43 protein-coding genes are annotated in these 54477 nt (G+C 56.3%); 11 read left to right on the forward strand and 32 right to left on the reverse strand.

Annotation, left to right across the window (positions count from 1 at the left end; all coding sequences use genetic code 11):
- Window positions 1-132: 132 nt before the first annotated feature.
- From G5182_RS18055 to G5182_RS18070, 4 genes are all read right to left on the reverse strand, one after another.
- The gene (locus tag G5182_RS18055) at window positions 133-2028 is read right to left on the reverse strand and encodes a DEAD/DEAH box helicase (RefSeq protein ID WP_199258754.1); all 1896 of its coding nucleotides are present in this window, start codon (window positions 2026-2028) and stop codon (window positions 133-135) included.
- A 180-nt stretch (window positions 2029-2208) separates the two neighbouring features.
- Window positions 2209-2670 (reverse strand): hotdog fold thioesterase, encoded by a 462-nt coding sequence (locus G5182_RS18060; protein ID WP_064336666.1) that lies wholly within the window; start codon window positions 2668-2670, stop codon window positions 2209-2211.
- Window positions 2671-2838: 168 nt separating this feature from the next.
- Window positions 2839-3327 (reverse strand): hypothetical protein, encoded by a 489-nt coding sequence (locus G5182_RS18065; protein WP_421254601.1) that lies wholly within the window; start codon window positions 3325-3327, stop codon window positions 2839-2841.
- Window positions 3327-6398 (reverse strand): FAD-binding and (Fe-S)-binding domain-containing protein, encoded by a 3072-nt coding sequence (locus G5182_RS18070; protein ID WP_421254602.1) that lies wholly within the window; start codon window positions 6396-6398, stop codon window positions 3327-3329. The genes G5182_RS18065 and G5182_RS18070 overlap by 1 nt, the downstream gene beginning before the upstream one ends.
- 167 nt (window positions 6399-6565) lie before the next feature.
- Between G5182_RS18070 and G5182_RS18075 the strand changes: the two genes are divergently transcribed.
- The 4 genes from G5182_RS18075 to G5182_RS18090 all read left to right on the forward strand — a co-directional run bounded on the left by G5182_RS18075 (window position 6566) and on the right by G5182_RS18090 (window position 11764).
- Window positions 6566-7492 carry a cation diffusion facilitator family transporter gene (locus G5182_RS18075; RefSeq protein WP_421254603.1) on the forward strand — a complete coding sequence of 309 codons (927 nt, stop codon included), beginning with the start codon at window positions 6566-6568 and terminating at the stop codon, window positions 7490-7492.
- 299 nt (window positions 7493-7791) lie between these two features.
- Window positions 7792-9327, forward strand: a complete 1536-nt coding sequence (locus G5182_RS18080; RefSeq protein WP_101531322.1) for a TerC family protein — start codon at window positions 7792-7794, stop codon at window positions 9325-9327.
- Window positions 9328-9509: 182 nt separating this feature from the next.
- Window positions 9510-10631: an alkene reductase gene (locus G5182_RS18085; RefSeq protein WP_139405486.1), complete on the forward strand. Its 1122-nt coding sequence runs from the start codon at window positions 9510-9512 to the stop codon at window positions 10629-10631.
- Between the two features lie 146 nt (window positions 10632-10777).
- Window positions 10778-11764 carry a zinc-binding dehydrogenase gene (locus tag G5182_RS18090; RefSeq protein ID WP_139405487.1) on the forward strand — a complete coding sequence of 329 codons (987 nt, stop codon included), beginning with the start codon at window positions 10778-10780 and terminating at the stop codon, window positions 11762-11764.
- A gap of 113 nt (window positions 11765-11877) precedes the next feature.
- Here G5182_RS18090 and G5182_RS18095 read toward each other — a convergent pair whose 3' ends face one another.
- The gene (locus G5182_RS18095) at window positions 11878-12912 is read right to left on the reverse strand and encodes an adenosine deaminase (protein ID WP_227342507.1); all 1035 of its coding nucleotides are present in this window, start codon (window positions 12910-12912) and stop codon (window positions 11878-11880) included.
- Window positions 12913-13110: 198 nt separating this feature from the next.
- On the opposite strand from G5182_RS18095, the gene G5182_RS18100 reads away from it, so the two are divergent.
- From G5182_RS18100 to asnB, 4 genes are all read left to right on the forward strand, one after another.
- Window positions 13111-13857, forward strand: a complete 747-nt coding sequence (locus G5182_RS18100; RefSeq protein ID WP_219263712.1) for an HAD-IIA family hydrolase — start codon at window positions 13111-13113, stop codon at window positions 13855-13857.
- A 51-nt stretch (window positions 13858-13908) separates the two neighbouring features.
- Window positions 13909-15483 (forward strand): cation:proton antiporter family protein, encoded by a 1575-nt coding sequence (locus G5182_RS18105; RefSeq protein ID WP_227342505.1) that lies wholly within the window; start codon window positions 13909-13911, stop codon window positions 15481-15483.
- A 143-nt stretch (window positions 15484-15626) separates the two neighbouring features.
- Entirely contained in the window at window positions 15627-15995 is a 369-nt protein-coding gene (locus G5182_RS18110; RefSeq protein WP_421254604.1) for a cupin domain-containing protein, read from the forward strand.
- 192 nt (window positions 15996-16187) lie between these two features.
- Window positions 16188-17852 (forward strand): asparagine synthase B, encoded by a 1665-nt coding sequence (gene asnB, locus G5182_RS18115; protein ID WP_421254605.1) that lies wholly within the window; start codon window positions 16188-16190, stop codon window positions 17850-17852.
- Window positions 17853-18169: 317 nt separating this feature from the next.
- On the opposite strand, the gene G5182_RS18120 is transcribed toward asnB, so the two are convergent.
- The 14 genes from G5182_RS18120 to G5182_RS18185 all read right to left on the reverse strand — a co-directional run bounded on the left by G5182_RS18120 (window position 18170) and on the right by G5182_RS18185 (window position 36952).
- Complete coding sequence (locus G5182_RS18120) at window positions 18170-18676, reverse strand: hypothetical protein (protein WP_227342501.1); 507 nt, start codon at window positions 18674-18676, stop codon at window positions 18170-18172.
- A 60-nt stretch (window positions 18677-18736) separates the two neighbouring features.
- Entirely contained in the window at window positions 18737-20071 is a 1335-nt protein-coding gene (locus G5182_RS18125) for a capsule biosynthesis protein (protein WP_421254606.1), read from the reverse strand.
- 7 nt (window positions 20072-20078) lie between these two features.
- Window positions 20079-22169 carry a capsular polysaccharide biosynthesis protein gene (locus tag G5182_RS18130; RefSeq protein ID WP_421254607.1) on the reverse strand — a complete coding sequence of 697 codons (2091 nt, stop codon included), beginning with the start codon at window positions 22167-22169 and terminating at the stop codon, window positions 20079-20081.
- Between the two features lie 22 nt (window positions 22170-22191).
- Window positions 22192-23232 carry a galactosyltransferase-related protein gene (locus G5182_RS18135; protein WP_421254608.1) on the reverse strand — a complete coding sequence of 347 codons (1041 nt, stop codon included), beginning with the start codon at window positions 23230-23232 and terminating at the stop codon, window positions 22192-22194.
- On the reverse strand, window positions 23233-24240 hold the full coding sequence (locus tag G5182_RS18140; protein WP_421254609.1) for a DUF6270 domain-containing protein: 1008 nt from the start codon (window positions 24238-24240) through the stop codon (window positions 23233-23235).
- Between the two features lie 15 nt (window positions 24241-24255).
- The gene (locus G5182_RS18145) at window positions 24256-28221 is read right to left on the reverse strand and encodes a glycosyltransferase family protein (protein ID WP_421254610.1); all 3966 of its coding nucleotides are present in this window, start codon (window positions 28219-28221) and stop codon (window positions 24256-24258) included.
- Window positions 28222-28243: 22 nt separating this feature from the next.
- Window positions 28244-29500 carry a UDP-N-acetyl-D-mannosamine dehydrogenase gene (wecC, locus tag G5182_RS18150; protein WP_421254611.1) on the reverse strand — a complete coding sequence of 419 codons (1257 nt, stop codon included), beginning with the start codon at window positions 29498-29500 and terminating at the stop codon, window positions 28244-28246.
- A 68-nt stretch (window positions 29501-29568) separates the two neighbouring features.
- The gene (wecB, locus tag G5182_RS18155) at window positions 29569-30744 is read right to left on the reverse strand and encodes a non-hydrolyzing UDP-N-acetylglucosamine 2-epimerase (protein WP_227342487.1); all 1176 of its coding nucleotides are present in this window, start codon (window positions 30742-30744) and stop codon (window positions 29569-29571) included.
- Window positions 30745-30792: 48 nt separating this feature from the next.
- The gene (locus G5182_RS18160) at window positions 30793-31785 is read right to left on the reverse strand and encodes a CgeB family protein (protein WP_421254612.1); all 993 of its coding nucleotides are present in this window, start codon (window positions 31783-31785) and stop codon (window positions 30793-30795) included.
- Window positions 31786-32013: 228 nt separating this feature from the next.
- Window positions 32014-33240 carry a sugar transporter gene (locus tag G5182_RS18165; RefSeq protein ID WP_421254613.1) on the reverse strand — a complete coding sequence of 409 codons (1227 nt, stop codon included), beginning with the start codon at window positions 33238-33240 and terminating at the stop codon, window positions 32014-32016.
- A 15-nt stretch (window positions 33241-33255) separates the two neighbouring features.
- A complete protein-coding gene (locus G5182_RS18170) occupies window positions 33256-33906 on the reverse strand; it encodes an ABC transporter ATP-binding protein (RefSeq protein WP_201989227.1) in 651 nt (216 codons plus the stop codon).
- A gap of 10 nt (window positions 33907-33916) precedes the next feature.
- Complete coding sequence (locus G5182_RS18175) at window positions 33917-34717, reverse strand: ABC transporter permease (protein WP_421254614.1); 801 nt, start codon at window positions 34715-34717, stop codon at window positions 33917-33919.
- 65 nt (window positions 34718-34782) lie between these two features.
- Window positions 34783-36552, reverse strand: a complete 1770-nt coding sequence (locus G5182_RS18180) for a polysaccharide biosynthesis/export family protein (RefSeq protein ID WP_421254620.1) — start codon at window positions 36550-36552, stop codon at window positions 34783-34785.
- 25 nt (window positions 36553-36577) lie between these two features.
- The gene (locus G5182_RS18185; protein WP_201996467.1) at window positions 36578-36952 is read right to left on the reverse strand and encodes a hypothetical protein; all 375 of its coding nucleotides are present in this window, start codon (window positions 36950-36952) and stop codon (window positions 36578-36580) included.
- 1170 nt (window positions 36953-38122) lie between these two features.
- Here G5182_RS18185 and G5182_RS18190 point away from each other — a divergent pair.
- Window positions 38123-38647 carry an acyloxyacyl hydrolase gene (locus tag G5182_RS18190; protein ID WP_421254615.1) on the forward strand — a complete coding sequence of 175 codons (525 nt, stop codon included), beginning with the start codon at window positions 38123-38125 and terminating at the stop codon, window positions 38645-38647.
- 173 nt (window positions 38648-38820) lie between these two features.
- On the opposite strand, the gene G5182_RS18195 is transcribed toward G5182_RS18190, so the two are convergent.
- From G5182_RS18195 to G5182_RS18245, 11 genes are all read right to left on the reverse strand, one after another.
- Window positions 38821-40317, reverse strand: coding sequence for a C69 family dipeptidase (locus tag G5182_RS18195; protein ID WP_421173011.1), 1497 nt, complete (start codon window positions 40315-40317; stop codon window positions 38821-38823).
- Between the two features lie 462 nt (window positions 40318-40779).
- Window positions 40780-41415, reverse strand: coding sequence for a maleylacetoacetate isomerase (gene maiA, locus G5182_RS18200; RefSeq protein ID WP_421254616.1), 636 nt, complete (start codon window positions 41413-41415; stop codon window positions 40780-40782).
- Window positions 41416-41554: 139 nt separating this feature from the next.
- Window positions 41555-42550, reverse strand: coding sequence for a fumarylacetoacetate hydrolase family protein (locus G5182_RS18205; RefSeq protein ID WP_216979018.1), 996 nt, complete (start codon window positions 42548-42550; stop codon window positions 41555-41557).
- 10 nt (window positions 42551-42560) lie between these two features.
- Window positions 42561-43712, reverse strand: a complete 1152-nt coding sequence (locus tag G5182_RS18210) for a homogentisate 1,2-dioxygenase (RefSeq protein WP_216953354.1) — start codon at window positions 43710-43712, stop codon at window positions 42561-42563.
- Window positions 43705-44841, reverse strand: coding sequence for a 4-hydroxyphenylpyruvate dioxygenase (hppD, locus tag G5182_RS18215; protein ID WP_323935940.1), 1137 nt, complete (start codon window positions 44839-44841; stop codon window positions 43705-43707). Before hppD ends, G5182_RS18210 begins: the two co-directional genes overlap by 8 nt.
- Window positions 44842-45065: 224 nt before the next feature.
- On the reverse strand, window positions 45066-45779 hold the full coding sequence (locus tag G5182_RS18220; RefSeq protein ID WP_421254617.1) for an HAD family hydrolase: 714 nt from the start codon (window positions 45777-45779) through the stop codon (window positions 45066-45068).
- A 7-nt stretch (window positions 45780-45786) separates the two neighbouring features.
- Window positions 45787-46446, reverse strand: a complete 660-nt coding sequence (locus G5182_RS18225) for a TIGR01621 family pseudouridine synthase (RefSeq protein ID WP_421254618.1) — start codon at window positions 46444-46446, stop codon at window positions 45787-45789.
- A 176-nt stretch (window positions 46447-46622) separates the two neighbouring features.
- Window positions 46623-47315, reverse strand: coding sequence for an ABC transporter permease (locus G5182_RS18230; protein WP_005337302.1), 693 nt, complete (start codon window positions 47313-47315; stop codon window positions 46623-46625).
- Between the two features lie 3 nt (window positions 47316-47318).
- Complete coding sequence (locus G5182_RS18235) at window positions 47319-48059, reverse strand: ABC transporter permease (protein WP_005352911.1); 741 nt, start codon at window positions 48057-48059, stop codon at window positions 47319-47321.
- 211 nt (window positions 48060-48270) lie between these two features.
- Window positions 48271-49044, reverse strand: coding sequence for an ABC transporter substrate-binding protein (locus tag G5182_RS18240; protein ID WP_005337307.1), 774 nt, complete (start codon window positions 49042-49044; stop codon window positions 48271-48273).
- Window positions 49045-49093: 49 nt separating this feature from the next.
- Window positions 49094-49864, reverse strand: coding sequence for an ABC transporter ATP-binding protein (locus tag G5182_RS18245; RefSeq protein WP_005337310.1), 771 nt, complete (start codon window positions 49862-49864; stop codon window positions 49094-49096).
- 533 nt (window positions 49865-50397) lie between these two features.
- On the opposite strand from G5182_RS18245, the gene G5182_RS18250 reads away from it, so the two are divergent.
- Complete coding sequence (locus tag G5182_RS18250) at window positions 50398-51300, forward strand: lysine exporter LysO family protein (protein ID WP_216954347.1); 903 nt, start codon at window positions 50398-50400, stop codon at window positions 51298-51300.
- 97 nt (window positions 51301-51397) lie between these two features.
- Here G5182_RS18250 and iadA read toward each other — a convergent pair whose 3' ends face one another.
- Window positions 51398-52528, reverse strand: a complete 1131-nt coding sequence (gene iadA, locus G5182_RS18255) for a beta-aspartyl-peptidase (protein ID WP_421254619.1) — start codon at window positions 52526-52528, stop codon at window positions 51398-51400.
- A 66-nt stretch (window positions 52529-52594) separates the two neighbouring features.
- Window positions 52595-53377, reverse strand: a complete 783-nt coding sequence (locus G5182_RS18260) for an ABC transporter substrate-binding protein (RefSeq protein ID WP_408082988.1) — start codon at window positions 53375-53377, stop codon at window positions 52595-52597.
- 387 nt (window positions 53378-53764) lie between these two features.
- Between G5182_RS18260 and G5182_RS18265 the strand changes: the two genes are divergently transcribed.
- On the forward strand, window positions 53765-54373 hold the full coding sequence (locus tag G5182_RS18265) for an ACP phosphodiesterase (RefSeq protein WP_227342466.1): 609 nt from the start codon (window positions 53765-53767) through the stop codon (window positions 54371-54373).
- The last annotated feature ends 104 nt before the right edge of the window (window positions 54374-54477 follow it).

Consider the following 54477-nt stretch of genomic DNA (forward strand, 5'->3'; position numbering starts at 1 on the left):
CCCCGATGCGGTACATAGAGGGTTTTGAGTAGAAAAATGCTAGTTGAAAATGTGTAAACCTATTTCAGGACTAGACACTGGCACAAAAAAAGGCCGCTCAATGAGCGGCCTTCTTCATAACGGGATCAGCAATCAGCTTTCGCGGCGCTTGCCACCGAATTTGCGATCTTTGTTGAAACCACCTTCGCGGCGATCCTTGTTGAACGGACGGTCACCCTGCGGACGGCGATCCTTGTTGAAAGGACGGTCGCCACGGAACGGACGATCACCGCGCGGCGGACGGCTGCTGGTGTTGCCACCGGCCGGCACCTCGGTGTAGCGAGTGATCTGCAGCGGACGCTGGCAAACACGGGCTTTCTTGATCACTTCCAGCACATCGGCGCTAATGCCCTTGGGCAGGTCAACGGTGGAGAAGTCGTCAGCGATGTCGATGTTGCCGATGAAGCGGCTCTCGATGTTCGCTTCGTTGGCGATGGCGCCCACGATCTGGCCCGGCTTGACACCGTGATGGGCACCCACGTCTACGCGGTAACGCTCCATCTCCACATCTGGGTTGTCTTTCAGCGGACGCGGCTCCAGGGACGGCATGCGACGGGCCGGACGATCGCCACGGTCACCGAAGTCACGACCGCCGCGATCGTTGAAGTCACGACGCTCGAAGCCACCACGATCGTTGCTGTTGTTGAACAGCGGATCCGGGATGGAGTCATCCAGCAGCAGCGGTTGGTCGCCCTGTACCAGCTTGGCCAGTGCAGCAGCCAGCTCCAGCGGATCGGCAGAATCTTCTTCGATCAGCTCGTTTACCAGGTTGTGGTAGATCTCGAGCTCTTCGCCCATCATGGTTTCGCGGATGCGCTCTTTGAACTTGGCCAGACGGTGCTGGTTGATGTCCTCGGTGCTCGGCATCTTCATCGGCTCGATGGCCTGACGGGTTGCGTGCTCGATGGCGCGCAGCATGCGGCGCTCGCGCGGAGCCACGAACAGGATGGCCTCGCCCTTGCGACCGGCACGACCGGTACGACCGATACGGTGAACGTAAGATTCGGTGTCGTACGGAATGTCGTAGTTCACTACGTGAGTGATGCGCTCAACGTCCAGACCACGGGCAACCACGTCGGTGGCGATCAGGATGTCCAGCTGGCCCTGACGCAGTTTGTCGACGGTACGCTCACGCAGTTTCTGCGGGATGTCGCCGTGCAGCGCTTCACAGGCGTGACCACGGGCGGCCAGCTTGCCAGCCAGCTCTTCAGCAGCGTTCTTGGTACGTACGAATACCAGCAGGGCTTCGTAGGATTCCACTTCCAGCAGGCGGGTCATGGCGTCCAGCTTGTGCAGACCGGTTACCTGCCAGTAACGCTGGCGAATAGTGGTAGCGGTAGCAGTCTTGGAGGCGATCTTGATCTCTTTGGGCTGCTTCAGGTGCTTCTGGGCCACGCGACGGATCTGCTCCGGCATGGTGGCAGAGAACAGAGCAACCTGACGAGAGCTCGGGCACTGCTCCATGATCCAGTCCACGTCGTCGATGAAGCCCATACGCAGCATTTCATCAGCTTCGTCCAGTACCAGAGCTTTCAGGCCGGAGAGATCCAGGTTCTTGCGACGGATCAGATCCATCACGCGGCCCGGAGTACCGACGACAACCTGGGCACCGCGACGCAGGGCGCGGGTCTGGGTTTCGTAGGAGGCACCACCGTAGATCGGCAGCACGTGGAAATCAGGCATGTGGTGGGCATAGCGTTGGCACGCTTCAGCCACCTGCAGCGCCAGTTCGCGGGTAGGCGCCAGCACCAAGATCTGGGTGTTGCGGTTACCAGCTTCCAGACGAGACAACAGAGGCAAGGCAAAAGCAGCGGTCTTCCCTGTACCGGTTTGCGCCTGCCCCAGCAGATCGTGTCCCGCCATCAGGTGGGGAATTGCTGCGGCCTGGATCGGTGACGGGCGCTCATAGCCCACGTCCTGCAGCGCTTTCAATACAGGCGCGGCCAGTCCAAGCTCACTAAAAAGGGGCAGTTGTTCGGTATCAGACATAGATTCTTCCAGATTAAGGCAGGCGGCTAACACCGCGGAATAGCAAAAAGGCGGCGATTATAGCGCCACTTTGTTCTGCTGTCTTGAAAAATGTGATAAGCCTCTCAAGACGTTGGCAATTATAGAGGGATCTGGCGAGTATGGCTTGCTTATTTTGCACTCATAGTGCGTTATTGCAGATCACTCCTCGCTGGAGTCCTTGCCCCGCTTGTGTTTGAGCACCGCCATGGTCAGTCGGCTGGTGCACAATAAACGCTCACGTTCGTCCCGAATTTCAATCTGCCACACCTGGGTTGTTGCTCCCAGATGGAGCGGCGTGCAACGCCCGGTCACCACCCCTTCCCGCTTGGCTCGCAGATGGTTGGCATTCACCTCCAGCCCCACACAGTAGCTATCTGGCCCGACAGCCATATTGGCGGCAATCGATCCCAAGGTTTCCGCCAGCACCACGGATGCGCCGCCATGCAGCATGCCCAGGGGCTGGTGAGTGCGATGATCCACCGGCATGGTCGCTTCAAGCCAATCGGTGCCAAAAGCCGTGTAGACGATATCGAGATGGGCCATCAGGGTGTTGCGAGAGGTGGCGTTGAGCCCCTCCAGACTCATGGGTTTACGCCAGATGGGCGCAATATCGTGACTCATTGCGAGCAGACTCCTTATGTAAGCGATGAATGCGTACCGATATGAGTGAAACGCCCTCCATCGGCAACATGGTTCTGTTATATGAGTTGTTGGTTATCAGGTGACGTGGTAACAACGCAGCCCCGACCCGGAGCTGCATGTTACACAATCATGCCCTTAAGCGGGATGTCACCAAGGGTAGGTAACGCCGGGCCACTCAGCCCAGGGCACATCTCGTCCCGGCAGGCGGGGTTCTGGCCACTGCCACACCCTGGCGAGCCACTCGCGCAACTGCGTCTCCAGCTCCTCATCCGCGATGGGCGCCTCGGCCACCTTCCAGAAGAAGAGTTCGACCTCCACCTCCGGCAGCACCGATGGATAGAGGTAGACGCCTCCCCAAAACTCGGGCTCCCGATCCGGACTCCAGAGGCCATAGGCAAAGGAGCGCTTGGCCAGAAATTCCGACTGCTGCCACTCCAGATCCCCTTCGTGCTGGCTCAGGCTGAAATTGGCAGAGGGCCAGACATCATTCGGACGAAACAGTTGATGCAGTTGCTCGCGCTCGCGCAACATGGCGACAAACTCCACCACCGCCTGAGCGGGAGTGGCGGGTAACAGCAAAAAACGTGGATGCCGATAGGCCTTCGGCACCCGAAACCGCTTGGGGAACGTCAGCATCAGAGCAGCTCCAGCAGGGCTTGCAATGGATGTTTGAGCTTTTCCCCCTCCATCCGCTTGACCTGACTGCGGCACGAATAGCCAGTTGCCAGACAGCGCGCTTTGGGTAGACGGGCGAGCGGGTCGGCCCAGCTCAACCCATAGATGCCCTTGGAGTTCTCCACCTGTTTGACGTCGTGACCATAGGTGCCCGCCATACCGCAGCAACCCACAGAGACCGGCTGCAAACTGGCCCCGAAGCGGCCAAACAGGGTGCTCCAGTCACCGTGAGTGGAGGGCTTGGCGGTCTTCTCGGTGCAGTGGGCAAACAGATACCAGGGCTCACTCTCCTCCTCGCTCTTTGCCTTGTTGGCGCTAGCAGGCAGTTGATCTGCCGGCAGCGAGAGCAGCCACTCCTGCGGCAACAACACCTGAAAATCACCGCGGGCCGACCCCAGCGCCTTGGCGTACTCGTCGCGATAACAGAGCACCATGGCCGGATCCACCCCCACCATGGGAATGCCAAGCGCCGCCACCTTGTTGAGGAACTGGGCGCTGTTGGCAGCAGTGCGGGCAAAGGCCCGCAGGAACCCCTTGATATGCTGGGGTTTACCGTTGGGTTTAAAGGGCAGCAAATAGGGCTGGAAGCCGAGCTTGCTGGCGAGTTTCACCAGGTCGCGCACCACGGGGGCGTCGTAATAGCTGGTGAAGGGGTCCTGCACAATGAGCACAACCTGCTTGCGCTGCTCGGCACTCATCCGCTCCAGTCCCGGCAGATCAAAATAGCGAGCGCGGTTATCGTGCAGGCTCTCGGCAAGGGTCGGCACCGAGAGCAGCGGCACATCCACCATGCCGATACTCTTCTCGGTCGCCTTCTGGGCCCACTCTTTTTCGAGGAAGAAGTTGACCAGCTTCGGCGCCTTGGCAAGCAACGGCGCATAGCTCTCCACCGTGCCGACGAAGTAATCCTTGGGGGCGCGCAGGTAGCGGCCATGATAAAGCTGCATAAAGCGGGCGCGAAAATCGGGCACATCCACCTTGATCGGGCACTGGCTGGTGCACGCCTTGCAAGCCAGACAGCCTGCCATCGCCTCCATCACCTCGTGGGAGAAATCATACTCGCCGCGCTGTTTGGCCCAGCTGTTGCGCACCTTGTCCACCAGCTGTTTGAAGCGCACGCCACCGGATTGCAGCGCCACCTCTTCCGCCAGCGGATCGAAGCCCTGCTCCGCCAGCTGACGCAACCATTCACGCATCAGGCCCGCCCGCCCCTTGGGGGAGTGGCGGCGATCGCGGCTGATCTTGACCGAGGGGCACATGGGGGAGTCGGTCTCGAAGGTGAAGCAGAGGCCGTTGCCGTTGCAATCCATGGCGCGGGTGTAGCTGGTGCGCACGGCGAGCGGGATCTGGCGGTCATACTTGCCGCGCTTGGGGCCATCCACCGACACCAGCTCGGCGCCGCTACCGTAGGGGATACAGATCTTGCCCGGGTTGATGCGGTTGGCCGGGTCGAACGCCCCCTTGACCCGCTGCAGCTCTTCCCACAGCTCGCCAAAGAAGGCGGGACTGTATTCGGAGCGAAAGCCCTTGCCATGTTCCCCCCACATCAAGCCGCCATATTTGGCGGTGAGCGCTACCACCTGATCGGAGATGCGCCGCAGCAGCACCTCCTGCTCGGGATCGCACAAGTCGAGCGCCGGGCGCACGTGCAGCACACCGGCATCGACGTGGCCGAACATGCCGTAGTCGAGGCCGTGGGCATCCAGCAGTGCGCGAAACTCCATGATGAAATCGGCCAGTGACTCGGGCGGCACGGCGGTATCTTCGGTGAAGGCCACCGGCTTCTTGCGCCCTTCGGCGTTGCCCAGCAGCCCCACCGACTTCTTGCGCATGGTGTAGATGGTCTCGATGCTCGGCAAGTGGTCACACACCTGATAGCCGATGATCCCCGCCTCGCCCTTGGCCAGCAGCGCGTCGATACGGCGGCAGAGCTCTGCCACCTTGGCCTTGTGTTCCGCCTCGTCGGTATCGGCAAACTCGACGATGTTGAGTCCCTGCAGATCCTTGCCGGGCACATCCTGAATAAGTTCTTTCACCGAATGCCAGATGATGTCGGCGCGGGCCAGCCCGAGCACCCGGGAGTCCACCGTCTCCACCGAGAGAGCCTGCGCCTGCACCATAAAGGGGGCGTTGCGCAGGGCGGAGGGGAAACTGTCGTACTTGACGTTGACCAGGGTGCGGTAGCGCGGGATGGGCGTGATATTGAGTTTGGCTTCGGTGATAAAGCCGAGAGACCCTTCAGATCCGCACAGCACCCGGCTGACATCCAGCGTGTCGGTATCGGGTTGATAGAGGTGCTTGAGATCGTAGCCGGTCAGAAAGCGGTTGAGCTTGGGGAAGGTCGCCTCGATGTCGGCGCGGCGCTCCTTGCCGATGCGATAGAGGGTGCGATAGACCTCCCCTTCGCGACTCTCCAGCGCCAGCTTGTCGGCCAGTCGCTCACCGGTCAGCGGCTCGGTAGCCATGATATCGCCATTCTCCAGCACGGCTTTGAGGCCAAGCACGTGATCCGAGGTTTTGCCGTAGACCAGAGACCCCTGCCCCGAGGCGTCGGTGTTGATCATGCCCCCTAAGGTGGCGCGGTTGGAGGTGGAAAGATCCGGCGAGAAAAAGTAACCGTGGGGTTTCAAGTAGGCGTTGAGCTGGTCTTTCACCACCCCGGCCTGGGCGCGCACCCACCCCTCCTCCAGATTAATTTCCATGATCTGGTTCATATAACGGGAGAGATCGACGATAATGCCGCCGCCCAATGACTGACCATTGGTGCCGGTACCGCCACCACGAGGGAAAAAACTCAGGGAGGCGAACGCCGGCTCTGCGGCCAGCTTGAGCATTGCTGCTATGTCGTCCGCACTGCGCGGATAGAGAACCGCCTGAGGTACTACCTGATAGACGCTGTTATCCGTCGCCATCGCCAACCGGCTTGCATAAGACTTTTCGATATCACCACGAAATGCGCTGCGCTCTAGCAACTCAAGAAACTGCAGGGTTGCGGGTGACAAACTGTCCTGGTAATCGAGTCTCGGGATCATGAATCCTTGTTCCCATCCTTTGCTTGATGCCGGCACGCCGGCGACAACGACTGGCCAGCCACCTGTCAATGGCAGTCAGGCCAGTCCGCTCACATGTGAGCGGGCAGTATATCAGCTAGAAAACCGCTTGCGCTTGGCAATATTCACCATTTGAAAGGAGGACTTTTATGGCTCACCACAGCCATGTTATCAGTACGCTGGTCACCACCGAAAAACAGGCGCTTACCCTGTCGCTGTTCGGTTGTATCACCTTTGCCATCTTCGGCATCGGCTACGGCCTCTTCGTCGGTTCCAACGCCATCATGCTCGATGGTATCTTCACCCTGTTCAGCATGGGCATGACAGGCCTCGGTCTTGTTACCGCCTATCTCGTTACCCGTCCTTCCGATGCGCGCTTCCAGTATGGCTACGCCCACTTCGAGCCCATCACCAACGTTATCAACGGCTCCATTATTCTGCTGCTCTGTCTGGCGGCACTCTATAGCGGCATCACCACCCTGCTGGATGGCGGACGGGAGATCGATCTCGGCCACGCCCTCATCTATGCCGCCGTCTCCACCTTCTTCTGCGCCATCATCTATCGCATCGAAGCCCAGGTCGCCGAGCAGGTAGACTCCGAGCTGGTGCGGGTCGACTCCAAGGAGTGGCTGGTGGATACCCTGCTCAGCGCCACCCTGCTTATCGGTTTCGTAGTCGCCATTGGCCTCGATGCCATCGGCTACGGCCAATACAACCGCTATATCGACCCGGTGCTGGTCTCGCTGCTGGCCCTCTGCGCCACCCTCATTCCCATCAAGGTGCTAGGTCGCAACCTGCGGGAAGTGTTGAAGATCGCCCCCAAGGGGGATGTGCCACGGCAAGTCGAGCAGGAGATCGAGGCGCTGCGCCAGCGCCACGGCATCGAGTGTTACAGCCATCTGGCCAAGAGCGGTCGCCGCTTCGATCTGGAATTGAACATTCTGGTGGCACCGGGCCAGGAGTGGCCTGTCGAGCGCCAGGATGCCCTGCGTCAGGAGCTCTGGTCTCGCCTTGGCGACACCCTGGGGGATGCCTGGCTCTCGGTCTGTTTCACCCGCGAAAAGCGCTGGTTGTAACGACCGCACGGGGGAGAGCGGCACGGCCGCCTCCCCCTGTCGCATCACAACCCCATCACATCCACTGACACTGCTCTTGCCAAATTGGCGCCAGCCGCTATCATCAGGGCTCATTTTTCACCCGAGGTTTTATTGCCCATCATGGACAATCCCCGAAGTTGCTCTTCGTCTCTCTCTGTCAAAGCCTATCTTTTTCTGCTTAATCAGCGCCTCTGAATAACACCTTTGCCTTGCTGTTACTGCGGCCATCGCGCGCCGTGATCACTCTCTGCTCTGTCTGTTTTTATTGAGGTCATACAATGGAATTGCTGCTGGATCCCCATATCTGGATCGGTCTGTTTACCCTGATCATTCTGGAAATCGTGCTGGGGATCGACAACCTGGTCTTTATCGCCATCCTGGTGAAAAAACTGCCCCCCGCCCAACGGGACAAGGCACGCGTCATCGGCCTGTCGCTGGCCCTGCTGATGCGACTGGGGCTCTTGAGCGTCATGTCATGGCTGGTCACCCTGACCACCCCGATTTTGCACCTGTGGGATCACCCCTTCTCCGGTCGGGACCTGATCCTGATGGGGGGCGGCCTGTTCCTGCTGTTCAAGGCTACCTCAGAGCTACATGAACGGCTGGAAGCCAAACCCCAGGATGATGGCCCGGTCGGCGCCTACGCCAGCTTCGGTGTGGTGATCGCCCAAATTCTGGTGCTCGATGCGGTCTTCTCGCTCGACTCCATCATCACTGCCGTCGGCATGGTGGAACACCTGGGCGTCATGATGGCCGCCGTGACCATCGCCATGGTGGTGATGGTGCTCGCCTCCAAACCGCTGACCCGTTTCGTCAACGCCCACCCCACTGTGGTGGTGCTCTGTCTGAGCTTCCTGCTGATGATCGGCTTCAGCCTGGTGGCGGAAGGATTCGGCTTCCATATTCCGAAGGGTTACCTCTACGCGGCCATCGGCTTCTCGGTGCTGATCGAGTTTTTCAACCAGCTAGCCCAGCGCAGCGCCATGCGTCACGAATCCAAACAGCCGCTGCGCGAGCGCACCACAGCCGCCATCTTCAAATTGATGGGCAGCAAGGCCTATCAGGATCAGCCGGATGACGATCTGGATGCCCCGGCCGTAGCGCCGGTGAGCTTTGGCGAGGAGGAGCGCTATATGGTGACCGGCGTGCTGTCGCTGGCCGAGCGCTCCATTCGCACCATCATGACCCCGCGCTCGGAGATGGCCTGGATCGATATCAACGACTCCAGCGACGAGATCCGCGCCCTGCTGCAGCGCGAGCCCCACAGCCTGTTCCCTATCTGTGACGGGGATCTGGACGAGGTGATCGGAGTGGTCAAGGCGCGGGACCTGCTGTTTGCCTTGAACGAAGGGCAATCCTTGAGCGAACTGGCCAAGCAGAACGACCCCATTATCGTGCCGCAGACCATCAACGTGATCCGCCTGCTGGCGGAGCTGCGCAAAGCCAAGGGGAGCCTTATTCTGGTCTCCGATGAGTTTGGCGTGATCCAGGGGCTGGTCACCACACACGATCTGCTGGAGGCCATCGTCGGCGAGCTGCCGGACGAAGACGAAACCCCGGATATCGTGCGCGATGGCGAAGGGTGGCTGATCAACGGCAGCACCAACATCCATCATGTGGAGCAGGTGCTGGAGCATGAGGGGCTGGTGAGCGAGAGCGATGAATACGTGACCCTGGCGGGCATGCTGCTCTCCCACTTCGGCACTCTGCCCACCCCGGGCCAGCAGTTGCAACTGCAGCAACTCAACTTCGAGGTGATCGAGGTGAGCGAGCGGCGCATCGAGCGGGTGAAAGTGATGCCCGCCACGGCTTGAGCCTGCCACCAGCAGAACACTGAAGAGGGCCATACGGCCCTCTTTTTTATGCCTAAACGCCTCTTTCCTAACGGTTTGCGCTGATTGCTGCATCAAGCACAATTCTCTTGTGCAATTACCCCTCTTTTTCACAACAAGATGGCGGCATAAAGTGGCCTCACTTCCACCATGAGGAACTCAAGATGAGCCACGATCACCTGTTCTGCCCGCTGCGCCTCGGCCAGCTGCACCTTGCCAACCGCATCGTCATGCCCCCCATGACCCGCTCCCGTGCCAGTCAGCCGGGTGATGTGGCCAACGCCATGATGGCGAGCTACTACGCCCAGCGCGCCGAGGCGGGCCTGATCATCAGCGAAGGCACCCAAATCGACCCCATGGGCAAGGGCTACGCCTGGACGCCGGGGATCTACAGTGCCGAGCAGATCGCTGGCTGGAAAGGGGTGACCGATGCCGTGCACGCCAAGGGGGGCACCATCTTCGCCCAGCTCTGGCACGTGGGCCGGGTCACCCATCCGGACAACATCGGCGGCGCCCAGCCCATCTCCGCTTCAGCCCTGCCCGCAGTGGGCGTCAAGGTGTTCGTCGATAACGGCAGCGATGCGCCGGGCTTTGTCGAGACCGTCACTCCGCGCGCCATGACCCAGGCCGATATCCATGCGGTGGTGGGCCAGTTCCGTCAGGCGGCACGCAACGCCATCAGCGCCGGTTTTGACGGCATCGAGCTGCACGCCGCCAACGGATATCTGATCAACCAGTTCCTAGACTCCGAATCCAACGCCCGCACCGACAATTACGGCGGATCGCTGGAAAACCGGCTGCGCTTTCTCAAAGAGGTGACCGAGGCGGTCAGTAGCGAAATCGGGGCCGAACGTGTCGGGGTGCGTCTTGCGCCGCTCACCACCCTCAACGGCACCGTGGATGCCAATCCGCAGGAGACCTATCTGGCAGCTGCCCGCCTGCTGGGCCAGCTCAATGTCACCTACCTGCACATTGCCGAGGCGGACTGGGACGATGCCCCCCTGATGCCGGAGAACTTCAAGCAGGGTCTGCGCGATGCTTTCCCCAACACCCTGATCTATGCCGGCAAATATGATGGCGAGCGGGCTCGCGCCGCCCTAGAAGCGGGCTGGGCCGACATGATTGGCTTTGGCCGCCCCTTCGTTGCCAACCCAGATCTGCCGAACCGGCTGCGCCACGGCTATCCGCTGGCCCCCCACGATCCGGCCACCCTGTTTGGCGGTGGCGAGAAGGGGTTGACCGATTACCCCGCCTATCAGGCCGATGACGCAGCAGCCAGCCGCTGATTGTCGATGGCCAACCGGCCACGTAACGCAGGCCCCACAGGTTGGGGCCTGCCGTATTGTTGCCCATTCGCAGCAGTGGCAGTTTCTCTGTATTGCTGTTGCAATGACCTCGTTGTTCTCTCCCCTCGCTTTCACAAGGAGTCATCATGAATCACACCCAAGCCTGGTGCTGGCATGCCCCCGGTGAACCGACCCAGCTTACCCTCGCCGATCTGCCCCTGGCACCGCTCGCCCCTGACGAGGTACTGGTAGCCAATCGGGTTATCGCCTTCAATCCGGTGGACTGGAAGCTGATCGAATATGGCCACTCCAACTGGCAGAACGGTCAGGTGCCCGGCGTCGATGGCATGGGCACTATCGTGGCCCTCGGCGCCAACGTCAGCCATCTGCGCCTCGGTGCCCGGGTCGCCTATCACACCGACCTGCGCCACCACGGCAGCTTTGCCCGCCACACCCGGGTACCAGCCCGCGCCCTGCTGCCAGTGCCCGATGCCCTGAGCGATGAGGCGGCCGCCACCCTGCCCTGTCCTGGCCTCACCGCCTGGCAGGCGCTGGCCAAGCTGCCGCGCCTGCACGGGGAAGCGCTGCTCATCACAGGTGCTGGCAGCAGTGTCGGCCGTTTTGCGGTACAGCTCGCCCTCAAGCAAGGAGCACGAGTCTTTGCCAGCGCCAGTCCACGTCATCATCCGTGGCTCAAACAGATCGGCGTGCAGGGGGTGGCCGATTATCGGGAACCAGACTGGCTGGCCACCTTGCAGGCCGCCAACGGCAACGAGCCGTTCGAGGGGATCATCGATCTGGTCTCGAGCCAACAGGCAGAGAGCCTGCTGCCCGCCCTTGGCTACTACGGCCATATGGTGACTGTGCTGGGGCGCATCCCGCACAATCCGCTGCCCGCCTTTAGCCATTGCCACTCATTGCACGAGATTGCGCTGGGCGCCCAGCACGCCTTTGGCACCGACAAGCAGTGGAGCCGACTGGTGGCCGCAGGTGTCGCCATGATGGCGCAGATGGCGAGCGGCGAGCTGACCCTGCCGCCGCTGGTGGTGGGCAACTTTGAGGCGCTGCCGACCCTGCTCGAGCGCTTCAAGCGCGAAGGTCAGGGCGAGAAGTTTCTGGTGCGTGTGGCATAACGCTGACCTTCCCTAATAACCACACCGACCATTGAAACGAAAGAGGCCCGCCAGTGATGGCGGGCCTCTCTTTATATCTAGTGCATCTCATCTCGACTTCATTGACTCCTGACTCAATGCAGGATCACCCCGTGGGTCTCGGCATAACTGCGGATCTCCCGGGTCAGCCGCGCCTTGTCGGCCAAGCTCAGCCAGCTCGCCTCCACCGCATTGAGCGAGAGGCGGCAGAGCTGATCCGCAGTGGCGCCGAGATCGTTCGCCAGCGCCGCAAAGTTGGCCCCCATGTAACCACCGAAGTAGGCGGGATCATCGGAGTTGATGGTGACGCAGATCCCCTGCTCCAGCAGCCGCAGCACATTGTGCTGGGCCATCTGGTCAAACACCTTGAGCCGGGTGTTGGAGAGGGGGCAGACGGTGAGCGGCAGCCGGGTATCCGCCAGATAGCGGAGCAGCTCGGGATCGTCGGCCGAGCGCACCCCATGATCGATGCGGCATACCTGCAGCTCGTTGATCGCCTGCCAAATGTAGTCGGCAGGCCCCTCTTCGCCCGCATGGGCCACCACCGGCAGCCCCAGCTCGCGGCATTTGGCAAAGACCCTGGCAAACTTGGTCGGCGGATTGCCCCTCTCCCCCGAGTCGAGGCCGATGCCGTGAATGCGCGACAGGAAGGGCATAGCCTCTTCCAACGTAGCGAACGCTTCATCCTCGCTGAGGTGGCGCAAGAAGCTCATGATAAGCCGCCAGCTGATGCCAAACTCCCGCTCCCCGGTCTGCAGCGCCCGCTCGATACCGCCCAGCACAGTAGCAAAGGGGACGCCGCGGGCGGTGTGGGTCTGCGGGTCGAAGAAGATCTCCACATGCACCACCTTGTCGGCGGCGCACCGCTCAAGATAGGCCCAGGTGAGATCGAAGAAGTCCTGCTCGGTCACCAACACACTGGCACCGCGATAGTAGAGGTCGAGAAAGGATTGCAGGCAGTCAAAGTCATAGGCGGCGTGCACGCTGGCGACGTCGGGCCAGGGCAGCGGCACATTGTTGCGTTTGCCAAGCTCGAACATCAGCTCGGGTTCGAGGGTGCCCTCAATGTGAAGGTGCAGCTCCAGCTTGGGCAATTCGGCTATAAAGTGTTCGGCAATAGGGTTATCCATGGCGACGGCTCCATCAGCGACCAGATCCCGGGGGCAACCCCTCCACACGATTGCCCCGACTTCCTGCTTATTGTGCGCTCAAGTTGCAAGACAGGGGAGACTTGTCATCAAACAGATTTATAATGGCGTCACAAAAATCATAAATGATTGAACGTCTTACCGATTGGCAGCTCGTCTGCGCCCTGACAAGGAGTTTTCATGAAGAACGTCATCTGTGACATCGACGGTGTCATCCTGCACAACAACGATCTCATTCCCGGCGCCGACCGCTTCGTCCATCGCCTGCTGGAGCAGGGCAGCAAGCTGCTGTTTCTGACCAACTACCCGGCCCAGACCCAGAAAGATCTGCAAAACCGCTTCCGCTCCGCCGGGATCGAGGTGCCGGAGGAGTGCTTCTACACCTCCGCCATGGGCACCGCCGACTTTCTCAAGCGTCAGGATGGCAAGAAGGCCTATGTGATCGGCGAAGGGGCCCTGACCCACGAGCTCTACAAGGCCGGCTTTACCATCACCGACATCGACCCCGACTTCGTGGTGGTGGGTGAGACCCGCAACTACAACTGGACCATGATGCAACAGGGGGCCAAGTTCGTCGATCAGGGGGCCCGCTTTATCGCCACCAACCCCGATACCCACGGCCCCATGATGCACCCGGCCTGCGGCGCCCTGTGCGCCCCCATCGAACGGATGACCGGCAAGAAGCCGTTCTATGTCGGCAAGCCGAGCGCCTGGATCATTCGTGCGGCGCTCAACCGGATGGAGGCCCACTCCGACGACACCATCATCATCGGCGACAACCTGCGCACCGACATTCTGGCGGGCTTTCAGGCCGGTCTCGAGACGGTGCTGGTGCTCTCCGGGGTGAGCAAGGTCGCCGATATCGACCGCATGCCGTTTCGGCCGAACCACATCTTCGACTCCGTGGTCGACATCGATATCGTCTGATACCCAAGGATTTAAACAGGGCAGGTCTCCCCTGCCCTTGCAGGATCTGTTATGGAACCCATTCTCATCGCCGTGGCCTTTGGCTGCGGCATGCTGGTCAATCTGATTGGCCTGCCTCCTCTGCTCGGCTTTCTGGCCGCCGGTTTTATCCTCAATGGCATGGGCTATCACAACACCCCGGCCCTCAACGAGATCGCCGATCTCGGCGTCACCCTGCTGCTGTTCACCATCGGCCTCAAGCTCAATATCAAAACCCTGATGCGGCGCGATGTGTGGGGCACCACCAGCCTGCACCTACTGCTCTCCACCCTGCTCTTTACCGTGGTGCTGCTGGTCTGCAAGGGACTGGGGCTCCACCTCGCCCTGTCGCTGGACTGGAAGCTGGCGCTGCTGCTGGGCTTTGCCCTCTCCTTCTCCAGCACTGTCTTTGCGGTCAAGGTGCTGGAAGATCGCAGCGACATGAATGCCCTCTACGCCCGCATCGCCATCGGGGTGCTGGTGATGCAGGATGTGTTCGCCGTGGCATTTCTGGCCTTTTCCAGCGGCAAGTGGCCCAGCATCTGGGCGCTCTGGGTGCTGGGACTGCCGCTGCTGCGCCCGCTGCTGTTCAAGCTGCTGGAGCGGGCCGGTCACGGCGAGCTGCAGGTGCTGTTCGGAGTCTTTCTGGCACTGGTGGTCGGGGCCGCCGGTTTTGAAGTAGTCGGTCTCAAACCGGATCTCGGGGCACTGATCATCGGCATGCTGCTCGCTTCCCATCCGGCGGCGGCGGGATTGGCCAAGGCGCTCTTCAACCTCAAGGACCTCTTTCTGGTCTGCTTCTTTCTCACCATCGGCCTCAACGGCCTGCCGACCCACGACACCATGCTGCTGGCACTGGCGCTGGTGCTGGCCCTGCCGCTCAAAAGCGTTCTCTACTATCTGGTCTACAGCGGCGCCCACCTGAGGGTGCGTACCGCCCTCCTCTCGACCCTGGCGCTCACCAACTTCTCGGAGTTTGGCCTGATCGTCGCGGCCATCGCCGCCAAGGCGGGCTGGCTCTCCCACGAGTGGCTGGTGGCGGTCTCGCTGGCGCTGGCGGCAAGCTTCATGATCTCCGCTCCCCTCAATGCCCAGAGCGAGCGCATTTATCACCGCATCGGCCACTGGCTGCGGGGATTGCAGGCGAGCAACCTCCACCCAGAAGACAGACCCATAGAGCTGGGCGATGCCGAAGTGATCATCCTCGGTATGGGGCGGATCGGTCAGGGGGCCTATTTCGAACTGGAGAACAAGTACGGCAACGTCATCCTCGGGGTGGAGAACGACAGCGAGAAGCTGCCCACCCTGCGCGCCCAGGGGATGAACGTCATCGAGGGGGATGCCACCGATACCGACTTCTGGGACAAGGTGCTGCTCTCCAATCAGGTCAATCTGGTGCTGCTGGCGATGCCCCACCACTCGGGTAACCTCTACGCCATCGAGAAGCTGCGCAGCCACGGATTCAACGGCAAGATCGCCGCCATCGTCCGCTTCGAGGATGATATCGCCTCCTTGCAGGAGCAGGGGGTGGATGCGGTGTTCAACGTCTACAACGAAGCGGGCAGCGGCTTTGCCCGCCATGTGATCCGCCGTTTGCAACCACTCTGATCCTGCGGCCAGCGGCTCTTGGCAAGGACTCTTGGCAAGGGACTGTGCATCGTTTAAGTTATGCACAACCTCGTTTAATAAAACGAACAATCGCGGGGCCTGGATGGCCCCGCGTTCCTATCTGCCGAAGCCAAGGAGGCACCATGAAGACCCTCAAAGACTGGATTTTGCCGGACCGCCACGAGGCGGCCCCAACCCCGCTGATGCCAGCCCCCGAGCGCATTAAAGCGGGCAACCCGGCGCAAACGGTGTGGAACCACTACTCCGACCCAAGCCAGCAGTTTCACGTGGGCTTCTGGGCTTGCGAGCCGGGCCGCTGGGCCATCCACTACACCGAGCACGAGTATTGCCAGCTGCTGGAGGGGGATGTGGTGATCCACGACAGTCAGGGCGGCCAGCTTGCCCTCAAACCCGGCGATCAATTCGTGATTCCGGCAGGCTTTGTCGGTGAGTGGGAGACCCTCACCCCCTGTCGCAAGGTCTATGTGATCTTCGAACCCGCCTCGGCTTGACGTTCACGTCACCCTGCCCCGTTGCAACAATCCTTATCCTGTTGATCTGCTTGACGCTTACGGCATGATTTTCTGCGGTTTTCCCGCTTGCAAAAGGTTTTTCCGCTAGGCATTGTGTCTGACGAGGAATGTAAATGGAATTTCGAGCCCAAACGTGGGGGGCTCATATAAAAATCAAGAGGATTACCGCCAATGTGTTCAATTTTCGGCATTCTGGATATCAAGTCCGATGCAGTTGCCCTGCGCAAATCGGCGCTGGAGATGTCCAAGCGACTGCGTCACCGCGGGCCTGACTGGTCCGGCGTCTACAGCTCCGACAAAGCCATTCTGGTGCATGAGCGTCTGGCCATCGTCGACCCGGGCAATGGCGCCCAGCCGCTCTACAACCCCGAGCGCACCCATGTGCTGGCGGTCAACGGCGAGATCTACAACCACAAAGAGCTGGAAAAGACCCTCAAGGTCGACTTCCAGTTCCAGACCAAATCTGACTGTGAAGTGCTGCTGGCCCTCTACAAGGAGAAGGGCCCGGCGTTTCTCGACGATCTCAACGGCATCTTTGCCTTCATTCTTTATGACGCCGAACAGGATGCCTACCTGATTGGTCGCGACCACATGGGGATCATCCCCCTCTATACCGGTCGTGACGAGCACGGCAACTTCTATGTCGCCTCCGAGATGAAGGCGCTGGTGCCGGTCTGCAAGAGCGTCGAAACCTTCCCGCCGGGACACTACCTGTGGAGCAAGGATGGCGAGCTCAAACAGTGGTACAAACGCGACTGGATGGAGTACGCCGCGGTCGAGCACAACGTCAGCGACAAGGCCGAGCTGAAAGCCGCGCTGGAAGCGGCGGTCAAACGCCAGCTGATGTGCGACGTGCCTTATGGCGTGCTGCTCTCCGGCGGGCTGGACTCCTCCGTCATCTCCGCCATTACCAAGCTCTATGCGGCGCGCCGCATCGAGGACGATGGCAAGAGCGAAGCCTGGTGGCCACAACTGCACTCCTTCGCCGTCGGGCTGGAAGGGTCGCCGGATCTCGCCGCCGCCCGCAAGGTGGCTGATCACCTCGGCACCATCCACCACCAGATCCACTTCACCGTGCAGGAGGGTCTGGATGCCCTGACGGATGTCATCTATCACCTCGAGACCTATGACGTCACCACCATCCGCGCCTCCACGCCCATGTATCTGATGGCCCGCTACATCAAGGCGATGGGGATCAAGATGGTGCTCTCCGGCGAAGGCTCTGACGAGCTGTTCGGCGGCTACCTCTACTTCCACAAGGCGCCCAACGCCAAAGAGTTCCACGAAGAGAACGTGCGCAAGCTCGCCTCTTTGCACCTCTATGACTGCCTGCGCGCCAACAAGTCGATGGCCGCCTGGGGTGTGGAAGGTCGCGTGCCCTTCCTCGACAAGGAGTTCATGGACGTGGCGATGCGCCTGCAACCTGCCGACAAGATGTGCGGCAAGGGCAAGATCGAGAAGCATATCCTGCGCGAAGCGTTCGAGGACCTGCTACCCCACGAAGTGGCATGGCGCCAGAAGGAGCAGTTCTCCGATGGCGTGGGCTATTCGTGGATCGACAGCCTGAAGGCGATGGTCGAGACCGAAGTGACGGATCAGATGTTCGAGGCGGCCGCATTCCGCTTCCCCATCAACACCCCGCTCACCAAGGAAGCCTACTTCTACCGCGCCATCTTCGACGAGCACTTCCCGCTGGAAGCTGCCGCCCGTACCGTGCCCTACGGCAAGTCGGTCGCCTGCTCCACCCCCACCGCGCTGGAGTGGGATGCCAAGTTCAAGGAGATGGCCGACCCGTCCGGCCGCGCCGTGATGGACGTGCACCAGCAGGGCTACTAAGCCAGAGCGGGGCGACCCCATCGGCTAACGCCAGATAGCAAAAAGCCCTTCACCATGGTGAAGGGCTTTTTATTTTTAAATGTTCCAGATGCAATCAATATTGATAAATGAATATGCCACTTAGCTCATCTTGAAATAAATCCACAATAATTGTTGCTCAGATAAAATGGGGCGCCATTTTATGACTCACAAGTCAAAATCTGGCCTGAAATATATTTCACACAGCTTGCCAGATTATATCCACCACAAATGTGTATTAAAAAAACGTGACAAAATGACAAAGTACAATGCGTAATGGCGATCATATTTCGCTAATATTACAGCGTCCATCGCAATGAGAAGGTGGTGACCGCGACATGGTCTCCCCCAGGTACCCAATCAACCTTGGGTGCATAACCGACTTCCAATGCAACTGACTTGTAACCCAGTATCACTATCGGCAAAGCGGCAAAACCATCAATACCCGAACCGTTGAGATAACCAGCCTGCGCCCCTACCCCAGCAAAAACATGTTCGGTGAGATACCACTCTTTCCGATAAGAAAAACCCGCATAACCAGCTGTATTTTCTAGAGAATCCCGATAAAGCCCGCCGCGCAGCGCAAGTTTTCCCGTGTCGTTGTCACCCAAGAACACCCACGCCAATCCCAATCCCGGGTTAAAACCATTAAAGTCACAGGTTTTGCTTTTTTTTCCTGTTCCCTGCGAACAATCACTGTGTATTGATGCCCCGTGAATAATAAGTGAAAGATCATGTTCAGCTGCCATGGAAAAAGTCGGCAACCCCAAGAGTCCAATGGATAACAAGCAACCGTGAATGTTCATGTTAACCTTCCTGGTTTTATTTACCTCTCACTAACACACTAAATCAAAAATAGGCAGACATCAAACGAGTAACATCAGAGCGGTTGAACCGATAGATGTAAACGGGTCGCTAATACCATCGAGAGTGGCCAGCCAGGGTAATGTAAGGCACATGGTATTATTCACCCTCATACGGCGTTCCGGCGATACAAGCTCATCACGCATATTCGGCGCTGAAAGCTTCATTTTTTCCATGACCGCCAGCGCACTCATTTTCAGATGACGGTAAAAACTGGCATTGAGCTGGGTCAGATGGAGCAAGGAGTGGCGCACCCGTTTGAATGTCTCGGCACATACCGGGCTCTGCGAGTGCCAGAAGGAGGCCAGCGAACCTTTGGTGGTCAGACCGTCAATGTCATAGAGTGCCCGCCCCATGCAAAAGGTGGGTACATCATGGAGCAGAGCAGAGAGACCGACCGTGCTGTTGATGGTGATCACCCCTTTGAGCAAGGGATACAGGGTTGGCAGCGGCAGTTCATAACCGTAAAAGACCCTCCCCTCCAGGCCAAGCACCGCGATGAGCCTGTTTATCTGGGCACGATAACTGACATAGCCCCGATCCATGGGGTGGTGCTTGAACAGCAACACATCTTCGGGTTTGGCATGCTCAGCAAAGGAGTTGATCACCTGCGCAACCATCTCCTCTACCCCGCTCAGGTCAGAGTGCTCACGGATCTGAAAATCCTCGGTCACTTGCAGTGGCACAAAGAAGATCCGCCCGGCGTGCTGCGGCAACGCCTTGAGCAGGGCGCGATCCTGGCGCAAGTTGCCGTATTTCACCATGGCGCCACAGACCCACCCCATCGCCTCCTGCACCAGACTCCAGGGACGGTGATTCACAAAGTGGGGATAACGCCAACGGAACAGCGACTTGTTGATGTGGTAGCGACTGGCATACCAGGCGCGCACCGCAAAGGTCTTGCCCACCTTGAGCGAGCTGTCATAAGGCACAGGCCAATCCAGTTGGGCAAGTTGATCGCGCCGCTGATACCAGGGGCTGAAGGCATTGACCCCACCCTGCTCCAGCGTGACGAAATCGGGTCTGAGATAGCCCTCCTCCATCGCCCAGAATGGCACTCGCTTCAACTTGCAGATACGGCCAGCCTCCAGATGGTAATAACGGCAGTCCCCGTAACAGATCACCGTATCGATACCCTGCTGCTTGAGCACCCGGCGGAAAAAGGCGTTCCAGCTTTCCGGTTTGCCGCGAAAACGCAGATTTTTTCCGGCACAGGGCCAGCACTCATCCCCGCCATTGAAATGGATCTTCACCACCTGATGTCCCGCCTCGGTCAACTGGCGACTCAGGGTCTGAAAGAAAGGGCCAAGCGGGCCTTGCAGTAACAAAATCTTCATTGACGACTTATCTCAAAAACGGGGAAAGAGAGGGGCGCTGCATGAGCGTCTGGAACAAGTAACCGAGCTTGAGCTGCCAGCGTTGCCAGCGGCTCGCTTTTTGGGCCGATGAGTGTCCCTGCTTCGCCAGTTGGTGGATCAACTGCTCCGGACTTATCCAGAGCCCGGTCTGCCAATCGAGATAGAGCGGATAGGCAACCAGCGTCAGATAGACCAGCGCCGCCAGCGGCAGACTACGTTGACGACGAGCAGGCGGATTGGCATCCGTGGTCAACCCCCAGCCACTGTAGAAGGGTTGGCCCCAGGTCGTCACCTTGACCCCCTGCACCAGCGCCTCGAAGCCACTGAGCGAGGTCATGGTATGCAGCTCATCCACATGGGGATAGAGGCTGGTGAGCCCAATATCCAGCACCTGGCTATCGACACACTCCGCCAGACAGGCCGCAGAAATCGCCCCACCACGATTGCCCGCCACCACATCAGGGTGTGGCTTGTAGAGAATATGAGCGTCGGGTTTAGCCGCTCGCACCGCCCACAGCAACTGCTCATTGCTGCGAATATGGGGGCTCCCGGTCAGAATGGAGGCATCGCCATCTACCTGACCCACCACCAGCACCAGCTCACGACCATCATCGGGCCTGGTGTAGTGCTGCGGCTCGCCCACATTGTATTTGCTGACCCTGTGTTCCCGTAGCAAGGCGAGCAGCGCATCCCCGCGCTTGACCTCCGCCTCTGTCAACTCCTGATAGTTGAGCAACTGTTCCAGCCCGCTGGGAGTGCGACTGTCGAAATAGATCCCGACCGGGTCCAGTGACAAGGAGGAGGGACGACAGAGATTGGAGCCCAGCCCCCTCGAGCGAATAAAACCATCCTCGACCCGGATTGCAGAGGCGAGATCAGGGTGGCGGCTACCCCACACCAATATCTGCTCGTCACCGGTCAACCGCTTGGGTGGCTTGCGCACAAAGCGCAACTCATCGGCCAAATGCTGGCAAAACGCCTGCATAAATGCCCGCTTCCACAGCGAGAAACCGACCAGATAAAGCCTGCGCCAGCGCGGCGCGGGGCGGCGCTGATTGGCAATAATGGCGATCACCTCCTCTACCTCGCAACGCTGGCCCAGCACAGGGTCGAGATAGCGGGGATAGCGGATCAAGGCTGCCGCGACCAGCTGGGCGAGCGACACTTTTACGTTGCGCCTTTCACACTGCTTGCTGTCATGGGTCAGCCCCCAACCCGCATAAAACGGCATACCGAAGCAATAGACCGGCTTGCCAAGCAACAGGCCCTCAAAACCAAGCTGGGATGACACCGTATAGACAGCATCCACCACATTGAGCAGTGCATGGGGATGGCAGTGATCGGCCACAATCTCCACATCATCCAGGTTCAGACGGGCCAACACCCCGCGCTTCTTGCCAAGGCGAGTATCGGGATGGGTGCGCAGCAGCAGGCGCGCATCGGGATGATTGCGGCGCGCCGCCTCCACCATCGCCACAAAATCAGCTTCACTGGCCAGCGCCCCCGGAATGGAGAGATCCCCCGCCACCTGATCGACCAGTAGGACCCTGGGTTTGGCGCTCTGCTGCAGACGTGTGGCAAGCCCTGATGGCAAGCCGCCATAGTCCCCGACAGCAGAGAGGGCGGTCACGCTGCCGCTGGCAATCGACTGATCGGGGGCAGTGGCATAACAGTTGTATTTGGTGACCCCGAGGCGTACCAGCTCATCGATCAGTCGCTCGGCCCGTGCCAACATCTGTGGCTCGCACGGGGTGGCAATCAATTGTTCAAGCTGGCTGGGCTGGCGGGCATCGTAATAGATCCCCACCGGATCGGCGATCAGCGAGACCGCCTTGCCCCCCCTAGCGGGGTGGCCGATATAACCGATAAAGCCATCTTCAAGCTGCCAATAGGGCAAACTCAGGGTCTTGGCCTGCTCCTTGATCTGGTGGGTATTAGCCTTCTGGCCCCAGCCGACCAGCACATCCCCCGGCTGTACGGCATCAGGGGAAGCAAAGCGCGCCAAGGGTTGTCCCAGACAGGCGCTGATTTGAGTGCTGCGGGCCAGTATGCCGCTGGATTGTGTCCATAGAGTCATGCAAATTGCTCAGATAAAAAGTTCAGCGAGATGTGGGCTTAAACATATCTCTGAAAAAGGCCCGAGGGTTGAGGTAGAGCTTGCGCAGCTTGCGCCACAGTGGCCGCTTGCGCTGCACCCCCTCTTGCCAGCGCAACAGCCCCGGATATTCGCTCACCGGATAGCCCGCCTCCTCCTGCAAACGGATCATCCACTCGCGAAAATCCGGCAGCTCCCCGCCAAGGTCGTTACAGGGCACCACGGGCCCTTTCAACGGGCCTCGCTCTGCTTCACTGCGAGCCAGCATCTGCTCAAGCAACTGATCATTGTTAGCCCGCCGCTTGTGGTAAGGGTGAGTCAGTGGGCGCGGATGCCACTGGTGAACCAGAAACCGGCCGGCAAACAGATGGGGCAGCGCATAATAACTGAAATAGCGGCGAAACCCCTGATAATCTCCCGGATGCTGTGCCTTGATATTGAGGGCATAGTCATCAGGTCGTGGCCCGATGGGGTAATGACGGGTGAGCCTGTCAATCAGTTCGAGATCTTCGCCGCCATGGCCGACAAACTGCTCGTCAAAGCCCCCCAGCTGCAAAAACCACTCGCGATTCATCAGCAAGCAACTGCTGGCCAGGGCGATTCCCTCCACCCGGTGATTTTCTCCCCGCAAAAAAGACTCCAGGCAGCCCTGAAAATCCCCATCAAAGCGCTCAGTCTCTTCCTTGGTTAGATAGAGACAGGGGTACATTTCAAATGCTATAGGGGCTGTAGTCCTATCACTTTCTTTTACATTGAAATGTGCCAGTAATTGAGAGTTAACTATTAAGTCCGCATCTAGAAAGAAAATTTTTTCACTATTGCTCTTGTTAACAGCAATGTTTCTGGCGCTAGCATTAGTAATATCGTTTGTCGCTATACAATGAAAGCTGATATTCTTGTATCTTTGCGAACCTGCTTCATTTGCGACAATACAGATATTCTCCCCATCAACGCTTTCCAAGCAAGAGGTCAGTCTGTCATCGCAATCCTTTTTACTACCTCGGTGCGAGGAATAGAAGTAAGGAATTATGAAATCAATCGACATTTATTCCTCAACATTGAGCCTCAATGATGCTCTATTATCATACGAATCTCTTAGGAAATAGATGACTTCAATCGTGTCAACCCCTTTGGTGAATTCGTCAGGGACGTTTATCTGAAAACTGTGGGTGTTACTATAATGTTTGATATCCCATCGGTTGTTATTAATTAAAAAATAACATGCTGATACAATGGAGTCAGGAAGATTCCCATCATAAGACACGTCAATATTATTTCCATTAAACCTTACTGAAATAAAATCACTAGATAGTGCATTAGATAAAATATCGGCGCGCTCTTTTTTGTAAAGGAAGTTTATTATTTTTTTATAGTAGTCATCTATATAATGGAATGGGCTAACGCCCCACTGATGATCGTTCTTAGCTATTAGTTCACATTGGGAAAATCTTATGAAAGCTGAGTCGGGAAGATCTTTTCTTATAATTTCGTATAGTTTAGCTAATACTTCATTTGAGCGTTTAATAAGAGTGTTTGGATAATTTGGAATTGTATTACACCCAGATGCCATGTATTCAGACCAATAGGATTCACTTATTATTATTTTGTTTTGTAATCCATTCCCCTTCATGAGTTCATAAAATGAACTCCAGGCCATTTCCCAATACCTGAGCCACTCAATACTGCCAGATTGAATGAGTTTGCCACCATTTAGTTCATGCTTTGAGGACATAAATTCATTTGACAGAGTAAGGAGACCCCCTTCAGGGGATCTCCAGATATTAAATCGCTCATCAATGAAATCCATAAGCAGATAATCGAAGTCTAACGCAGTGATATCTCGTCTAAACGTCTTGTTGATGTCATAATCAACTATTCTTCGTTGAAATTGAGACTTAATAACACTTGTGTCAACAGGGGTGTCTTTGGGTTCATTTCCAAATGCACTGGCCATTGAACTTCTTGCAAAATAGGCAAGAAGTTCAATTTTATCTTCTTCATCAAAGCCAATGGAGTCTCTACTTACACAGCTACCAAAAATGGCTAGTCTCATAATTTAGTCTTGTGTTTAAATATTTTTATTTGTGATTTGATTCAATTCTAACTCAATTGTTGCTTTGTTTGAACAATTCATTCTAACTCTATTCTTTGCATTGGTACTCATTCGCATAAACTCTTCAGGGGAAGAGTAGATAGCTATAATCCCTTTCACAAGAGATGAATAATGTTCTGCATAGTCTAAGATTGCAGAGTCTCTATCCACAAATTCGGGCACTGCCGCTACAGCATTAGTGAGCGGTATTAATCCTGAGGCCATTGCCTCATCCCGTGATACGCCTTGTGTATCCATACGGGTGGGACACATAAAGAGCCCATATTGCTGATGGAGCGCCTTGATCTCATGACGATTGACAAAGCGCCGTTCGATAATAACGTTGTCCAGTCCGGCGATGGGAGCGAGGATCTCGTCAAATAGTGGGCCGTCACCAATGATTCTGAATTCCAGCTCTTTAAAGAACTCGTATTGCTGCAACTCCAAAATGGCTTTGACCATCAGGTCATTAGCATAAACGCGGGAGGCATAAGGTCGGATAGAAAGAATTTTCTTTCTCTGTTCAACACTTTTTGGTTTGTATTCAAAGAAGTCAGTGTCAATCGGATTATGGATGATTGCATATTGCTGCGGTGGGATCTGGATTCCCAGATCCTCCATTGAGGTTTCTGCCAAATACCGTGACACAAAGACTATTTTCAGATTTGGGTGCATGGGGCTGAGCATCTCTCGCCACAGAGAAAGACGGGCATCACTCAAGGTCTGTGCTTTGGCGTGTTGCTCAGGTGTGTCATAGAGGAAGGCTCGGCGCTCGTAGGACTGAATATCAGCGCCATGGGTCCAGACAGTCACCTGCACCTGGTCCAGATGCTGCTTGATAACGTCCCATATTCCACGATCGATAAAGTGGATCACGATGTGCTTGTAACGACCGTGCCGTAGTTGTACCTCGAGAGCTTCGGATCCCCCTGTGGTGACATCTATGTCTTCGAACTCATGATAAGAGAGCGCTGTATCGGCCTTGAAGCGGAAGACATCGCAGACTACACCAGCCTCTTTGTAAGCCTTGACGCGACTGTGAACGAAGGCATTTTTATAAAGGTCGTTGTAGCTGGGATAGTTGTTGGTAATCACCAGGTACGGGTTGCACGCCAGTTGCTGGCAGGGTGTCTGAGGCTTGAAGTCGAGAATGAGCGATGACAGCGACGCCGAGCCAGCAGCATAGATCCGCAGGCCAAACTTGACCGATGCCGTCCCGCTGGGAAGTGGAATCTCCACATTGCGATTGGCAGGTTTCACCACATGAGAGAGCCGCTCCTTGTTAGTGTCCATAAAGAAGAGGACAAATTGCAGGTTCAGCCCCGGTGTGGTTTCCATGTGCAGGCGAAGCTTGCCATCTTGTACATTGAGCTCCGACAGGTGGTGTTCGCGCTTGGCATACCAGTATTCATGTTTTCCGTCCGGAAGAGAGGAACTCAGGGTCAGCAGGCCATTTTCCATCACGGCTGAAACTTGCGTATTTTTGGCCGGTACCAGCAACTCATTCAGGGTTGTTGCGTGCAGAGCGGGCAGTTCATCAACACTACGCTCAAATGGCTGACAATTTTCTGCGATCTGGTTGAGCTCGGACAGGCCATAACCAGTTTCCAGTGTGGGGGCATTGAACGCATCGAAGCGTTCAGCAACCTCAGCACCATTCATGCAGTAGTTGAATTCATCCACCGAGAAGGCGAGAACATTTTCATAGTGATAGGTATAGAGACTGGTGACCCATTCTCGAAGGTTATTCTCGGGGATCACTGAACCAAACGCCAGGCTGCTTCGCGCCGGCAGGCTAGCCACCTCTTGATAAATTCGCTCACCATAATTTAATTGCAGTTCATCACTCTTGACCTTATAGAGGGCTCCTTTACCGATGACCTGTGCGTCGGTATAGCGAGTCGCAATGATGATGTCAGTCAGATAATGGGGGCCATAGTAATCTTCAGCGACCATGACCGACAGCCAAGCGCCACCGCACACCTCGCGTAGTCGCAACTGCTCTGCGTCGGAAGCACTGAGCAAGGTGATCGCGTCCTGAGGCGCGAGACCAGAGGTGTCCAATCCATTGCTTGTGACAATAACCATACGCTTGTTGTCATACTGCTGACGATTGAAGTGCTGCATCAGGAGAACACACTCTTCGATGCTTCTGGCGTAGCCCGTGACGCAGATAGCGGGCAGCATGTTTTCAAGCTGAGTGTCGCTGACTTTGGAGTAGATATAGGCAAGACGATCTTGGTAGGTATGTTCCAGCATGATCTTGCGTAGGGCCATCAGTCGTAGCTGCTTCACCTTTAGCGGATTGCCGGCGACATTCTGCAACCGCCTGACCAACTCACTCCCGGAATCCCCTGTGAAGACCAAATCGCCAAACATGGCGCGAACTCCACGAGAGAAGTTACTGACGGTGATCGTGTTGGAAGCAAGCAACTCGAAAACTCGGCGCGCAAACATCGATTGCGACTGTTTGATCGAGTTCAAATTGATAGAGTAGTAATAACCCTTGTAGGCCTTGTCGATCTCGCTATAAGGGAGCGTACCGACAATAAAAGGTTGATACTCTTCTGGGAATTGATAATCAGGAATATTTTTTCCAAAATTACGATCATATATTTCAACTGGTTTAAAATTGGGCAGACTCAACAAAAAATCCCCGAGGTCACGGGTACGCTCAGGATATTTCGTATAGTAGGCACCGGCAAAGCAGAATGCATCCTTACGCTGATACTTCTCAATCGGGTTATTAACCTTTGGTTGGGCAGCAAATGGCAGAAAATAAACACGACCGTGCCCAAGAGCTGTCTTATATCGACTAATACAATCGATGTCTGTGGTAAAGACATAATCAAAGAGCTTTGCTGTATTAAGAAAGGTTTCAAAGTGAACCGGATCTTCTTTATTCCAGAAGACTGTGGGTACACTGTTATTGCGGCACCATTCGACAATATCGACGACTTCCTGGCTCATATGGCCGACTTTACTACCCCAGAGGTCATTTTTACCGCGCCAGGCAGACTCGATCATGAGCAACTCTGGCCGGAATGACTCAAGCTCGGTCAACCAATTCTGCGGGGTAAGCTGAAGCAGGTTGCACTCAGGCTCGTAGGATAGATAGGTGAATTCATCCATAATACTGGCGACTTTTAGACGTCTTAACGCGTTGGAGATACCATCGCCCGTATCCAAAACCAGTTTCTCGATAGCACGTTCAAGATGAATCAGATCGGCACGACTGGTAGCACCTGTCGTGTCAAGCAGTAACTTGGGCAAGATGTTTGGGGATGAGGTAATTCCACGACGTTCTTTAGCTGTCTTCTTCAGTGCCAATAATTTGAGTGGTAAAGAGAAGAAGCCCTTCCAGCTCTTGGTCGAGAAAATAAGTGCGTGGCCGAGTTGATAAGAGAGGGTATTTTTAAGTTTGGCAGCTTTCATCCGCTGCTCTTCCAGTTCATGATGAACACGCGCCAACTCTTGCCTCATCTCATGAAGGGCAAGCCTTGAACGCAAGAAGTCCATTTTCATGTGTTCTTGATCAGACTGAATAGATTGTGTTATCGCCGTATTGACAGACAGGATGCTGTCTTTTTTCAATAGGTGTTCATTGAGTTGCTCAACCTGATTATTAAGCTGGTGAAGCTGTGCCTCAAGAGCATCCCTCTGTACACGAACTTCATCATACTCCTTTTCTAGGAGTGAGACTTTCCCCTTATAATTGGCGACCTGCTGGGTAATGTTTCTATATTTAACCCTGGCTTCATGCAATTGGGTTTTAGATAGAGAAACCTCACCTTCAAGAAGATCTATCTTTTCTGCAGACGTATTGGTCGCAATATCCAGTTGCTTTATCAGATCAGCTTTTGACGTTGCAGCTGTCTTTCTCTTTTTAATTCTATTATTTATTTGTTTTTTCATATTTTTTATATATGTGAACGGGGCCATGTTGACATGGCCCCGTAGTTAATTACTGAATGGCGTTAACGTAGTCGAGTATCTCGCTGGACCTTGCATCGTGCAGGGTCATGCCCAGGAATTGCTTGTGCTTGACCAAAATCACGATGACATCAGCCTGTTGCAGGGCATTGGATAGTGTGGAAAGAACGACGTTGTTACGGTTTTCCAGTACCGGCGGCAGTGCTTCGATATTGGGCTCAACCGCCAGAATTTTATAAGCCGGGTTATTTGCCAGGGTCTTGGTGATATCCAGCGCCGGGCTCTCACGCAGATCGTCGATATCCGGTTTGAAGGCCAGACCCAGACAGGCAATTTTCGGATTGCTCAGACCGGCAACCGCTTTTTCTACCTGCGCCACCACATAGTGCGGCTTGTAGTCGTTGACCAGGCGAGCCTGGTGGATGATTTTGGCAGTGTCAGGATTCTGGTTGACGATAAACCAGGGATCAACTGCGATGCAGTGGCCACCCACGCCGCAACCCGGTTGCAGAATATTGACTCGCGGGTGACGGTTGGCAAGGGAGATCAGCTCCCACACATTGATGCCCTGCTGGTCACAGATCAGCGACAGTTCGTTGGCAAAGGCGATATTGACATCACGGAAAGCGTTCTCGGTCAGCTTGCTCATCTCGGCGGTGCGCGCTTCGGTGGCAATGCACTCACCCTTCTTGACAAACATCTTGTAGACCTGAGTGGCGGCTTCGGTACTGGCCTTGTCCATGCCACCGATGATGCGATCGTTCTCCACCAGCTCGCGGATCACCTGACCGGGCAACACGCGCTCCGGGCAGTGGGCAACAAAGATGTCAGGGGTCTGGCCTTCTGCCACTGTGTGCGGGAAGGTCAGATCGCTGCGCTCTTCGGCCAGCCATTTGGCCATCTGTTCGGTGGCCCCCACCGGAGAAGTGGACTCCAGTACCACCAGATTGCCTTTCTCCAGCATGGGCGCCAGGGCACGGGAAGCACTCTCGATATATTTCAGATCCGGTTCGTGATCTTCACCCTTGAACGGGGTCGGCACAGCAATCAGGAAGGCATCCGCCTTCTGCGGGCTGGTGTGTGCGCTCAGGTGGCCATCCTGCACCGCTTGCTTGACCAGATCTTCCAGGCCCGGTTCCACGATATGGATCTTGCCCTGATTGATGGTGTCTACCGCATGCTGGTTGACATCGACACCGATAACCCGAATGCCGTTGCTAGCGATGACTGCTGCTGTTGGCAAACCGATATAGCCCAGACCAACGACGGAGATGGTTTCGAATTTCATTATCTTGTGCTCTCAAAAGTAAAACAGGGGGCAAATATGCCCCCAAGGACAGTTATGTAATCTGTAAATCAGGCCACTTGCAGGCTGCTGTCAATCTGCTGGCCGAGGGCGCCGCTCAGGCCAATGACAGCCTCAACGATGCGTTGACTGGTTCTGCCATCCCCATAGGGGTTGTTGGCATGGCTCATCACCTGGTAGGCCAGCTCGTCATCCAGCAGGCGAACGGTTTCTGCAACGATAGTCTCGTCACAGGTCCCCACCAGACGAACTGTTCCCGCCTTGACGGCAGCAGGACGCTCTGTGGTATCTCGCATGCACAGCACCGGTTTGCCCAAGGTGGGCGCCTCTTCCTGAATACCGCCCGAGTCGGTCAGGATCAGGTAGCTCTGCTTCATCAGATAGACGAACGGCAGGTAATCTTGCGGCTCGATCAGATGTACATTGTCGAGACCCTTGAGGTTGCGGTTGACCGGCTCTTGTACATTGGGGTTGAGGTGCACCGGATAGACGATTTGCACATCATCACGCTGGGCCAGTACGGAGAGCGCCTTGCAGATCCGCTCAAAGCCATCGCCATGGTTTTCGCGGCGATGGCCGGTGACCAGGATCAGCTTCTTGCTCTTGTCGAGGAAAGGGAAGCGCGCGGCCAGTTCAGCCTTCATGCCAAGGTTTTTATCAATGCGTTGGGAAACCTCAATCAAGGCGTCGATCACCGAGTTACCGGTGACGAAGATGGTCTCCGGAGCGATGTTCTCCATGATGAGGTTTTTCAGCGAGCTGATCGTCGGGGTGTAGTGTTGATCGGCGATGCCGCCAGTCAAACGACGCATCCCCTCTTCCGGCCAGGGAGAGTAGATGTTGCCGGTGCGCAGCCCTGCTTCAACATGGCCAACCGCGATACGGTGGTAGTAGGCGGCCAGTGTCGCCGCAAACGACGTAGCCGTGTCACCATGCACCAGAATGCGGTCCGGTTTGAACTCGGCAAAAACGGGTTTGAGCCCCTGCAAGATGGCGGTCGTGACATCGGTCAGATCCTGGCCCGGCTTCATGATGTTGAGATCATATTCCGGTTCAATTTCGAACAGGTTGAGAACCTGATCCAGCATCTCCCGGTGTTGCCCGGTCACACAGACCCGCACGTCAACCTTGCGATTGGCCTGGAAAGCCTTGACGATAGGGGCCATCTTGATGGCTTCCGGTCTGGTACCAAAAACGATCAATACTCGCTGCGCCTTAATTGGCATAATAATCACTCCCGTGTGAGCTAATTGGTTTTATCTATCCGAAATTAACTAATAAAGACTGAGTTCACTGTTGAGCTGTGTCAGCCTGTGTTGCCAGGTGTGTTGGGCCAGCACGATTTCCATCGCGTTTTGACCCAATTCGTCTCTTAGTCGAACGTTTTTTTGTAATTGTTCACACCATTCGCGCGCCGCAGCACCATCCTGCACTGCGACAATGCTCTTGCCAAAAATGTTATCCATGGCGATCGAAGGGGTGCTGATAATAGGGCAGCCAGCAGCGGCCAATTCAAACACCCGACGGGATAGCATGGTTGAAGATTGACTAATCGTATTGAAGTTTAAATATATTTGATATTGCTGATATGCCTTGGCAACCGACATTTGAGTGATCGCAGGTTTACAGTAAGGTTGTAGTTGCTCAGGATAGCTGCAGCCATTTCCCTTCTGCCAAAACCGGTCAAAAATAATCAGATTCTTATCTCGCAATGCCAGAAGAATATCCTCCTGAACCCTGCTTCGCTCAGCCAGCTCGTTACCATAATAGCCCCCCAGAAATGCGACCTCCTGACCGCGCACTCCCTTCTCTGCAGGTTGATACCAGCGTGGCTGGGCAGCAAACATCAGCACACCGACATGCTGAAAACGCTGATGGGGGAGCGCATGATAGCGCTCCAGTGAGCCGGAATCCGTGGTGTAGACCACATCAAACAACGCGGCCGCATCAGCAAAGCGTTCGAAGTGAAACGGATCCTCTTTGTTCCAGAAAATTGTTGTGATTTTCCGCTTTTGGCAGAATTCCAGCAACCTCCGCAGCTCTGGTTTATTGGGCGAACTATTGGCATAACTGGCTATTTTCCCTTTCCAGCTATCCTTATAACCACGCCAGGCTGATTCGACAAATAAAAAGTCAGGTTTGTAAAATCTTAACTTCCATTGCCAATCTATCGGTGTTATTTGAATTAAATCTGCGTCTGGAGCCAAACTGAATGTAGTAAACTGGTCGGCCACTAAAGCAATACATGGTCGTTTATTATTGCCCAAAGAAATTGATCCACACATATAATAAAGTGAAAATCATAGCCACCTATTATCTATATAGCGTGGAATATGAATAGCATGCTGGTTTTTATCAAAAAACCAATAAATTTATATACAATAGTCGCTTGGCTATATTCTGACAGGCAGACCTCATTCCTCAACGTTATCTCTTTGGCAGATGATATTCTCATCTGCCAAGAATACAGTTCTGACCTATCTTGCATCACCTTATCAATCCTGGTGTTCACGCAAGGTCGCCAGCCCCATAACAATCAGGCCATAGAAGAGGCAAAGCAGAACACCAATTGTGACCAGGTTATACAAGCGGCGTGGGTATTCGGCTTCTTCCGCCAAGGTTGGCTGCGTCACGACCAGCAGGTGTTTCAGCTTGCGATATGCCTCAACGCGGGCTTGCTCCAGACTGATAAGGCCCGTCTTGTAGAGATCAGCAGCCAGAGTGGCCTGGGTTTTCAGATCCATATATTGGGCAGTGATTTCGTTCATTGCCTCAGGTGCCAACTGAGTGCCAGCACCGGCATCATTGGTGGTCAATTTCGCCTTTTCCTGTTTCAGTTGCTTGCTTAATGCATCAACACGACTTTGCACCGATACCACCCCTGGTGCGCTCTCTTTCATATAACTGCGCAATTGCTTCAGTTCTGCCTGCTGGCGCACCAGCTCGGCTTCAATTTCACTGACCACACCAAGGCGTGCAGTGCTGGTCGATTCCGGGCTGATTAGCTGATGGCTATTTTGAAACGCCAGTACCTTGGCTTTCTCTGCCTGCAAGCGTTGATGGGAACGGTTAACCTCTTGCTCGACAAACGCAAGCTGATCCATGGCGACCTGGTGGCCCAGCTTGTTGATAAAACCTTCCGCCTCTTTCAGCATCATGCTCACTACCTGCTGGCCATATACGGGATCAAAAGCCTGCAGTTCGATAGTTAATACCCCGGAGAGTTCATCAAGACGCAAGGTCAGGTGATCACGGTAATATTCAAGAAACTCTTCGCGGGTCGCCTCCCCCGATAAACGGGAGAAGAAGTCGGCATCATGGCTTTGGTAGTGCGCTTTGAGCGCCAATTCGCGATCCAGCTTGGCCAGCAGATCCCAGGAGCGCAGGTACTCTTGTACCAGCAATACGTCCTGATGATTGCTACCACCCAGCCCCAGCATAGACAGAGCATCGGGCAACATTTTGATCTGATCTGCCTGCTTGATAATGATGTCACTTCGGCTGACATAACGGTCTGAAGCAATCCCGCCAAAATAGATCGATGCCATGGTAAAGCAGGCTACAACCCACAAAAAGCTGCCCAGTTTCAGACTCTGTTGCCAGGACCTGTGGGCAATTTTATAACCGTTGGAATCAATGAAGAAACGCTTCGGCTCTTTGCCAAGTTTGCGAAGCTTCCGCACGAAGCGTGATGGCTTTTCTGTTCTGATAGGTTGTGTCATGTTTAATTGTGCTTATTATAGATTTTGATAAATACGGATCGCATCGTCGATATTGTCAAATACCTCCAATCGGCTATTTCGTAATAAAATACCCATATCACACTGCTGACGCAGGTTTTTCATATCGTGCGACACCATAATAAGGCTGGCAGTTTCACGTTTCTGGTTAAATACATCGATACACTTCTGTTTAAAGCGGGCATCCCCCACCGAGGTGATTTCGTCAGTCAGATAGATATCGAAATCAAACGCCATGCTAACCGCAAAGGAAAATTTGGAACGCATACCACTGGAGTATCCCTTGATTGGCAGCTCGAAATGCTGACCGATTTCCGAGAACTCCTTGACCCACTCTTCCACGGCAGCTGTCTCGCGTACCCCGTGGATGCGGCAAACAAAGCGGGTATTTTCACGCCCCGTCATGCTGCCCTGAAAACCGCCCCCCAATGCCAGTGGCCAGGAGACCCGGCAATGCCGGCTCACCTTGCCACGGTTGGGCATATCCATGCCCCCGAGCAGTCGTAGCAGGGTCGATTTGCCCGCCCCGTTGACCCCCAGAATGCCGATATTGCGGTCCTGAGGCAGGGTGAGCGATACATCGCGCAGCACATAGTTACGACCAAATTTGGTCGGGTAATACTTGGTAACTGAATCAAGAACAATCATGTGGATCACTTTAACTGGCAATCAAGCGGCGGTGGCTTAACCGATAGCAACTCATGGCGAAGGTGAGCAGTATCAGGGTGACCGCAGCCAGATACTCCCAACTAACATATGGGCTGCTATAGCCGGCAATCCAGCCACTGCGAATCAGCTCGAGGGCATGCACCAGCGGATTCCATAAAAACCAGTGCCGATATTGGGCCGGAATGGTGGCCAGCGGATACATGACACAAGAGACAAACATCAATGGCATCATCAGCAGACCGAGAAACTTGTCGGCCTCTTGCATCAAGTTGCAGATAACACAAAAAACAATGCCGAGGGAAAACGAGAATACCATCAGAAGCAGATAGATAAGAAGCACCTGCAGCGGGTCGGCGGGGATGGCATCAAAACCAAACCAGATTAACCCCAATATCAATACCCCCCCCACCATCATCCCCACCATGGTTTCGAGCATAAAGCGCGCGATGAAGGTCGAGAATGGGGTGACCTGACGGTAGCAAAACAGCCCCATATTGGAGCTAACTGCCGTTTGCAGTTTACTCACCACATTTCTAAAAAAGAGAAAGGGCAAATACCCGGCGGTGATAAAGAGTGGTGCCGGTGCCCCACCAAAGCCACTGTGGTTCCGCAGACCAAAAATCAGGCTGAAAAAACCAATCATTAGCAGCGGATCCAGCAGAGCCCAGGCATAACCCAACCGGTAACTACCAAAGCGGGTTTTAAGCTCACGAATAAGCAGGCCAAAGACAACATCTCGCAACACCTGCAAGGATGTGCGCGGCGTTTGATTAAGAATCGGTTTATTCATTAGTTCGCTTTACCCATAGCAGACTCGCCCATTCGCGAGTCTGCTTTTTTACAGCAAGAAGCGGCTTAGTTAATTGCTACGTTAGCAGCCACGGCGATCTGATAAATGATTTGGGTAATATCCTTGACCGATTGCATGGTTTTGCTGTCGACCTTGGGCAACACCAGGATCTGATCACCGGGCTGGACACTCCCCTTATCTTTAAACTCCACCAACCCGTTGGCATGAACCACGGCAATCCGCTGGTCATTCGCACGCTCGGTAAATCCACCCGCCCAGGCCACATAGTCATCGAGAGTTGCATTGGCGTTATAGACCACAGCTTGCGGCATCAATACTTCCCCACCGACCTGGATCAGGTCCGTTCTGTTCGGTATGACAATCTGGTCACCCTGTTCCAGCTGAATGTTCGCAACAATCCCCTTGTCTGCGACCACCACCTTGCCAAGTGGCTGGATTTTTCTGGCTTTTTCGACAAAGCGCATCACCAGTTCTGCCTCTTTGGCACGGATCGCCGCTTCACCATCCGAGCTGGCAGGAGCAGTAAACACACTGCGCTCCAACCGGTTGAGCGACTCTTCCAACATCTCTTTTTGCCGCGCAGCAACACTCTTGCGCATCAGGTAGATGGATTGGTAATCGGCAAGCTGTGGATCAATGGGAATATGGTTGAGCAGCTCATGCAGCTTGGTCTGCTTGCGCACAGTGAAATATGAAGGCCCCATATAGCTACCAGCGACCTGCACATCATAAACCTGAGCATGCATGTCATCGTTGAACAAGACTTTGTCACCATCCTTAAGCTGGAGGCTGGCAAAATCCTTGTAAGGTAAATAGATGGAGAATGGACCACTTGGACGGTCACCTATCACCCCGACATGGCTCACCTTGGCAAGCGGCAGTGCATAGTTGACCAGCTCCGAGCCTAGCGTATTGCGCTGAGTCAATTCGAAACGGAAGGGATTACGAACCTTGCCTGCGACATTTATCATCGGGCCCTGTGGCTCTACCAGGATGACATCCTGATCTTTAAAAGAGAGCTTGGGCATTTTGCCCTGCTGCATGAATTCATACAGATCGATTTTTTGGATGACCTGATTCTGGCGTAATACCTTTATTTGACGATAGCTGCCGCGCTCCGAGTCGATCCCCCCAGCCCGCTTTAGAAAATAGAGCACACTGTCAGAAGATTGACCCGCATACTGGCCTGGCCGTATTACCGGGCCAGTGACAAACACACTCACGGGAGTTGTTGTCAGCAGGTTGACGTAGATATTGACATTATTTGTAAAAACATCGCCAATTCTGCTGGTCACCAGATTATTGACCTGGCTGGCAGGTACATTCTTGACATTTATCGGGCCGACATCAGGGATGAAAATATTGCCCTGATTATCTACCGTCACTACATTTGAAAAATTGACGGCCCCCCAGATCCAGATATTAAGCTTGTCCCCTGGCGCTATCAGATAATTGTCATTCAAGCCATCGCTGCGTTCGGTCTCATAGCCACCGGCAAACAGATTGGCGCCATAGGGAGGAGGTAATCCAGCCTCTGCCAGGGGCAGTAATTTACGTACATCTGCCTCACCGGGTAACAACATCCCTTGACGATTCTGTTGAGTAAAACTCCCGGTCGTTGAACTTGTGTTGGCCTGCCCACTCAGTGCTGCTTGACCACCAAGCTGGGTGCCGGTGTTTTCAGCAGCCTTTCCTGAAAGGGTGTAACCAAATGATGATCCATTTGCTTGCGCTAAATCCGGGGCGGCAATGGCCATGGTTGCGCAGGATGTACTGATGAGAAACAGAAGTGTGCCGAGCTGATAAATTTTCATTTTGTTCAAAACATGTGCCTTCATTTTATTGCTCAGCAAGAAGGTTGCTGACAGAGGTCTGTTCCAGTTGAGGTATCAGATACCATTGTTCTTCAGTCTTGCATGCCGCGCGCCTTTGCGAATGGCCTTGCATGCTGTTAAACAACAACTCAACGCACTCAAGACCCAGAGCCGAAACATAGCGTTGCCCCAGGGTATAGGTAACATTGTTTCTACTGAATGCAGCGCCTTGTGGCAATGTATTCAGCGCCTGCTGCAGATCGGGAGGCATGGCATACAATTCGGTAGCAACAGACGGGTTGACGAGAGGACGAGACGCTTCTACCTGCTTTGGCTCATATGCACAGCCACCAACTTGTATGGCTAACGATATGGCCAATAACCGGGTTGCAAAATTCATGTGTCAATATTTCCCATGGAGTCAAGTGTTGATCTGTTAAAGCCAGGTCGCCTTATGGTCTGGCAACGCTATTGCCGATCGACTCATTATCTTTCATGACCAAAAAACGAACTGACATGTGGCTGTTCATCCCCAGCCCTGCAACTGCAAAAGCGGGTTTTGAGTTCCTCATCAACAGACAATCTGCCGAGACTGCGAAGCGATACCAGGCAGTCTGAACAAGAGGGCTTTGCTCAAAAAATTACCATTTACAGCACACATTTCAGAATGTTCTGAGTGAATCGAGCAAGACACGATATATGATGGATCTCAGACAGAACAGCAATAGTCTCATCAGAAGTAGGCATGAGCTCTAAAATGAGCAATGCTGCTCAATTGCTGTAAAGATGTAGCGATGTTGATGCGAAACACTGTTTTTTTGCCATAGCTACCGCACGGCAATGACATCTTCCCGGACAAAAAACAGACAAAATGGATGTAAAACTAAAACAGGAGGGAAAATAACGATGCCTGCCAGCTCAAAAAGCAGACAGAAATTGATTGCAATGTAAGCACCCACCCCGTGCATGAGAACGTCACAATGTGACGTATATCATGTTTATTCTCATTTTTTTCGAATGCTATCAATTAGCCACAATTGGGTCAACACTCAAAAAACTCACCTGCATTCTTCACACGACAAAGAGGGACACAAGACTCTGTTTTTAAAAGATTTACACTCAAAGCAGCATTGGTAATAAATGTATTCGTACGGTGTAAATATTTTTGACGACAAGCAAGATTAATTTAGAAATTTCTTAATTATCCCTCGCTCCTCCAAAAAGAAATTAATTTTTGTGAGTCACATCCATTGAACTTTCAATTAAAATATGGTTGGCAATACTTTATTCGAGTTCGGCAACCTCTCTGATATCCCCATCAATCCACTCAGCCATTGCCTGAAAAGTGACCGCCATTAACATCACACATAACAAACTGTTCAAATAACGTTCAGCCAGACTCCGTTTTTCCCCCGTTATTGAGAACATAAAAGTGATAGACCATTTATTCGCCAACATGGTTTTTTTTAGTTTTTCTGGCCGTGATTGACAGGGTTATTGCCTGTTGACTATGCCTGATATGTGTCCGATTGAATCGGCACCACAGGGTCTCAACGACATTGGAGGGGGCATGGACGCTAACACTCTATCAAGGATTGGCCTGCTGGTTTCACTGCTCACCAGCACAGGGGCCGTGGCCAATGACAATATTCTTGCCCTGCAGCTGGGCAAGGCGTTCAACAATGAAAAGCTTGACATCAAGATCGCCGATGCCAAGTTTCACCACATGTTCTGGCGCTGGGGAGACTCGGCCTGTCAATTTGGATTGGGAGTGCGTGGCGGTACCCTCAAGTTAGAAGATGAAGAGACAGCAAGACTGGGAGGCGGTGCCCGTATCGAATGCCAATGGGGTAACTGGGTGACCTGGATCCCCGGCGAAATGGTCTGGCTCGATCAGTATCAATTTGGCACCCGCGGCCACGGCTACAAGGATTACGGCGGTCCCTTGCAGTTCGCTCTGGGTATCGGCCTCGGTTACGCCATCACCAAGAATTGGCTGATCGGCTATCAGTATGAGCACATGTCCAACGCCTATATGTATGACAAGAACCCGGGGCTGGACAGCCATACCCTCCATATCGAGTACCGTTTTTAGCCAGACAGACTTCGTCTGTGCTCATCTGAACACACTCTGCAAAAAAGCCTTCACTCCCGTGAAGGCTTTTCGTTATGTCGTCTTCTGATAACAAAGGTGACAGTGAGAAGATCACCATACTCAAGACATGGATGACGACACGCTCTGCCGCCCCACCACATCATGGGGTGCAATCAGTCCTTTTTCGCTTTGTTGGCGAAGAAAATATCGGTCTGAATATCTTGGGTGCGCACCGTGAAGATCTGGTTGGTGAGATCGTCGGTCAGCATTTCGGCCTCCTTCATCACCCGCAGATTGAAGTCGTTGAGCATGCTGTTGGCGGCGGCCTTGTCGGTTTTGACCGTTTTCAGATAGTTGGCTTCCATCTCTTTCTGCTCTTTGGCAATCTTCGCCTCCCAGCTCTGGTAAGCCTGCTTCACTATGGGGGCCAATTTGGGGTAATCGGTCATTATCAGGGTCTGCAGCTTGCGATATTTCCAGTAGATGGAGTCGCTGTCGGCCTTGTCGCTACCCATGGCATAGTGCGCCGGATAGGCTTCCAGACCGCTGTAGTAGGGAACGAAGGCGGTCAGATCTGCCATGCCGAGGCCCACATAGGTCACCTCCCCCACCTCACGCGGCATCCAGGGGCGTACCTGCATCACGTGGGACTCGTAGGTACGGAACACACTGACTGGGCGCCACGGCTCCTGACCGTTCAACCCCTTGCTGTAGGGATCGTGTTCGGTGCCGTCATAGTGATTGCGCAGCACCGCCTTGACCTCCTCCAGCGTCATCTTCTTCTCGGGGGCGAGGGTGACCGGGAACTGACGACCGGCATCCACCGCCTGCTTGAGCGAGGGGTTGAACATCTGCTGGATGGTCCAGACCCGCGGATCGTTATAGGTGCGGTCCCGCTCGTCATCGCGGGTATAGGCTTTCGAGAAGTTGAACGCCCCATCCTTTTGCGGATGGTAGAGCCCCTTCTCGGTGGCAAATTCGATCAGATTTTTCGATCCCATCATATCGGCACTGGCGGGATCGTACTGCTGCAGGCGGCCCTGATTGCCGGTGGCAAAGTAGTGATTTTTCGGCAGACGCTGCGCCATCCAGTGGTGGCCGGTGGCGGTCTCCAGATACCAGAGCTCGTTATCATCCACCACGGCGACACCAAATCCCTCTCCCGCGCCTATGGTCTCGATGATGTTGCCAAGCAACGAGATCGCCTCGCGGGCCGATGTGGACCGGGAGAGCAACACATCGGGAATGTCATCCTCGGTGATCCCCTTATCTTCCACATAGGGGTCAAAGGCGAGCGCTTCGGGTGAGGCAAAAATGGACTCGGTGCCGCTCACCCCGACTCCCTTCTCGTTGAACCCGGTGGCGCCATGCAGCTGGGTCTTCCAGTTCGGTACCGTGGTATAGCGCAGGGAGTTTTTCGGCAAGGGGTAGCTGAAATCATTGGCGCCATTGTGAGCCTTGGAGCTGTGCATACCGCTCTGCCCCTGCTTGGCCGGATGGATCACGAAATGCTGGGCTTTCAGGGCATCGCTGTCGGCGCTGCGGGCCACCATCATGGAGCCATCGGCGCTGGCTTCACTGCCGACCAGCAAGGTGGTACAGGCGAACGCCGACGAGAAGAGAGCAAGGTTGATGGAGAGTGCGACGACGCACTTTTTGAAGGAATACATGAGATCTCCTTGTTGCACAGAGTGGTTGCAAATAAGCGGTGGCGCGCCAGTCAACCTGCCGCTGTCACAAGGGATCTGCGCGGTGACACGGGCCGGACAGTGCGGGCCATCAAACCGTAAACACGAAAAAGAGCAGTGCGAATAAACCATGGAAACCAGGGAGGTAGCCAAGGCCCCCTGATAGGCGACCTGTACGCATTTCTGCTTTCAGCTGTTCCGCTGGCGTGGCGATACTAGGCCCAATCAACTGACTTGAGTGTGACTGACAGCCCAAAACACCAACAATAAAGACTAAGTCAATGCAAAATGTTGATAAGTGTGACAAAAGAAGGATTATTGGCGACATTCAGCCGTCAACACGAAGAACACAAAGCGCACAGAGAGGGGAATAAAGAGATGAGGAGATGTGACGCGTGGGATGGCGTGTTGATGCCATCCCGCGATGTTCGTTAAGTCAGGTTGTCACTGCGCGTCCGACTGGTTTGCGGGGGCGGCCTTGATAAAGGCTTGCAACTGTTCGCAGTTGGCGACGATGCGGCGGATAGTGGGGTAATCGTCCAGGGTCATGTCGTAGCGGCGGGCGTTGTAGACCTGGGGCACCAGCATGCAGTCGGCCAGGGTCACTTCGTTGCCGACGCAGTAGACACCGGCGGTGGTCATCAACAGCTGTTCGAGGGCGGTGAAGGTCTCGTCAATCCAGTGGCGATACCAGCAAGCCTCCTGCTCGTTGTTGGCCCTGAAGTGCTCTTCCAGATAGTTGAGCACCCGCAGATTGTTGAGCGGGTGGATATCGCAGGCGATCATGTTGACGATCTGGCGCACTCGGGCCCGCGCGTCGGGGGAAGAGGGCATCAGGGAGTAGGCGGGATAGGTCTCGTCAAGGTACTCCATGATGGCGACCGACTGACCGAGCTGCACATCGCCATCCACCAGAAACGGCACCAGCCCTTGCGGATTGATCCGGCGATAGGCCTTCTCGCACTGCTCGCCTTGCCGCAAATTGATGGGATGCTGCTCGTAGGCGAGCCCCTTGAGCTGCAACACGATCCGTACCCGAAAACTTGCCGACGAACGCCAATAGCCAAACAACTGCAACATAATCTGTCCCTGCATCTTATCTGGGCCCGAAGCCCGGCAGGTGCTCGCCACCTGCCTCCTTGTGTACCCGGCACCGGTTGAGGGCTCGTCGTGATCCGGACATATCCGGAATATCCTTGCCGCCAACCGGCGCTGGCCATCAACCTCCCTGACCGCTCGCTGGCACCACCTGTTGAGAGATGGTGCCAAACAGATTTTGGCCAGAGCGATCTTCCATCGAGATCGACACTCTATCACCAAACTGCAAATAGGAGGTTGTAGCTTGATCACAATCAAGAATTTCCAGCATGCGGCGCTCGGCGATGCAGGATGAACCGGCGCTGCGATCGTAGTTGGAGACGGTGCCCGAGCCGATGATGCAACCCGCCCCGAGCGGTCTTGTCTTGGCGGCGTGGGCAATCAGTTCAAAGAAGTTGAAGGTCATGTCCACCCCGGCATCCGGTGCGCCAAACAGGGCGCCGTTCAGATGGGTGCGCAGGGGCAGCAGCACCTTGCCATCGCGCCAGTCATCCCCCAGCTCGTCCGGGGTGATGGCCACCGGCGAGAAGGCGCTGGACGGCTTGGACTGGAAGAAACCAAATCCCTTGGCCAGCTCCCCCGGAATGAGATTGCGCAGGCTCACATCGTTGACCAGCATCAACAGTTTGACGTGACTGGCGGCCCCCTGCGGGCTCACCCCCATCGGCACATCGTCGGTGATGATGGCCACCTCCGACTCGAAATCGATCCCCCACTCCTCGGAGCCCATGACAATCGGCCCACGGGGAGCCAAAAAGCTGTCGGAGCCCCCCTGATACATCAACGGATCGTGCCAGAAGCTTTCCGGCATCTCGGCGCCGCGAGCCTTGCGCACCAGCTCCACGTGGTTGACGTAGGCGCTGCCATCGGCCCACTGATAGGCACGCGGCAAGGGAGAGAGGCAAGACGCTTCGTCAAAGGGGAACGCCTCGGCCACACGGCCCTCGTTAAGCTGCTGATAGACAGCCTCAAGCCTGGGGGCAACCTCGGCCCACTCATCGAGGGCGGCCTGCAAAGTCGGGGCTATCTCGCTCACCCGCACTGCCCGGGTCAGATCCCGGCTCACCACCACCAAAGCGCCATCGCGCTTGCCATTGTTCAATGTTGCCAATTTCATAAGCGATTCCTTATTTGCCGGCAGCAGCGTCCGGTCGCTGCCAGCTGGAGACATACCGGGTGTTCTCGATCCCTTCGCACAGACTGCCGACGTTCAGCGCATCGCGGGTATCTAGCATCACCGCCACCTCGTCGGTGAACTTCTTGGCATAGGCCTGCCCTGCCGCAAACGCCTTGGGATGGGGGCCGTGGGTGAAACCGGCGGGATGGAAGGTGACCATGCCCCGCTCGATATTGTCCCGGCTGAAGAAGTCCCCTGCATGGTAGAAGAGCACCTCGTCGTAATCGTCATTGCTGTGATAGAAGGGCACCTTGAGGGCGCCGGGGTCACTCTCGATGGGGCGCGGCACAAAGGTGCAAATCACGAAGCGGCTCGCCACAAAGGTCGAATGAGCCGATGGCGGCAGATGGTAGCGGTGGCTCATCAGCGGGCGGATATCCCGCCAGTTGAGGCGCACCACGCACAAGTCGCCGTGCCACCCTTGTGCATCCAGCGGGTTGAACGGCCAGGTGATGACCGACACCTGATCGTGGCGCTTCACCTGCAGCGACCAGGGATTCTCATCCTGCTGGGCTAAAAAGCGTTCATTGATGGCGGGCACATCGAGCGCCGCCGGGTCGAAGATGGCGTGATTGCCCACCAGCCCCTTGTCCGGCAGCTGGTAGCTGTCGTTGGTAGCCTCGATCATCAGGATGAACAGGGGCGCCGTCGGCTCGATGCGCCACATGGTGCCACGGGGGATCACCACGTAGTCGCCATCGCGAAGAGTCAGGTGGCCGTAGTCGCAGAAGAGCTCGCCGCTCCCTTCGTGGATAAAGAGCAGCTCGTCGCCATCGGCGTTGCGCACCAGAAACGGCATCGCCTCGGAGAGCCGCCAGATGCGATAGCGGCAGTGGGGGTTGCTAAGAATGTCGGGAGCCACCCATGGAGAGAGCGAGCTTACCTCCTCCTGGAGGGCATTGAGGTCAAACAGCCGTGGCCGCAACGGCCCCTCCCAACTGCTCCAGTCGGTGGGGGCATGTTTGTGGTGCATGTGGGTGGCGGGGCCGAAAAAGCCGCTACGCCCCAGCTCGCGCTCATAGATGGCCTGCTCCGGCAGGTCGGCATGGGCCTGTCGGGAGTGGGTTCCCTCCCGGTGGGGAAAGTTAATCCAGTTACGCATTGCTCGCTCCCTCTTTGCGGGCCCCCTTCTCATCCTCACCGCCATCCAGCACGCCGCGGCGGATCTGGTCCAGCTCGATCGATTCAAACAGTGCCTTGAAATTGCCCTCGCCAAACCCTTCGTTACCCTTGCGCTGGATGATCTCGAAGAAGACCGGGCCTATCACGGTATCGGTGAAGATCTGCAACAGGATGCCATCTTTGGTAGGGGAGCCGTCGATGAGGATGCGCAGCTCTTTGAGGGCCGCCAGATCCTCCTGATGCCCCTCGACCCGACTGTTCACCTTCTCGTAGTAGGTATCGGGCGTCGGCATAAAGCCGGTACCGCGGCTGCGCAGGGTGCGGATGGTGTGGTAGATATCGCTGGAGGCCATGGCGATGTGCTGGATCCCCTCCCCCTTGTACTGACGCAGGTACTCCTCGATCTGGGACTTGTCATCCGCCGACTCGTTGATGGGGATGCGGATCTTGCCGCAGGGAGCGGTCATGGCGCGTGAATGCAGCCCGGTCAGCTTGCCCTCGATATCGAAGTAGCGAATTTCGCGGAAGTTGCCGATCCGCTCGTAGAAATTGGACCAGACATCCATATTGCCGCGATGCACGTTATGGGTCAGGTGATCGATTTCGATGAGACCAGCATCCACCTCTGCCATCCGGGCCTGCCAGTCGGGGTAGAAAACAAAATCCACGTCGTAGATGGAGCCCTTGTCGCCATAGCGGTCGACAAAGGAGAGGGTGCTCTCGCCGATACCGTAGATGGCGGGAATATTGAGCTCCATCGGCCCAATCTTGCCGACAAAAGGCTTTGCCCCCTTGGCGATGGCGTACTGCTGGGCTTTGCCCGCATCGCTCACCCGAAACGCCATGCCGCAAACGCTCGGCCCGTGCAGGCTGGCAAACTGCTCCGCCTGGGAGTGAGGCTCAGCATTGACCACAAAGTTGATATCCCCCTGCCGGTAGAGCCAGCACTGCTTGTGTTTGTGCTTGGCGACCTCGGCAAACCCGAGCGAAACAAACAGGCTCTTGAGGGCAGCAATCCCCTTGGCATCGGGGGCTGTGTACTCGACAAACTCGAAACCGTCAGTGCCTAACGGATTGATGGTATGGGTGGCGGAAGAGGTGGCATTCATCGGGCGCTCCTTGCTCTTGATTCGGTTAAAACGGATTGCGGCACCCAGCGGCGCGGCAAGTGTTAACAACTTGTTTCATTAGAAGCAGGGCGTAGCAGGAAGAGAAGAGGCGGGTTGCAGATAGTTTTTCGCAGCTGACAGCAAAGAATGTAAATGGATTGTGACATTCAAGCCGCAGCCTTGCGGATCAAACGGTAACGACCCGCAGGACTGTCAGCTTTGCCTTACAGTTGCCAGTTTTTGACCATCAGATGGGGCAAGCAGGCCCGGGCCTTTTGCAGTCGCACAGGCGTCGGATTGATCAACCACGCCTCTTTCCCCAACCCCAGCAGCGGCAGATCGTGCAGGCTGTCGCTCAAGGCCAGCTCGGCCTCGAGGGCGCAAATCTCCGGCAGCAGCTTGTGCTGACCGTGGCAATAGAAGCGCGGCATCAGGCCGCCAAAACGGTAGTGCATCTGCGAGCCAATGATCCGGTGGGGCAACTGGCCGGGCAGTTGCTGATAGAGCTGGGCTCGCACCAGCGCGCAGGGACTGGCGGAGATCACCCAGCAGCGCGCCCCCTCGCTTTGCAGCAATTCGCGAGCCTGACGATACAGCCCCGGCCTGGTGCGGCAATAGGCGCGCACCAGCTTGCGCCAGTCCAAAGGGGAAAGCCCCAACGTGATGGCCCACCAGATAAGGGAGATTCCGCGCCGCCGCTGGCTGGGTAGCAGCTGACTTGGTAACAAATAGACCAACCCACCCAGCGCAATCACTGGCAACAGCAGCAGCGGCCAGATCCGGCGGCGCAGGATATAGCGCAGCAGACCGGCGTGGCTGTCGCCTGGAGCCAGGGTGTCGTCAAAGTCGGCCAGGATCCAGCGTGCAGCCCCCCCGCACTCTCGATTCCCCCCACTCTCTTTCGGCACCACTGGTTCAGCTGGCGAGCGGCTTATCATGGGAGCCTCAAGGTGCAAGAGCGGCAATCGCCGCGGTAAGCTCGGGGGTGACAAACTCGGCCCCCTGCGTGGGCGGGCAGACAAAGTCGAAGGGCTCGCCCGCCAGGGTAAAGCTGAGCTGCCAGGCATGCAGATAGCCACGATCGGCTGATGTACCGCCATAGCGTTCATCCCCGAGAATGGGGGCGCCGATGCTTTTGAGGGCAACCCGGATCTGGTGGGTCTTGCCGGTCTGCGGCTTGATGCGATAGAGCCGCAGCCCCTCGCGCACCGACAGTGAATCGAACCAGCTGATAGCAGGATTATCCAGCGTGCGCGCCAGCATCCAGCTGCCGCCGCGCCCCTTTTGCATATCCCCCTTCACCCAACCCTGCTTCTTCTTCGGTTTACGATCGGAGAGCGCCAGATACTGTTTACTCACCTCACGGGCCGCAAAAGCCATGCTCAGCTCACGGTTCGCCTCCGTGGTGCGGGCCAGCAGCACCAGACCGGAGGTCATCTTGTCGAGCCGGTGTACCGGATAGAGGGTGAGCCCGGTATCGGCCTTCACCCGATTGACCAGTCCCGGATTGACCGACTCCCAGTCGCCCTTCTCGTCATGCATGCCGATGCCGGGCTGCTTGTCGATAACCAGGAAAGCGGGATGCTCAAACAATATCCGGTACATAAAACCTCGGGAACTGGGGGATAAAGCACGCAGCCAACGACTGACTGCGCTCGGGAGTGCTGCATTCTCCCTGCTCGGGCACTATTTGGCAAACCGGGCGGGCAGAGGATAAAGATAAAAAATGGCCCCGCCTGCAACAGGCGGAGCCATTTTCGCTCATCTTGGCAGCTCAACCCTTACACATTGCGCGGGCGCAGGTGAGCGTGCCAGCGCGCTTCCCACTTCTTGAACAGCCAGACGATGACAAAGGTGAGCAGCATATAGAGCAGCCCTGCGGTCAAAAACGCCTCGAACGGACTGTAGTAGCGGGAGTTGATGATCCGCGCCGCGCCGGTCAGATCGACGATGGTGATGATGCCCGCCACCGCCGAGCCCTGCAGCATGAAGATCACCTCGTTGCTGTAAGCTGGCAGTGCCCGACGAAACGAGTTGGGCAAAATAATCCGGGTCAGGGTCTGCCAGCGGGTCATGCCAAAGGCGTTGGCTGCCTCAATCTGGCCACGCGGCATATTGTGTACCGCCCCGCGCACGATCTCGGCGGTATAGGCGGCGGTATTGAGGGTAAAGGCCAGCAGCGCACAGAACCAGGCTTCGGAGAAGAGCGACCAGGCGGCACTGTTCTTCAGCCACTCCCACTGGGCGGCGCCGTAGTAGATGATAAAGAGCTGCACCAGCAGCGGGGTGCCGCGAAAGAAGTAGATATAGGCCCAGATCGGCCCCTTGATCAGCCAGTTGCGGCTATTGCGCAGGATGCCCATGGGCACCGCCAGCATCAACCCAAGGATCAGAGAGAGGGCCACCAGCCAGACGGTGGTATAGAGCCCCTCCCAGTAGGTGGGCCACTCTTTGAGAATGATTGAGAAATCCATGGCTTACCTCGTCTTGATGGCGTAATGACGCTCGGCCCACTTGAGCGCCGAGGTGGAGACTGCGGTGAAGATCAGGAAGATCAACGCCACCGCCATGTAGAAGGTGAAGGGTTGCTGGGTCGAGCCCGCCGCCAGCGAGGCTTTGCGCACCATGTCATCAAGGCCGATGATGGAGACCAGCGCGGTGGTTTTCAGCAGCACCAGCCAGTTGTTGCCAAACCCGGGCAGAGCGTGGCGCATCATCTGGGGGAAGAGGATCCGCACAAACACCTGGGTAGCCCGCATGCCAAAAGCCCGTGCGGCCTCCAGCTCACCTTTGTCCACCGCCAGAATGGCGCCGCGAAAGGTCTCGGTCATGTAGGCGCCGAAGATAAAACCGATGGTCGCGACACCGGCCACAAAGGGGCTGATGTCGATATAGTCCGGAAGCAGGGAGACCCACTCCTGATTGGGATTGCTCTCCAGTAACCAGCTGTTGTAAGTCTCGTTGACCCAGGTGCAGATGCCGTTAATCAGCACCTGGCCGCCAAAGAAGAGCAGCATCATCAGCACCAGATCGGGGATACCGCGAATAATGGTGGTGTAGCCGGTGGCGATGGCCCGGGCCCACTTGTAGGGAGAGAGTTTGGCCAGCGCCCCCAGCATCCCCAGCAGCAACGCCAGCAGCAGGGAGGCCAGCGCCACTTCCAGGGTGACCCAGGCGCCCTCCAGCAGCGAGGCTTCGTATCCTTTCAAATCAAACATATGCAGCTCCATCGCCACTGAATCTTCACGCACCTGCTAACCAGAAGGCTCCATAGCAGTCCGAATGAAATATGTGCAGCTCCATTGCAATCAATGCGGGCCCGTAAACTCCCTCAGGGAGGTGACGGGCCCGATGACTACTGACGGGATCAACCTGTCGTTACTTGCCGTAGACGTCTTTGGACTTACTCGCCGTAAACGCCTCTTTGTTTTACTCTCCGTAAACGTCGAACTCGAAGTACTTGTCGTTGATTTCCTTGTACTTGCCGTTGGCACGCAGCGCCAGAATGGCGGCGTTGAATTTCTCTTTCAGATCCTTGTCAGCCTTGCGCACCGCAATACCGGCACCCTCGCCAAACCACTTGGGATCGGTCAGTTTCGGGCCGACGAATTCGAAGGCATCACCCCCCTCTTTCTTCAACAGACCGTCGGTGATGGCGGCAGAGTCGGCCAGCACATAGTCCACACGACCGGATTTCAGATCGAGATAAGCTTCATCGGCCGTGCCGTAACGCTTGATGGTGGCGTTGGGGAAGTTGTCGGTAATAAAGGTATCCATGGAAGTCGCACGCTGCACCGCGACGGACTTGCCTTCCATAAAGGCTTTGTCGAGCTGCACATCAGTGCCCTTCTTGGCGGCAAAGCGGGCCGGAATGTGCTGGTACTTCTGGGTGAAGTCCACCTTCTTCTTGCGCTCTTCTGTGATGTCCATGGTGGCGATGATGGCGTCAAACTTGCGTGACAGCAGCGCCGGAATGATGCCGTCCCAGTCCTGCTTGACCAGGGTGCACTTCACTTTCATCTCTTCGCACAGGGCGTTGGCGATGTCGATATCAAAGCCTTTCACCTCGCCACTGGGCTCGGTCCAGGAGAAGGGGGGATAGGCACCCTCAACCCCGATCCGGACCTCTTTCCACTCCTTGGCCATCAGGCTACCAGACGCGAGGGCAGTAACTACGGCTGTCGCCAGCATCAGCTTGTTCATGTATCTCTCCTTGATAAAACAGTTGATTGGGTAACCAGGCATCCCGCCATCAGTAGATGGAGGAGATGAATTGCTTGAACCGCTCGGATTTGGGATGGGCGAAAATCTCCTTGGGGTTGCCCTCCTCTTCCACCCGCCCCTGATGCAGAAACATCACCTTGTTCGACACATCCCGGGCAAACGACATCTCGTGGGTCACCACCAGCATGGTACGCCCCTCTTCGGCCAGCTCGCGCATCAGGCCGAGCACCTCTCCCACCAGCTCGGGATCCAGCGCCGAGGTGGGTTCATCGAACAGCATCACCTCGGGCTCTACCGCCAGCGCACGGGCAATGGCGGCTCGCTGCTGCTGACCACCGGAGAGGTGGCCGGGATAGTAGTCACGCCGCTCCCAGAGTCCAACCCGGTTGAGCAGTTGCTCTGCCTTGGCCAATGCTTCGGCGCGAGGCACCTTGAGCACCTGGATTGGCACTTCGATGATGTTCTGCATGATGGTCATGTGTGACCAGAGATTGAAACTTTGAAACACCATGGCCAGTCGGCTGCGGATCCGCTCCACCTGACGCATATCCTCGGGCAACCGCTCGCCGGCGCGGCTGGTTTTCATCCGGATCAGCTCGCCATGGAGCGAGACGGTGCCGGATGAGGGGGTTTCGAGCAGATTGATACAGCGAAGAAAGGTCGACTTCCCCGAGCCGGAGGAGCCGATAAGGGAGATCACATCCCCCTTGTGGGCGGTCATGTCGATGCCCTTGAGCACTTCGTGGGTGCCAAAATATTTGTGCAGATCACGTACTTCCAGTGCGGCAACGTCGCTCATCCATTACAACCTTGTCTGTCCCTAGACGCCGCAGGGGGCGTGACTCAACCATCGTCCATTTAACAAAAAGTTAACCGATGGCAACCTTCAGCGAAAATATCACCCGGATAGTGAAAAAACAATACAGAACGAGGGTCTTCAGGGGATTCGCTCTATTTTTATTCGCTCTTTGCGTATTTTTCAGCACTTTGTTTGCATAAACAGCCGTTTCAATGGCTATTCCGATAACGCCTTTTTATACCCCAATCATATCAGTGGCAAGAGAAAAGCGTGATGTGTGCCAAACCGGCACCAAAATGGCTTTATGCACCCCCTTGCCGAGCGAAATATCTGCCCCCCGATCGGATCAACTTGATTTCATTGGTGCACTCGGGCTCGCACAGAACCTTATCAAACAGAGAGGTTGTGGCAAAAAAGTAACAATCTGCCCCCAAAAGGGCTGTTTTCGGCCATGAAAGCGAGAGATATGTGACACAGAGCCAATAAGTAATGATAAGGTGGTGTTTTTATCAGTTTTTGTGATCGAGGCCTCGATGCTGCTCAATGTGTTGCTGATCCTGTTGCCACTGGCAATCGGCTATCTGATTCCCCTCTCCTCTGCCCGGCTGATCAAGCTGGTCAACCAGAGTCTGGGCAAGATGGTCTACCTCATTCTGTTTCTGATGGGGCTCGGGCTTGCCTATGTGGAGAACTTGGGCAGCAATCTGGCGGTGATCTTCAAAGTCGCCGGGGTGATGCTGACCGCGATCACGCTCTGCAACCTGCTGGCTCTCTGGTGGCTCGACAAGCGCACGCCGCCGACCCACGAGGCGAGCGATAGCAAAATGCCGAGCAAGCTGCACCTGCTGTGGGAATCCCTGCAGCTCTGCTTTGTGGTGCTCGGCGGTGTGCTGCTGGGTCTACTGGTGGATCTGCGCGCACTGCCCATCGACAAGTGGAGTGAGTGGGCCCTGATGCTGCTGCTGTTTCTCATCGGGGTGCAGATGCGCAACTCCGGCATGCGGCTGCGCCAGATCCTGCTCAACCCCTGGGGGATGAAGATCGCCGCCACCGTCATCCTCAGCAGCTGGCTTGGCAGCCTGCTGGCGGCCCAATTGCTGGGCATGCCCTTTGCCCATGGTCTGGCGATGAGCTCGAGCTTCGGCTGGTATTCGCTCTCCGGCATTCTGGTGGCCGACAAACTGGGGCCGGTGCTCGGTTCTGCTGCCTTTATCAACGATCTTGGGCGCGAGCTTATCGCCATTCTGATCATCCCGGTGCTGATGCGCCATCACCCCTCTGCCGCCATTGGCTATGGCGGCGCCACGGCGCTTGACTTCACCCTGCCGGTCATCCAGAAATCAGGGGGCATTCAGGTGGTGCCGGTGGCCATTGTCTCCGGCTTTATCCTGAGCCTGCTCGGCCCCATCCTGATCCTCGGGTTTCTGGCGATCTAAGCCTGATTTCCACATTGCAGATAAAAAAGCCCGACCTTGTTGTCGGGCTTTTGCTGTTTGAAGCAACCACGCACTGGCTGCGATATTGCTCGCAGCCTTATTCGCGCCACAGGCCGCCACTCATCACCCTTTCGATAGCAAACGTCCGGTCGTGCACCAGCAGCAGATCCGCATCCTGCCCGACCCCGATACGGCCCTTGCTGCAGAGCCCCAGCGCCTGCGCCGGATTGCTTGTCACCACGGCCAACGCCCTCTCCAGCGAGACACCGAGCCGGGTCGCGCGCACGCACTGCTGCCACAGGCTGGCAATCTGGCCACAGCGCATTTCGATTAGCCGCCCTTCGCCATCAAAGCGCGGCAGGCTGGCGTTGGCATCCGAACTGAAGGTGATGCGATCGGCAGGCACATTGGCGGCCAGCAGCTCGACGAGTGCATCGGCGGCAAGCCGCTCGCCATCCTCCAGCAGATCGGGAAAGCTCGAGGTGGTGAGGTCGACCCAACCTCCCGCCTTGCCCCACTCGATGGCCTCGGCAAAGAGCCAGGGGTTGCGGTTGCAGTGGGTGGGATAGAGCTGGCGCAGCGGAATGTCGGTCTCATCGCGCAGGGCCCGCAGGGGGGCCAATGCCCCCTTGCCATCCCCGACATGAAAGAAGCTGACCCCGCTCTTGCCCGCAAGCAGCCCGGCCACTCGCGCCTCGCTGGCAAGCCTGGCCAGCTCATCGTGGGTCGGCGCACTGGATCTGTGGTCGCTGATGGCCACCTCCCCCACCCCCAATACCTCGGGGATCAGGATGATGTCCGACTCCACCGTACCGGTCAGAGTTTTGACAGGCAGATGGTAGGAGCCGGTATACATAAAGGCGCTCACCCCGGCGGCGCGAAACTCGCGCACCTTGCCGAGCACCTGCGCGGGGGAGCGGGTCAGGCTATCGGTGCCGAGCGCCGCCACCAGGGTAGTGACACCGGCCCTGAGCGCCTCGCTCGCCGCGAGTTCAGGGGTGCGAAAAGCAAAGCCCCCCTCACCACCGCCCCCCGTGATATGGGCCAGCGGATCCACCAGCCCGGGCACCAGATAGCGGCCACGACCATCGACCCGATGCAGCGGCCAGTCGGCGGGCACCGTCAACCCCTTGCCCATCCAGGCGATACGGCCATCGGCCACCAGCAGATCCTGCTGGCCAAGGTGGGTGGGGCTGAAGATCTCGGCTCCCTCGATCAGGGTCAGCATGGCGATCCTCCTTGCACGATTGTCGCTTGCCCAATGAAAAGAGAGGGAGCAAGCTCCCTCCCCCCGTCAACCACCATATATATCGTACTTGAAGTACTTCTGGTTGATCTGCTGATAGGTGCCATTGGCACGCAGGGCCTTGATCGCCTCGTCCAGCTTGCCCTTGAGCTCCTTATCGCTCTTGCGCACGGCGATCCCCATGCCATTACCAAACCACTGGCGATCGGTCAGGGTGGGCCCCACATAGTCGAACTTGTCGCCCCCCTCTTTGCCAAGCAGCCCCTGCTCAATGGCAGAGGCATCGGCCAGCAGGGCCAGCACCCGACCCGCCTTCAGATCGAGATAGGCCTCATCGGCATTGCCGTAACGGACGATGGTGACATTCGAGCCAAAATTGTCGGTCAGGTACTTATCGTGGGTGGTGGCCCGCTGCACCCCGATGCGCTTGCCCGCCATGCCTTCCGGGGTCAGCGTCAGCTCGGTCCCCTTGGCCGCCACAAAGCGATTGGGAATATGGGCATATTTCTCGGTGAAATCGACCTTCTGGCGCCGCTCGTCGGTGATCGACATGGCGGCGATGATGGCGTCGTATTTGCGCGACAGCAGGGCCGGGATCATGCCGTCCCAATCCTGCGCCACCAACTCGCACTTGACCGCCATCTGCTGACACAGGGCGTTGGCGAGATCGATATCAAACCCCTTGATCTCGCCCGACGCATCGGTCCAGGAGAAGGGCGGGTAGGCCCCCTCCACCCCGAAGCGCACGGTTTTCCACTCCTTGGCCATGGCGGGGGTGGCCAGCAGGCTGGCAACAAACAGGGCTGAGAGGGTCAGTCTGATCTTCATCATGTGTACTCCATTACATAAAAAGCGCACAAGCGCGGACAAGGCACCGCAGGCGAATGCATGCGATGACCAAAAGCGGCAAAATCTGGATGAGCGAGATCACGCCCAAGCGGGCGTCAGTGAACTGCTCCAGGGGTTCGATCTATTCGTCGAACCACTCGGAGAGATAGAAAGGCTTGAAGTAGAAGGCCAGAAAAAAGCCTCTGGCTTTGCGCATCATGGTGGTTTGTCGCGTCCTGTGACAAAGATGGCAATCACCTTAGCACGCCCGAATTTTGCCCGGCAAGAGGCAGCCGCCAGGCAGTAGCAAAATCCCGATCATGGTCAAGGCAGGCGGGATCCGTTAGGCTCGAAGCACCTTGCCATCCCATAACAGACACACAGCGACTGATGAATTTTCTGGCCCATCTCCATCTGGCTGCCCACACCCGAAGCTCCCTCACCGGCAATCTGCTCGGCGATTTCGTCAAAGGCACGCTGCCCACGGGGCTTGCCGCCCACTTCGATGAGGGGATCTGGCTGCACCGCAAAATTGACGCCTTCACCGACGGCCACCCCGAGCACAAGGCGGCCGTCGCCTGTTTCGAGGCCCCCTGGCGCCGCTTTGGCGGCATAGTGGTGGATATGATCTACGACCACTGGCTGAGCCAGCACTGGGAGCTGTTCAGTACCGAGCCCCTGCCCCGCTTCCTGCAACGCAGTTATGACCAGCTATTGGCGGATCACCCACGCCTGCCGGATGGACTGCCACTCCCCCTCAAGCGGATGGCCGAGCAAAACTGGATCGCCTCCTACCGCCACAAGGAGGGGCTGGGGCAAGCGCTGAATGGCATCGGCCGCCGACTGCGCCGCCCGGTACAACTGGGAGAGGCGCTGCTGACCCTCGATGAATCGCAGTGGCAAACATGCGAGGCGGGATTTCTGCGCTTCTATCCCGCGCTGATGGACTTTAGCCAGCAGCAGCTGGCCAAATATCGGGCAGCCCAAGGGGCACAGTGATCCCTCTGGATAGAGCCGCTTCCCCATAAAAAAGGCTATGTCCCAATTACGTGTTGCATGGGGCGCCCCAGGGCCTCATACAAACACACTTTGATATTTACGCC

This window comes from Aeromonas sp. 600948 (genome assembly GCF_049174875.1).
Taxonomy (GTDB): Bacteria; Pseudomonadota; Gammaproteobacteria; order Enterobacterales; family Aeromonadaceae; genus Aeromonas; species Aeromonas veronii_A.

What these genes read in the sequence shown, in the direction of transcription:
- G5182_RS18055 (WP_199258754.1), bottom strand. Translation starts at nt 2,028, where the DNA reads ATGTCTGATACCGAACAACTGCCCCTTTTTAGTGAGCTTGGACTGGCC.
- G5182_RS18060 (WP_064336666.1), bottom strand. Translation starts at nt 2,670, where the DNA reads ATGAGTCACGATATTGCGCCCATCTGGCGTAAACCCATGAGTCTGGAG.
- G5182_RS18065 (WP_421254601.1), bottom strand. Translation starts at nt 3,327, where the DNA reads ATGCTGACGTTCCCCAAGCGGTTTCGGGTGCCGAAGGCCTATCGGCAT.
- G5182_RS18070 (WP_421254602.1), bottom strand. Translation starts at nt 6,398, where the DNA reads ATGATCCCGAGACTCGATTACCAGGACAGTTTGTCACCCGCAACCCTG.
- G5182_RS18075 (WP_421254603.1), top strand. Translation starts at nt 6,566, where the DNA reads ATGGCTCACCACAGCCATGTTATCAGTACGCTGGTCACCACCGAAAAA.
- G5182_RS18080 (WP_101531322.1), top strand. Translation starts at nt 7,792, where the DNA reads ATGGAATTGCTGCTGGATCCCCATATCTGGATCGGTCTGTTTACCCTG.
- G5182_RS18085 (WP_139405486.1), top strand. Translation starts at nt 9,510, where the DNA reads ATGAGCCACGATCACCTGTTCTGCCCGCTGCGCCTCGGCCAGCTGCAC.
- G5182_RS18090 (WP_139405487.1), top strand. Translation starts at nt 10,778, where the DNA reads ATGAATCACACCCAAGCCTGGTGCTGGCATGCCCCCGGTGAACCGACC.
- G5182_RS18095 (WP_227342507.1), bottom strand. Translation starts at nt 12,912, where the DNA reads ATGGATAACCCTATTGCCGAACACTTTATAGCCGAATTGCCCAAGCTG.
- G5182_RS18100 (WP_219263712.1), top strand. Translation starts at nt 13,111, where the DNA reads ATGAAGAACGTCATCTGTGACATCGACGGTGTCATCCTGCACAACAAC.
- G5182_RS18105 (WP_227342505.1), top strand. Translation starts at nt 13,909, where the DNA reads ATGGAACCCATTCTCATCGCCGTGGCCTTTGGCTGCGGCATGCTGGTC.
- G5182_RS18110 (WP_421254604.1), top strand. Translation starts at nt 15,627, where the DNA reads ATGAAGACCCTCAAAGACTGGATTTTGCCGGACCGCCACGAGGCGGCC.
- asnB (WP_421254605.1), top strand. Translation starts at nt 16,188, where the DNA reads ATGTGTTCAATTTTCGGCATTCTGGATATCAAGTCCGATGCAGTTGCC.
- G5182_RS18120 (WP_227342501.1), bottom strand. Translation starts at nt 18,676, where the DNA reads ATGAACATTCACGGTTGCTTGTTATCCATTGGACTCTTGGGGTTGCCG.
- G5182_RS18125 (WP_421254606.1), bottom strand. Translation starts at nt 20,071, where the DNA reads ATGAAGATTTTGTTACTGCAAGGCCCGCTTGGCCCTTTCTTTCAGACC.
- G5182_RS18130 (WP_421254607.1), bottom strand. Translation starts at nt 22,169, where the DNA reads ATGACTCTATGGACACAATCCAGCGGCATACTGGCCCGCAGCACTCAA.
- G5182_RS18135 (WP_421254608.1), bottom strand. Translation starts at nt 23,232, where the DNA reads ATGTCGATTGATTTCATAATTCCTTACTTCTATTCCTCGCACCGAGGT.
- G5182_RS18140 (WP_421254609.1), bottom strand. Translation starts at nt 24,240, where the DNA reads ATGAGACTAGCCATTTTTGGTAGCTGTGTAAGTAGAGACTCCATTGGC.
- G5182_RS18145 (WP_421254610.1), bottom strand. Translation starts at nt 28,221, where the DNA reads ATGGCCCCGTTCACATATATAAAAAATATGAAAAAACAAATAAATAAT.
- wecC (WP_421254611.1), bottom strand. Translation starts at nt 29,500, where the DNA reads ATGAAATTCGAAACCATCTCCGTCGTTGGTCTGGGCTATATCGGTTTG.
- wecB (WP_227342487.1), bottom strand. Translation starts at nt 30,744, where the DNA reads ATGCCAATTAAGGCGCAGCGAGTATTGATCGTTTTTGGTACCAGACCG.
- G5182_RS18165 (WP_421254613.1), bottom strand. Translation starts at nt 33,240, where the DNA reads ATGACACAACCTATCAGAACAGAAAAGCCATCACGCTTCGTGCGGAAG.
- G5182_RS18170 (WP_201989227.1), bottom strand. Translation starts at nt 33,906, where the DNA reads ATGATTGTTCTTGATTCAGTTACCAAGTATTACCCGACCAAATTTGGT.
- G5182_RS18175 (WP_421254614.1), bottom strand. Translation starts at nt 34,717, where the DNA reads ATGAATAAACCGATTCTTAATCAAACGCCGCGCACATCCTTGCAGGTG.
- G5182_RS18180 (WP_421254620.1), bottom strand. Translation starts at nt 36,552, where the DNA reads ATGAAAATTTATCAGCTCGGCACACTTCTGTTTCTCATCAGTACATCC.
- G5182_RS18185 (WP_201996467.1), bottom strand. Translation starts at nt 36,952, where the DNA reads ATGAATTTTGCAACCCGGTTATTGGCCATATCGTTAGCCATACAAGTT.
- G5182_RS18190 (WP_421254615.1), top strand. Translation starts at nt 38,123, where the DNA reads ATGGACGCTAACACTCTATCAAGGATTGGCCTGCTGGTTTCACTGCTC.
- G5182_RS18195 (WP_421173011.1), bottom strand. Translation starts at nt 40,317, where the DNA reads ATGTATTCCTTCAAAAAGTGCGTCGTCGCACTCTCCATCAACCTTGCT.
- maiA (WP_421254616.1), bottom strand. Translation starts at nt 41,415, where the DNA reads ATGTTGCAGTTGTTTGGCTATTGGCGTTCGTCGGCAAGTTTTCGGGTA.
- G5182_RS18205 (WP_216979018.1), bottom strand. Translation starts at nt 42,550, where the DNA reads ATGAAATTGGCAACATTGAACAATGGCAAGCGCGATGGCGCTTTGGTG.
- G5182_RS18210 (WP_216953354.1), bottom strand. Translation starts at nt 43,712, where the DNA reads ATGCGTAACTGGATTAACTTTCCCCACCGGGAGGGAACCCACTCCCGA.
- hppD (WP_323935940.1), bottom strand. Translation starts at nt 44,841, where the DNA reads ATGAATGCCACCTCTTCCGCCACCCATACCATCAATCCGTTAGGCACT.
- G5182_RS18220 (WP_421254617.1), bottom strand. Translation starts at nt 45,779, where the DNA reads ATGATAAGCCGCTCGCCAGCTGAACCAGTGGTGCCGAAAGAGAGTGGG.
- G5182_RS18225 (WP_421254618.1), bottom strand. Translation starts at nt 46,446, where the DNA reads ATGTACCGGATATTGTTTGAGCATCCCGCTTTCCTGGTTATCGACAAG.
- G5182_RS18230 (WP_005337302.1), bottom strand. Translation starts at nt 47,315, where the DNA reads ATGGATTTCTCAATCATTCTCAAAGAGTGGCCCACCTACTGGGAGGGG.
- G5182_RS18235 (WP_005352911.1), bottom strand. Translation starts at nt 48,059, where the DNA reads ATGTTTGATTTGAAAGGATACGAAGCCTCGCTGCTGGAGGGCGCCTGG.
- G5182_RS18240 (WP_005337307.1), bottom strand. Translation starts at nt 49,044, where the DNA reads ATGAACAAGCTGATGCTGGCGACAGCCGTAGTTACTGCCCTCGCGTCT.
- G5182_RS18245 (WP_005337310.1), bottom strand. Translation starts at nt 49,864, where the DNA reads ATGAGCGACGTTGCCGCACTGGAAGTACGTGATCTGCACAAATATTTT.
- G5182_RS18250 (WP_216954347.1), top strand. Translation starts at nt 50,398, where the DNA reads ATGCTGCTCAATGTGTTGCTGATCCTGTTGCCACTGGCAATCGGCTAT.
- iadA (WP_421254619.1), bottom strand. Translation starts at nt 52,528, where the DNA reads ATGCTGACCCTGATCGAGGGAGCCGAGATCTTCAGCCCCACCCACCTT.
- G5182_RS18260 (WP_408082988.1), bottom strand. Translation starts at nt 53,377, where the DNA reads ATGATGAAGATCAGACTGACCCTCTCAGCCCTGTTTGTTGCCAGCCTG.
- G5182_RS18265 (WP_227342466.1), top strand. Translation starts at nt 53,765, where the DNA reads ATGAATTTTCTGGCCCATCTCCATCTGGCTGCCCACACCCGAAGCTCC.